This is a genomic window from Olivibacter sp. 47 (assembly GCF_030372825.1).
GTDB lineage: Bacteria > Bacteroidota > Bacteroidia > Sphingobacteriales > Sphingobacteriaceae > Olivibacter > Olivibacter oleidegradans.
Map to the genome: position 1 here is coordinate 4,591,992 of NZ_JAUCNR010000001.1, position 57,671 is coordinate 4,649,662.

Consider the following 57,671-nt stretch of genomic DNA (forward strand, 5'->3'; position numbering starts at 1 on the left):
TTGCGATTACCCGTGCCACTGTAATAATACATTATTAAAGCTGATGACTGAAAGCTGACTGCTGATAGCTTTTTAGTTATAAGTTTTAAGTGATAGGTTTTAAGTAGGAACTCGTGCTAGTGCAACTGGCGCGTACCACTGTAATGGCTTGTCTTGATGGCTGAATACTGACTGCTGATCGTAACTTAATCTGGAACGAGCGTGATTTTTTCATCATAAAGTGTATCTTTGACGTTCGAGAAGGATGTATGACTGACCAACCTAACGTGCAACTAAAATACTTGTGGGATCAAGTATGCTTTTCGAATGATATTAAATCGTTCGAACTCCTCTTTCATCAGTTGAACCGTAACCTCATCAATTTTTGCCATACCATCATCCATCATGAACATGCTGCGGAAGAAATTGTTTCCGATGTATTTGTTGCCTGCTGGAATAAAAGGGCCGAATTACAGCATGTCACAAACCCGAAAGCCTACCTCTTTATGGCAGTAAAAAACCGGGCCCTGAATCATGTGAAACAATACTCTCATTTGCAATTACAAACCAATTTAACAGATGAAGTGATATTGGTAGACGCGAGTAATCCGAACAGCGAACTCGAAAAAAAAGAGTTCTTTATGAAAATGGATGGTATTATTGCCCGCCTACCGACACAGACCTTGCTCGTTTTTCGTTTGATCAAGGAAGATGGCATGAAATACCAGGAAGTGGCTGATCTGTTAGATATCTCTCCAAGAACGGTACAAACCCATATGCGCCGGGCAATTCAAAAATTACGGGAATGGCTACAAGCCTATAATAAACGGGATTACTTTGCTACAAAGAATAAGCTTTTTACGCTGCTTTTTTTTATTACTTGCCTCTTGGGGTATTAGGGGTTAGCTGTGAGTAGTTAAATAGTTGGGTCGTTGAATAGTTGAGTCGTTAAATAGTTGAATAGTTGAGTAGTTGAATAGTTGAGTCGTTAAGAAGTATTAAATAGTTGCAGTAGCAGAAATCCTACCTTAGACCTATAACCTATAACATAAAACTTATAACTTTTTTTTCTTTCTTGTACGCATTTCCTGTCAAAAAACTGTCTGTTAAAATACGGACCGATTTTTTATTTGAATCTCTTCCATTTAATTTTATGCTGCATCAACGATTTGAGTATTTATTAGCAAAGGAACTGAGTGATCAACTGACTGTGGAAGAAGCAGCTGAGCTTAAGGGTTTATTGGAAAGTAGCAGCGAACTGAAGGCGGAATATCAACTGCTACATCAGTATTGGAATCGTAAGGAAACGTCTAGTGAGCGCGATAAAGACTTGTTTAATAAAGTGCTGAGTAAGATAGAGTCGCCAGCTGCTCCTAAAAAGCTAATCCCGAGTTTTTTATGGCGTTTAACGGCAGCGGCAGCCGTGCTCGTTCTGGTTTCTTTAGCCTTTTGGTTCTATCAGATGGCGTGGAACCCGGATCAGGAGGTTTCTACAGCGAATCAGCAACGGACCTGGGTGTTGGAAGACGGCACGACCGTTACCTTGAACGCGGCGAGCAACTTAACTTATCCAAAGACTTTCGATTCGCTCACGCGCGAAGTTTACTTAGTAGGTGAAGCTTTCTTCAAAGTGGCGAAAGATGAGAAACGTCCCTTTATTGTGCGTACACACCATGCACATTTGAAAGTTTTGGGCACTTCCTTCAACCTGCGGGCTTATCCCGATGAAAATAAAACGGAAACCAGCTTGATTGAAGGGGCTGTAGAAGTGTCTTTGAAAGGTGAGGCAGAGAAAACGGTTCGTTTACAACCGTCGGAAAAGTTAACGATCTATAACCCGGTAGCCAAGGAGGCTGTTCCCTCCAAGCAGAAAATCGAACGGTCGAGCATCTCTTTTTTTCATCCAAAAGACACGCTTTCTGTGGAGACCAGTTGGCTGGATAATAAATTAGTGTTCAAGGATACGCCCTTTGAAGAGCTGGCCCGTACATTGGAAAGAAAATATGGTGTGGAAATTGAATTTCAGGGAAAGCGGGCGCCTGCTTTACGCTTTAATGCCGTTTTTGAGAAAGAAGATATTGGCCAAATCTTAAGGGCACTGAAAATGGCGAGTAATTTTAGCTATCAACAAGCATCGGATAAAATAATGATATATGACTAATTTTTAACAACCACCTAAGTATGAACGGAACGATACCCCCAACCTAAAAGTGAAAGCTGCCCCAGGCAGCTTCCACAAGATGTACAATTAAATCAAAATCGCGCCAGCTTTTTGGCGAAAGCTGGCTTTAACTTAATTCTAGTAAAAATATGATTTTTTTTTCGCACCTAAGCGGTGTTATTAGAAAGCGTATGCTTTTTCAAATCCTAATAACCATGAAACTTACTTTGATCCTGTTGCTGCTAGTGCAGCTCCAGGCATACTCAGAGGTGAAAGCGCAAAGCAGGGTATCTCTGAAGCTGAAATCGGCCAGTATTGCTGATCTGCTGAACGAACTGGAAACGAAAACGGATTTTCGTTTTGTCTTTAACCAACAGGCGATCTTCACCAAAAATGATATCAATATAACAGCCGAACAAGAGCCGGTTGTGAAAATATTAGATCGGGTGCTGGCTAAGAAGGGTATTTCTTATACCTTGTTGGAGAATAATCTGATCGTCATTAATGATCCCATGCAACAACAAATGGTAAGCGGTGTGGTGGTAGACGAAACGGGGAGCCCACTGCCGGGTGTAAGTGTGCGGGTAAAGGGGGTAAACCGGGGAGCAGTAACCGATGCCAATGGCCGCTATCAGCTAAATATAGCAAATGGTGAAGTGCTGATGTTTTCGTATGTGGGCTATGAAACGACCGAATTGACCTACACCGGGCAAAAGGAATTGAGAACTGGACTGCAGTTGGCGGCCGAAGGCTTGGATGAAGTAGTGGTTGTTGGCTACGGTACGCAGAAAAAAGTGAATCTGACAGGTTCGGTTGCAACCATTAAGCAAGAGGATATCAGCAGACAACCGGTTGGGCAAGCATCTCAAGCCTTGCAAGGCTTGTCTGCCGGTTTAACAGTTACAACCAGTAGCGGGCAACCGGGGCGCGATCAAGGTGCATTGCGTATACGCGGCTTGGGAACCTTAAATGATAATAGTCCTTTGGTTTTAATCGATGGAGTTCGTTATGATAATACCATCAGCTTGAATGACATCGATGCTAACGATATTGAGTCGGTATCTGTTTTGAAAGACGCCGCCGCAGCTTCTATCTATGGCGTACGTGCAGCAAATGGGGTGATTTTGGTGACGACTAAAAGAGGAGCTGCGAACAAGCCTCAAGTTAGTTATGGTAATTATTTTGGATGGCAAGAGGCCATTCGCACGCCGGATTTTGTAGGGGCGCAGGATTATATGCGGTTGGTGAATCTTATGTACACAAATTCCGGTGGCTCCGAACAGTTTACGCAAGACCGTATTAATGCCTATAATGATCCTAATCGGGATCCGATTGCTTATCCGGATAATAATTGGTACCGCGATGTCTTGTCGGGCTCAGGCTTTCAACAACAACATAATGTATCGCTCAGTGGGGGAAGCGAAAAAACGAAATATCGATTTTCGGGGAATTATTTTGACCAAGCCGGATTGGTGAAAAGCATGAATTTTGATCGCCTTACTTTACGCTTGAATACCGACTTTCAAATTTCGGATAAGCTCGACTTCAATGCGGATCTTTCTGCCCGGATTGCCAATAGGGATGAACCGCAGGCACCGAGTGGGGATGCTGCATGGTTCCAGTTTGGCCAGGCTTATTTAGTGACGCCGATCCAATCGAGTAAAGACGAAAATGGAAATTGGCGGGCCTTGCGGGGCGAGAACAATATGTTGCGCCTACAGGAAGAGGGTGGTTTGTATAGTTTAAAAGACCAACTCTATACCAGTAATCTTCGGCTTAACTATCGCCCCATTGAAGGCATGACGCTAAGTGCTATTGCATCGAATAATATGCAGACGATGTACAATAGTCAACATACGAAGCAGTTTACCTATGTTAATCTGGATGCACCAATCGGTCGTAACGACATCCGTAAGATTTATACCGGATATCGCAATGAGAACTACCAGGCTTTGGCCAATTACGAAAGAACCTTCTCCAAACACTATATCAAATTACTGGGTGGAGCTTCGTATTTAAATCAATATACGGACAATTTGAGTGGTATGCGACTCAATTTACCGAATGGCAACTTAAGTCAGATCGATGCCGGTGCCGCCGATGGTCAGGTAGCTACCGGTAGTGCGGAGCAATATACTTTAATCTCCTATTTCGGACGGGTCAATTATACGTTTAATGATAAGTATCTTTTTGAGGCAAACATTCGTCGGGATGGTTCTTCCCGCTTTTCAGATGGTGAACGCTGGGGATGGTTCCCTTCTGCTTCTGCCGGTTGGCGGATATCGCAGGAAAATTTCATGAAGAATGTTTCTTTTGTGCAGGATCTAAAGCTGAGAGCGTCGTATGGTGTCTTGGGTAATGATGCACTCGGCGGTGGAGCCTTAGGAGGCAACATCGATGGTAATTATCCGTATCAATCCAACTACTTTTTAAACAGTTATCCGATAGGTGGTGTACTTTATCAAACCGCAGGTTTGCGGAATTATCCGAACAGTGGGCTTACCTGGGAAACCACTAACATTGCCAATTTTGGGTTAGACTTTACCTTGCTCAAAAAACTGAATGTTACCTTCGATTACTTCGATAAGAGAACAAAGGACATTTTGTTCAATTTACCCATTCCATCGTCGGTAGGCTTGGAACCGACGGTACAAAATGCGGTTTCTGTCAAGAATTCGGGATGGGAGCTTGCCCTGAATTATCAAGATCAGTTGGGTGATGAATTTAAATACAGCATTGGTTTGAACGTTTCGGATGTGCGTAATGAGATTACGGACCTGAAAGGGGCTGACCAGGTGACAATCAATAGCAATAATATTGCGACGGGTAATTTCGTCGGTAGGCCTATCAGTGCCTTTTACGGATACCAGGTGGCTGGCATTTACCAAACGGCTGAACAGGTTGCCCAGCATGCGGTTATTTCTCCGTCTGTTGGGCCGGGCGATTTGATCTACGAGGACCTGAATAATGATGGAGTTTTTGATATTGTGAATGACTTTACTTATTTGGGTAGTAATATTCCTCGTTATAATTACGGAATTAACTTGGGCGCGTCGTATAAGAATTTTGATTTCAGTGCCTTTCTTCAAGGGGTAGGAAAGGTAGACGTCAATACCTTGAATATTGAGAAAGCCCGAGAAAACCTGGACGGTAATATTCGCAGTAATTGGTTAGCTAGCTGGACACCGGAAAATACGGATGCGGCCTTCCCCCGGTTGATTACCTCTGCGGTAAACTATCAACCTTCGTCGTTCTGGGTTAAAAGCGGCGCCTATTTGCGGCTTAAGAATGTGTCAATTGGCTATCGGTTGCCTAAATCCATTTTAGCAAAAACATTTATCAGCAACTTGCGGATTTTCGCTACCGGCCAGAACCTGTTAACTTTTTCTTCTTTACCGAAAGATGTGGATCCGGAAGCACCGAATGATATTCGATACTATCCGCAGGTACGAACAATCACTTTTGGCTTAAACGCAAACTTTTAATATCCAGCAATAACATGATACATAAAAGCTATATAAAAATACTGACAGCGGCCATTTTGTTTTGCATGGTCGGCTGTTCGAAAGATTTAGACAGACAACCCTTGGACAACCTGGGGAATACAACCTATTGGTCGTCACAAGAAGACGCGGAACGCGCGGTAACCGAAATTTATCGCTATTTAGGTTCGAACGAACGTTTTTTTATTTCTTGTGCCACTGATGACAGTTACTCGTGGAGTAATTGGCCGGTGGATATTCAGTTTGTTGCCAATGGCAGCGCCACGCCGGGTACCGGTACCTTCGGCAATTTCTGGAAAAATCTGTACCAACAGGTGGCCCGAGCTAATGATGTGACCGACAATATTGATCGGGTTCTGAATCTCGATCCGGCCATCAAGGCGCGTCTGCTGGGCGAAGCAAGATTTTTACGAGCCTACGCGTATCAACAGTTGACGGGTTTATTTGGAGATGTACCCTTGATAACCCACATCCAAGCACCGGAGGAGTTTGATGTCGAAAAAACACCGAAGGCTGAAGTTGTTCAATTTATATTGGATGAACTCAGTGCCATTAGTAATGATTTACCGGAAACCTATGCAGCGAGCGAGTACGGACGGATTACCAAGGGTGCCGCATTGGCCTTAAAAGCACGGGTGGAACTTTATAACGAACGTTGGCAGGAGGCGGCTGAAACGGCCAAACAGGTGATGGATTTAGGGGTCTATCAGATAGACAATAATTACCTGAGTTTGTTTAACGGTGATAATAAGCAAAGCAAAGAAATTATCGTCTCTGCACAGTACTTACCCAATGTGTACCCCAATCCCAATGCCACTTGGATCGGTGCACCTAGTCTTGCCGGCTGGGGGCAGATTGTGCCGTTAAAATCACTGGTAGATGCTTATGAGTGTGTGGATGGGTTGCCGATTGATGAATCACCCTTGTATGATGCCAACCGTCCTTTTACAAATCGCGATCCCCGTTTAACGTTAACCATTGTGGTCCCCGGTACACAGGTTAACAATACTGTAATTGATATTACCAAACCGGGATCGCCGGACGCACTCGGACAGTCCAATGCTTCTTTCTCAGGCTATTACTATAAAAAATACGTGCCTACCACCATCAGTGGGGGATGGGAAACAAGCTCAGCGGCTGACGTCATGATCTTGCGTTATGCGGAAGTGCTGCTAACCTATGCGGAAGCAAAAATAGAAAGCGGCCAGATCGATCAATCGGTTTATGACGCAATTAACCAGGTAAGGCAACGGAATGGCGTTAACATGCCAGCGGCTACAACGGCTACGCATCCCGATCAAAATGCGTTAAGGGAACTTATCAGACGGGAACGCCATGTGGAATTCCCTGTCGAGGATAACCGGCTATTTGATATTCGCAGGTGGCGGATTGCGGAGCAAGTTATGCCAGGCAGGGCTTTAGGAATCTTCAATAACTTCGATAGCAGCCGCAGCGATTATAACAATTATGTGTTAGTTGAAACAAGAAATTTTAACCCTTCCAGGGATTATTTATGGCCTATTCCAGCTAACGAAATTTCGTTGAATAGTGGCATCACGCAAAATCCGGGGTGGTAGTTAATTGCTATAAATTAATGTTTTTGGTGGGGTGTCTAGTAATGCCCCACCAGTTTAACTTGAGCGCTAAAATTCTTGTCTTACCGTTTCTGCCCAAACTGAATCAGCAGTGATTATAGTAAATTCACCACCTTGCGAAGCATAGCCCCCACCGGTAAGGATTACCTTAACATTGGGCTTTATCGTCACATCACCCAGGTCAGGTTCGGTGATGTCCCCCGAACGACTGGCTGGTATCTCCATTACCGGATCGCAATTAAATTGCCCACTTCTGTTTGGCAATATAAAACCGCGATAAACAACATCAACGGGACGCCCAAATTCAAGTTCTCCGGAAATTTTCGGCAATAAATAGCCAGGGTAGTTCATTCCATCAGCTGGAAATTCACTATACAGATATTGATAGGTGCCATTCGGATCAAAGGGAAAGCGACTTACGGAGTTTGCGAAAATATAAGGGAGACCAGCTTGGACATTCCTTATTGGATAGGTCCTATACCTGACTTCCAGACTGCCCACTATTCGCTCTAAATTAATCATGTTTGTGTTTACATCCGTTTCGTTCACAGTGAATTTATATTCTTTATAAAAAACATCTTCGATTTCCTGCTTGGGCTGTAAGTAAGCTGTTGCATACTTCGTAGTATCTCCATAGGTCAGTCCTCCCATTGATCCAACAACAATCATCGTATAGCTGCCTGCCTCCAGCTCGAAATAACGTTCATTGTATTTGCCTGTTAATGAGTATTCATTTGGGCTGATTAATCGCTCAACTAATTCACCTTGGCTATTATAAATAAAAAATCTAACCGTCGGATATAGTTTTCAATCGCGTCGTCGAGCTCAGGGTTATCGGAAGCAGCCGCTACTTTGTTTTTTTTTGTTGATGCAACCTTTGGTGGTAATGGTTCTTCCTCTTGTGTGAAAGCCGTTACTTTAAACGATATTTCGTACTTTTTACCCTCTGCTTCAGGCAAGACCTCGTCTCTTCCTGAATTTTTTTCACAGCTGCTCCAAAGAACTATTAAGGACAGCGTGACTAAAAATAGTAGACTTTTTTTGTTCATAATTTTTGTTTTAGTTTCTTCTGCAATTTAATTATAGCTAAAGTTGTTTTAGTGAACAATCATATATGCATAATTGGTTATTAATGGGAAATTTAATTGCTGTTGTAAGTTATACGCAATAAGTATGGGTGCCTGCTACTGCTCCTGTAATCATTTGCGCTGATATCTGAAAGCTGACTGCTGATAGCTAATAGCTAACCGTAATATGCTATCTTTGCTTTACGTAGTCGCTACGTTTGCTAAAATAAACCTAATTGTTTCGTTTATGAGGTTGTTTATCTTCCTATTCTTCTTCTTACTGCCGTGGACCGGTTTTGCCATTTCTCTTTCGGATTATCGATTTCATGCCATGCCGGAGACTTCTTACTACGGGGGTATCCATAGCATTACCAAAGACAGTATAGGTAGAATATGGTTTAGCGGATATGACGCCTTGTTCGTATATAATGGTCATTCTTTTATACAGATGAATGACCTCGTTACAAGCTATTCGCCCGGCGAATACTGGAACTACGGGCAAGTAATTACCGATCAGGCTAAAAGATTATACGTGGCTACAAACCACGGACTGCTACGCTTCAATTACCGAAGCCAACGGTTTGACCGCATATTGGAAGGTAATATCGGTACCTTGCTGGTTGCTGAAGATGGGATGATCTGGTTGGTCAGAAATAATAAAATCGAATCGTTCCATCCGGATCGTTTAGCTGAAATAACCGAATATCCGCTCGTATCAAAGCTCGCCATATCGGCTTTAATAAACACCGAAAATAACACCTATGTTGCTTCAAAAGGAAAAGTGTACCGGGTAAATAAAGAGACTAAACGATACCATTTATTTGCTGATCTGGGAAACACAGATTATGTGATAAGGGATTTAATCGTGCATCAGGGGCAGACGTATATACTGACGCATAGCCACGGATTATTTGAGTGCGACCGGGAAGGGAAGGTAAAAAAACAGTACACACTCGCTCTCGGTGACGGAAAGTCGGCCACAACTAAGAGCCTTTACCTGGATGCATCAAATATTGTATGGGTCGCCACGCAATCCGGTCTCTTCTTGGTAGACCCGCTTAAAAAAGAGACACGTTTGCTTCGATCCAACTTGCATTATCCGTACTCGCTTCCAAATAATTCGGTTTGGTCTATTTATCCGGATCCGGATGGGGGTATATGGATCGGTATGTATGGAGGGAAATTGGCTTACATGACTTTTTTCGATAATGATCTCAATTATTTCAAACCGACTTTAGGAGGTTTAAATCATCCGATCGTCAGCTGCTTTGAAGAAGATACGCAGGGGAATTTATGGATCGGTACAGAAGGTGGGGGCGTAAATTACTGGAATAGAAAAACAGACCATTTTTCATATTACACGCAGGAAAATAAAAGTGGTATACGATCGAATATGATTAAAAGCCTGCACTACGACAAAAATAGTATGAGCTTGCAAAGCTCAGCATTTAACGGGGGAGTGGCCCATTTTGATGAGCACCGACATCGTTTTGTGGAATTGCCGATTAATCATCCGATAAGCTCACAACCTCTTAATGTCTACGATTTCGCCATGGAAGCTGATTCGGGTATTTGGATGACGGATCCGGATGCGGAATTGATATACAAGAATACAAAAAATGGAAAGATAGAAGTCGTCTCGCTCGTTGATGCCAAGGGGAAGGCAATGCGATTGCGGATTGAAACTCTTTTTCGGGATAAAAGTGATCAGCTATGGCTCATAACACATACCGGATTGTATATTGTGCACGTTCGCACCAGACGCATTTTAAAACACCACTATATAGCTAACGCACCTTATGCCGTAAATAATCTCTGTTCCTATGCCGTTACATCAGATTCGGTTATTTGGCTTGGAACACGTGGGGGAGGGGTTAACCGATTGGACAGCAACGGAAGCTATGTCAATTTTAGCGAAAAGGAAGGCTTATCGGCAAAAACCGTTTTTGGCATACTGGAAGATAGCGATTCAAAGGATGTCTGGTTCGGTACCAATGACGGATTATACTGTTATGAAGACGGGAACAAACGGATTAGCAAATTTCCGGTTGATATTACAAATCTTTGCGGTACATTTTATGCACGTTCGTGTTTTAAAACCTCGACCGGCGAAATGTTATTTGGTGGAACCAATGGGTTCATTATGTTTACACCCCGCAAGATCACACGAAATAACCAAAAACCGAAAGTCTTTTTTACCGATCTATTGATTAATAACAAAAAGGCAGTTCCGGGAGACAAAAATGCACTGCTAAAGCAAGACATTGCTACCCTTTCTTATGCAGATGATAGGGACAACAAAATCGTGCTTTCTCATAAACAGTCGAATATAGAAATACGGGTTTCCACTAATAGTTACCTGCAAGCCGAAAAAAACCGATATGCTTACCGGATGTTGGGTCTTTCGGATAAATGGTTCACGCTCGCCCGAGGTCAGAAGTCGGTTCAATTTTTTAATTTACCTTCGGGAAGCTATATCTTCCAAATAAAAGCTGCTAATAACGACGGTTTATGGGGCGATGATGTGGCTGCTTTGTATTTCCGGATAAAGCCGTCTCCATTTTTGTCTGTTTGGGCGTACATCGCCTATATGTTACTCATACTATTCATTATCTATTTTATCTGGAGGTATTTCACCAATAAAAAGATATTCGAGCATCGGCTTGAAATGGAGCAGCTCAAAGAACAAAATATGAAAGAACTGACGCAGGCGCGGATTAATTTCTTTACCCATATTTCGCATGATCTGAAAACACCGCTCACCTTAGTAGTCGACCCCTTGAAACAATTGAAAGAAACCTTACAAGAAAATCGATCTGCGGCGACCTATGTACAACTCATCGAAAAGAACGTAAATCGCATTCAACGAATGATCAGCCAATTGCTCCAGTTCAGAGAAATAGAAAGTCAAAAAATTACGGTTAATCAGCAACTGGGCGATATTATCCGGTACATTGGCGATATTTTCTCGTTGTTCGAACTTTATGCCAATAAAAAGGGAATCGAAACAGATTTGAAATCCGAAATGGAGAGTTTCTATACGAAATTTGACTACGATGTAATCGAAAAGATATTCACTAATTTATTCTCTAACGCTATAAAATACACAACCGAAAATGGCTTTGTTGGTGTAAAAATAAAGAGAGCGGGACGGGAAGAACTTGCAGCGTACGGACTAACTCCGCCATTGCACGGCGATTATATTTCAGTTGCTATTACTAATACCGGCGCGACGATTCCGGATGATAAGAAAGATGTGATATTTGAATCTTTCAACCGGTTGTCTATCGGAAAGCCGGCTTTTGAAAAAAGTACCGGATTAGGTCTGTCCATTGTAAAAGAATTGGTTAGCTATTTAGCGGGGAAAATCAGCTTATACTCGACCGATTCTACCGTTACTTTTACGGTGATTTTGCCTTTTACTGCTAATCCCGAGGAAACGGGAGATAAGCCGGGATCATATGAATATACGATAGCAGAAATAGACAATATGTTGGTTGAATCGGCAGAGACACAAGCGGTTGATAAATCAAGGCGTAAAGCGAATAGTATCGTTGTCATTGAAGATGACCCCAGCCTACGATCTTATATGGAGCAACGATTATCGGAGCATTATAATGTATATGCTACCTGCAATGGTTATGAGGGCATCGCAAAAACCGAACGGATATTTCCGCAAATGGTGATTACCGATTTGATGATGCCCGAAGCCGATGGCTTTGCTGTCTGCCGAAAACTCCGTTCCAACATCAAAACGAGTCATATCCCGATCATTGTACTATCGGCGTTGGGCAAGCATGCGGAAAACAAAATTAAAGCACTGGAAAGTGGAGCGAATGTATTTATAGATAAACCCTTTGATATGGATTATCTGCTTAAGCAGGTAGATAACCTGATAAAAAACCAAAATGAACTGAAGGCGTCCTATAGTAAAAAATATATTGCCGAACCTGCAAACATTACCATTTCTTCAGCCGACGAAGACTTGCTTCGACGGGCGATGGAACACATCGAAAAAAATATGAGTAACATGGATTATCATGTCGAATCCTTTGTGTCTGATATGGGAATCGGACGCACGCTCTTATACCAAAAAATAAATGACATACTCGGCATGTCGATTAAGGAGTTTATTTTGGATATACGACTTAAACGCAGCGCGCAACTATTAGAACAATCCGATCTTACCATATCCGAAATTTCTTATTTGACGGGTTTTAATAGCCCCAAGTATTTCAGCATCTGCTTTAAAAAGCAATTTGAAGTGACCCCAACTGAGTTTAGGAAGAAAGTTGAGTTGTGAGATTAGTTGATTAGTTGAATCGTTGAGTAGGGGAATAGTGATGAATGATGGGTGATGAATGATGAATGATGAATTTTGTGGAGAATGTAGCACATGCCCCACTTAAAACTTAAAACCTAAAACTTAAAACTGCCCCGTACAAAATAGAACCATTTCCGTACAAATCAATACCATCCCTATTAAGGGCTTCGCTTAGTTTTGCAGCGTAAGCCAATTATCGTAGTGCCTAAAACAGGCGCCGATAGTAATTAAGTTTAACCATAAAATCTATTTGCCTATAGAAAATAATATCCAACAAAATAAACGGTCATCACGTACCTAAATATATAGGATGACATAAGAAGTAACTGCTTTTTTAACGTTAACCTTTTCTAAATCTAAATTTACATGATTAAAAAAAATCGCATCAAGCTGAAAGGCTTCTGGGCGATACTTGCTCTCTTTTTGCTGTCAGGTACGCCTCTCTATTCGCAACAACAACTGATTAAAATTACAGGACAAGTGGTTGATGAAAGCGGCGAAGCCCTTGTAGGTGTTTCCGTTCGGGTTAAAAATCAGCGTACAGGCACCGTAACGGATACAGATGGAAACTATAGGCTTCAAGCTTCGCCATCCTCCACGCTGATTTTCTCTTATATCGGCTATATCAACCAAGAAGTGGCAGTAAATCCGTCCGGCATAATGAATATAACGATGGCGGGCGAGCAGCAACTTAATGAAGTGGTGGTGGTGGGCTATGGCAGCATGAAGAAGAAAGACGTGACGGGCGGTCTTTCAGTGGTTGGCAAGGAACAATTGGAAATGGTTTCTACCAACAATTTAATGGACCGATTGGTGGGGCAGGTTGCCGGGTTTAGCATTACCACTACCAATGCTGCACCGGGGCAAGACCAAACGCTGCTCATCCGCGGAGAGAATTCACTATCAGCAAGTAATTCGCCTTTAATTGTACTGGATGGAATTCCCTATAGTGGCTCCTTAACGGATCTCGATCCCAATAACATTGAAAACCTGACGGTACTAAAGGATGCCTCGGCGGTGGCAATTTATGGGTCGAGGGGCTCTAATGGAGTTATACTGATTCAGACTAAAAGAGGTATGGAAGGAAAGCCGCAAGTGGCTTACCGAGCGCAGCTTGGAATGGCCGAACCGATGCAACGGATTGACGTGATGGGGCCGGAGGAATACATCAAACTGCAACAGGATATCGGTCGTTTAAGAGAGGGTTACACCGGCGAGCTGCTCGATCCGGTGAGCGGAAATATCATCAGTCTTACGGAGCGGGAGAACTACATCAAAGGCATTACTCACGATTGGCAGGATTACATTTTCCGGAAGGCACTGACCACTGATCACCAGCTCAGCATATCGGGTGGAACAGAAAAAACGAAGTACATGGCGGCGGCAGCTTACCTGAGTCAGGAAGGTGTAGTTTATAATTCAAAACTTACGCGCTATAACCTCTCTACAAATATCGACCAAACGTTCAACGATTGGTTGACAACCGGCATAGGTGTTCAGTTTGTACAAAGAGAGGATGGTGGTGTTACGCCGAATATCGAACATGCTATCAAGCAGAGCCCTTACGGAAAATACAAAGATGACGCGGGTAATTATGTGTACGAGCCGATGGAGTATTCACTGATCACCAACCCCATGCTCAACGTAAATGCGGATCAAGACCGAACGAATCGGAATTTTTTCCTCAGTGCCTATGCGAATATTCGTTTACCGATAGAGGGTTTGTCATTCCGTTCCAATTACGGATACAATTACCGAAGCAATTTTACAGGCACCTATTATGGACGTAATACCTTTATCGGGAGGGAGCAAGCGGGACAAGTGGGTGGAAGCGCCCGTATTAGCAATGGGCATACAACCAATTATACTTGGGAGAATCTGCTCAAATATGAACGCGAAATCAATAATCATCGTTTTGACGCAACCGCGCTGTTTAGTATACAGGAGAATAAAAGCATCAGCGCTGCCCAGAGTGGGGATGGATTCGTAACGGACAATACGAGCTATTATATGATGAATACCGCCGAACGCAATATAACCATGTCGTCCGGGTTGTCTGAAACAGCAATGTTGTCGTATATGTTCCGACTGAATTATGCTTATAAGGGTAAATATATGGCCACCTTAACAGGCCGCTCCGATGGTGCTTCGGTCTTCGGCGTGAATAATAAATATGCCTTTTTCCCTTCTGCTGCCCTGGCATGGCATATGGGCGAAGAGCATTTCATAAAGGACAATCTTGATTGGGTGAGCATGTTAAAATTGCGGGCTTCTTATGGAGCTAATGGGAATCAGGCAATCACGGCTTATCGAACGCTGGATCGCCTTTATTCGAACGTGAAATACATCTGGGGGGATGGTGGTACGGCGGTGAATACGGCGTATCTGGCGGGTGATGGGGTTGGTAACCCGAACCTGAAATGGGAAACGACTTATACGGCTAATATCGGTCTGGATTTTCAGTTATTTAACAATCGCCTGGGGGGCACTATTAACCTCTATCGATCTAAAACCAAAGACTTGCTGATGATGCGGACGGTGCCAATTATGAACGGTTATAACCGAATCTGGGACAATGTAGGGGAAACCCGCAATAAAGGAATTGAAATAGCTTTGAACTCGGTGAATATTGAAAAAAAAGATTTTCAATGGAGTTCTAATGTTAATTTTTCGCTAAACCGCGATAAAATCGTTGAACTACGGGGTGACCATTTAGATGATATTGCCAATAACTGGTTTATCGATAAACCTTTACGGGTTTTTTATGATTACAACATGGTGGGAATCTGGCAAGCAGGTGATACGTATTCTTTCACCGACGCGAACGGAAAGGAGCGCGAAATCCAGACGGGTGCGGAGCCGGGATCTGCCAGGTTGGAGGACGTAGATGGTAATGGATACATTGACGCGAATGATCGGAAAATTATCGGATCCAAAATGCCAAGCTTCACCGGTTCAATAGGTAATCGGATAAACTACAAGAATTTTTACTTTTCATGTCTGATAAACGGTGTGTTTGGTGTTTGGCGCGATGATAACCTGGCTAATTTTGGCTCGTGGACTTTTGGAATAACCAATTATGTACATGGTGCCAATTATTGGACACCTGAAAACCCAACAGCCGGCATCGTTTCTCCGGGCTATACCAATAGCTTTGGGCATGGCTATTATAAAAAGGTTTCCTATGTAGAGATTAAGAACATGACGTTCGGTTACCGGATCGGGCAAAAAACCGCTCGTAAGGTGGGCTTAAATGCCATTGATGTGAATGTGAGTGTCAATAACCTACATACCTTCTCGAATATCAGACAGGTGCTCAATTACGATAACAGTTGGATGGCCTCTTTTCCGACGGCTCGGTCGTATATGCTCGGACTGAATTTAACTTTCTAATCAATAGGAATACGGAATTAAACATATGCAAATGAAGACTTTTATAAAAATAAGCTTAGCTTTTATAACACTCATTTCCCTGAATGGGTGTAAAGATTTTCTTGAAGAAGACTTGAAGACAGAGCTGGCACCTACTAACACCTTTACCGGTACGTATGGCTTTGAGGTGGGCAGTGCGGGACTATATGCATTGACCCGTTCGGAGTATAATACCTACGGAGAAGGGGGCGCTTATATCCACAATGGTGCTTGTCCGTATGAAGCCTTGCAGGCGGCAACGGATATTGTGGATGTCATCAACAGCGACGCTTCGTTGATGCCTTTTGCTAACCTGACCTTGACACCCTCCCAGCAGTTTGTAACAACCTATTGGAATTGGGCTTATCACCTGATCTCTTCGGCAAATGAAATACTGGTATATGCGGATCAAAACACCAACTGGGATGCGCCGACGGATAAAGCACGTTTTCAGGCTGAGGCCCGATTCTTTCGCGCTTACGCTTACCGTACGCTGGTGTACCTCTATGGAGATGTACCGTATGTAGAAACTATTTTATATGATTTTCAACTGAATTTTACCCGGACACCCAAAGCTGAAGTGCTGGAGCATATTGTGGCTGACCTGCAATTTGCAGCGGAACATCTTCCGGAAAATCCGGATCAGGTTAAAGATGGTAAACTGACGAAATGGGCGGCTTATCACTTATTGAGTGAAATGTACCTATTACAGGGCGAATACCAACTGGCTGAACAAGCTGCCTTAGCCGTTATTAATAGCGGACGCTATGAGTTGATGAAAAATCGTTTCGGAGCCAAACAAAATACGGCCGGGGATGTATTTAGCGACCTGTTTATCGAAAATAATCAAAATAGGCAATCAAGTGGCAACCGGGAAAGCATCTGGGTATTGCAGTTTGAATTTAACACGATAGGTGGGGGCACCAACTCGGATGATTGGACACGCAGGGCGTGGAATCCTAAGTATCAGGATGTGTTAGGTTTTGTGCTGGCCGACACCTTAGGTGGACGTGGCCTGGCGCAAATCGTTCCGATGAAATGGTGGGTAGGCACTCAAGGAACCAATGCTACAGGTAATGTTGCCGGTATTTTTGATGCAACAGACATACGTAACTCAAACTATAATATTAAACGCAATTGGTATTATAACAACGTAAATGAGGCCTCCTTGTACGGTAAAAAAGCGACTATCACGGAACAAACCTGGTTCACAACCAAGTCCTTATTCCCTGCGGTAACGAAGTTTTTCTATGGCCGGGCTGAGAACCTAAGCCTCACCGGCAGTTATAAAGACCGCATGAAATTTCGTTTAGCGGAAACCTACTTGTTGCTTGCAGAAGCTTACCTCGGGCAAAATAACCCGGCCAAAGCAGCAGAGGCGGTCAATGTAATACGGGCACGTGCGGGGGCGTCTTTAATCGACGCCGGTGCGATGACGATGGACTTTCTGTTGGATGAGCGTATCCGGGAATTAGTAGGAGAGGAAAGTAGACGATTTACCTTGGTGCGTACCAAGAAGCTGGTTGATCGCGTAAGAATGTACAACAATGCCATCAAAGGTAAAATACAGGATTATCATGCGCTGTGGCCGATACCACAGGTGATTATCGATGCGAACCGTGATGCCGAATTCCCACAGAATCCCGGATATGGCCAATAGACGCGGATAGCGAATGATACACACTTATGACGATTCGTAAATATGCTATTTCCATAAATCAATTTAATATAAATCTTTAAGTAAAAATTATGACAAAATTAGATGGTAAGACGGTCATCAAATCTGCGTTGATGCTGATTCTCGGTTTTCAGTCATTTGGCTGCTCGAAAGAAATTACTAATTATGCAACAAGCGATCATGGAGACAATACGCTAGTACAACCTAGCTATAACGACAGTTCGGTGTTGCGCAATCCCTTAAATGGTTGGGTGATGTACGCGGCGCGTACCGCCGATGAATCGTATTGGGACACGGAATTTTATGTACCGGACTTAGGTAAAAAAGTAAAGGCCATCGACTACGCCTCGGCCTGTTATGTCCGTACCAGCTGGGCGTCCCTAAACCCGAGCGACGGAGTTTATGCCTGGAATGATTCTACTTCCCGAATTGCAAAATTAATCAAAGGAGCGGAAAAGCGGGGTGTGCCCATCGCTTTCCGTATTGTAGTAGATGGACGTGATCAGGGTGCTAATACACCACAGTTTGTCTTCGACGCTGGTGCGAAATATTATTTAGAGAACGCACGATTTCCTGACCGGAAAACCCCCATACCACAGGATCCTGTTTTCCAACGATATTATGCTAAGTTCATCGAAGCTTTAGCCGCCGAATTTAACGATCCCGATCGTACGGCATTTATTGATGCTTATGGTTTAGGCAAATGGGGAGAGGCGCATAATGTGATCTATGAAGATCCTGCGACTTCTACGGGTGAAAATACAGAAAGACTTAAAGAGGAGGTTTTCAATTGGGTGACCGACTTGTACGCGCGAACCTTTACCAAGGTTCCCTTGGTGATTAATTACCACCGATTGGTTGGGCATCCGGCGAGTTGGGGAGCCCCCAATGCGAATAGCGACAAATTATTAGCGAGTGCGATTAACAAAGGATACAGCTTGCGGCACGATGCTTTCGGTATGACTGATTATTATCAAAGCTGGGAAAAGCAGTTTGCTAAAACATGGAATTATAAACGCCCAATTATTATGGAGGGCGGTTGGATTACCACGGGCACACACCGCTATTGGATTGACCCAAGTGGTAAATACCGCGAGGGGCATCCCGAAGATGTAAGACAGGGAGAGTTTGACGCATCGGCCGAAGCACATGTCAATATGATGGATTTTCGTGTTGGTGGGGAAACCGCTTCTTGGTTTGAGAAAGCCTTCACATTGGTCCGGCGTTTTGTGTCTGAAGGTGGTTACCGATTATATCCAGATGAGCTATACCTACCTGAAAATGTCAATCGTGGAGCGGAGGTAACTATTAGCCATCGTTGGAAAAATATGGGCTGGGGCTATTTTCCCAATAATATCCCGCAATGGAACTACAAGTATAAGGTTGCTTTTGCACTTTTGGACGGGAATAACCAGGTGAAAAAGGTGTTTGTCGATACCAACAGCGAACCTTCCAATTGGTTAATCGGAAATCCGGTGTCTTATGATTTCAAACCAACGGTAGATTTGCCCGCCGGCACTTATGCTTGGGCTGTAGCGATAGTGGATACGTCCAAAGGGAATAAACCGGCCATAGAGCTTCCGGTTGACGATGAGGTGACAACGGAGGGATGGTTAAAGTTACTGGATGTACGGGTGAATTAGTCAATTAACCAATTAGCCAATTGGTTAATTGGCTAATTGGTTAACGGCTACCGTTAATCCGTTAAGTTGTTAAATCGTTGAGACGCTGAGTTGTTAAGTAGTTGAAACGTTAAGTAGGTTTTTTCTATGAGCGTTTCTTCTCAGAACCCACAACCGGCAACTCATAACCAATAACCAACAACTAACAACCGGTAACTAAAAACCAACAACTAACAACCGGTAACTAATAACCAACAACTAATTTCCGGTAGCCACAATAGCCCATCCATTAGCAACTGCCCGCGGCGTTCCGTCCGATGGGCGGTTTCTGATCTCATAGGTCGAGCTAGAAGGGTTGTTGATGAGAAAGGTGGACGAACCGCCACCATCGAGGTTGATCGACTCCTTGACACCTAAGGCATGCATGAGCTGGCCTAGATCGGTGAAATTGATGCCGTAAGAATAGTCGTATTTCCTTCCGTCTACCACCATAAAGTATAACTTATTGTCTGCCGTAAATCCTACAGCGGTACGAGGTTCTACGGAAGCGTCGGTGTGGCTTACCGGTTCACCGTCTTTTACTAATCGTTGATGACCACCAAGTGCATGGAAGATCTCGGCTTTTTGTGCCTTATAATCGTCGTCATCCCCCAGCATTAATTGACCTGATTTGCTGATACCGAAAAAGGTCCAGCCCGCCGGGATGGTGCTACGAATGGCTTGCCCCGATAAGTATACAATGCCACGCGGCTCGCCTGTTGTGGCGTTGAAGAAGTCGGCATTGGAAGCAAAAAGCACCTCGGATGTCGAATCTACATGTTTTACCATTTCCGGAACGGATTGACGGCCATAGGCGGTTGCGTCGTTGGGTGTTAAGGGATGTAATTGAATAGTGGACTGATTCATGTCGGCCTCTACTATAAATATCCGCATGGTATGGCCGTTTATATCTTGGTAGTGAATGTCCGTCTCCTGCACGCCTGGGTATAATTCTAAGGTCGTATCGCTATATACGCGATGAATCAGCGTGCTGTTTTCTTGCAGGCGAAGGGTCAGTTCGCTTCGTGTGTGATCCAACACCCGGATGGTGCCCTTTTCGTCTTTTTCGCAACTTGCGAGGGAGCTAAGGGCGAGAATAAACCATAACGCCTGTTGCTTTATGTTCAATTTCATGTTTGATGCTGTTAATGGGTTAGTAACCTTCGTTCTGTGTGAGATTCGGATTCACCTCACGCTCGTAATCGGGTATCGGAAATTTGGTTCGATAGTCTTCAATACCCAACACCTCCACGGCTTTACCCGTGCGGACCAAATCGAACCAACGAAAACCTTCTGCGAGTAGCTCCCGTCGCCGCTCGAGGGCTACGGCTGCTTGGTATTCGGCCTCGTTGGAAGGATTGATGGCCGAGAGGTTTCTTGCGGCTCTCAATGCGTTTAACTGCGGCAGTCCTGCCAAACCTTTCCCCTCGGCTGCAATTAAATACATTTCGCCTAGGCGGATAACCGGAATGGGGTCGGTTCCTGTTTGGCCGCTGGGGTATTTATTGATTACATTCAGTGAACTCACCGTTGCGATGCTCATGTCTTTGCGGTTGTCGCCCTCCTCAAATAGGTTCATCACTTCATCGGTTGGTTTATAAACGTATGAGCCGCTTACGTCATGCGCATAAGTATAAAATAAAGTGCTTAGGGTAATGCTCGATTCTTCCGTTAGGTTTTTAAAGGAAAAAATTTCTTCGGTGTTCTCCGTATGCCTGAATATTTTGTCGAACCGATCCAATGAAAAGCTCCCGGAGGCAATCAGCTCTTCTGCCACTTGGGCCGCTTCTGCCAGTTTGTTTTGTCCGAGCAGGACGCGAGCTAGCAAAGCCTTTGCTGCTTGCTGCGATACGTAGTAATAGTCACCTTCGAAAGCCGGTGCTTTTTCCAGGGCTATCGCTAAGTCGGCCTCGATCTGGCTCCACACAGCACTCGAAGGATCACGCGATACGCGTTCAGTGGTGTTTTCCAAGATTAAGGGCACGTCGCCCCATCGGCTTACCAAATTATAATAGATATAAGCACGGAAGAAGTGGGCGGTACCTTCAATCCGCGTGCGTTTGTCAGATTGCGGCAAACCGGCCATGATATGGAGGACGTTGTTGACCTGGTACAGCGACTGGTATAGGCCACTCCAGTTGTTGTTGACCAAATTGTAGTCGGTACGCAGGATGTTACGGATAAAAGCGAGCTCGCTTCCGCCCGAAGCATTAATCAGGTTGCCGCCTACTAAATCGAACATAATGTAGGATTCTCTTCCTTGATTGTTTTGCACGGCATTATACATACCGTTTAACAAGGCATCCATGTCGCGCTCGCTTACCGTTTCAGGTGCTACTGAAGTTTGCGGATAGAAGTCGAGTTTGGTACAAGAAGAGAAGGACACCAGCATCAGGACTGCCAAGATGCCGGTAATTGCTGTTGTTTTATACATGCTTAATTTTTTCTTCATTAAAATCCAATATTAACACCAACATTGAAGCTGCGCAGTTGCGGTAAGATCAAGTTATCCTGTCCGATAAATTGCGGATCGAAATCATTGGTTACTTCCGGATCAAAGCCGCGGTATTTGGTCCACAGGTGTAGGTTATCACCCTGTACATATACCCGTAGTCGTTTCATGCCGATTTTATTTGCAACCTGTGTTGGCAAGGTGTAACCAAAATTTAATGCCCGTAAGCGGATGTATGAACCGTCCTCTAAGAAGCGGGAAGAATTTTGGGTATTCCAACTATTGCCGTAAATGGCACGCGGGGTTGTATTGCTGGTTCCAGGTCCGGTCCAACGCTCATTAGCTACTCGCTCGGTCATATTCATGAAACCGCTACCCAAGCGGTCGGTGTTGACACGATAACTTGCATACACCTTGTTACCGTAAGAATAGGTGAAAAAGATGTTGAAGTCGAAGTTCTTAAAGCGGAAACTGTTGTTCCATCCACCGTAGAAATCCGGGTTGGCAGTGCCCACAATTTGTCGGTCAGACACATTGATGGCTCCGTTGCCATCCAAATCTTCATACATCACATCGCCCGCACGTATCCCATTTTTATAGAGTGATTCCGGCACTTCCTGGTCCGACTGGTAAATTCCGAGCTGTTTATACATATAGAAGCTACCTACTTCCTGCCCGACCTGCAGGGTCATGTTAGCGCCGATTAACAGCGCTTCGTCACCAATCAGGGAGGTCAGCTTGTTTTTGATAAAGGAGATGTTGAAGTCGGATGACCATTGTACGGGTCCTAGCGGTACCTGTGCGTTCAGCAAAAACTCCCAACCCTTGTTTTCCATTGAGCCGATATTGCTGATGATCGAAGTAAACCCGGAAGTGGAAGGCTCGGGTTTGCTGTATAATAAGTTATCTGTTTTCTTGATAAAATAATCGGCCGTCAGATTCAGTTTTCCACCAAGCAAACCAAGGTCTAAGCCAGCTCCATATTGTCGGGCCGTTTCCCAGGTCAGATCGCGGTTACCATTAGTGCTGACACCGATACCGCTTTGATTATTGTAATTGCGTCCTCCGCTCATTTGGGCATGGTAAGCGTAGCTGCTGATACCATCTTGATTACCCGTTTCACCATAACTGCCGCGAATTTTGGCTGTTGTACCGGCAAGCGACCAGAACGGTTCGCTGGAGATATTCCAGCCGGCGGATACCGATGGGAAGTAGCCCCAACGCTTATCCGGATGGAACTTGGACGAACCGTCCGCACGTAAGGATAGGCTCAGTAAGTATTTATCATCCCAAGATAGATTGGAACGACCGAATATCGACATCAAAGCACTTTCCGTCAAGCTAGTCCCTGCCGAAAGAATGGAGGCAGCTACCGAAAGCTGTTGGAAGGAAGGAGAAGGAAAACCGCTACCTTCTATGTTGGAGCTGGACAGGTTGAGGCGCTGATAGGAGTAACCCAATAATCCTTCCACACTGAGTTTATCGAAGGTTCTATTGTAATTCAAGGTGTTCTCCCATAAGATATTGGGTGTAAAGCGACGATTGTCGTATTTTACGCCGATGCCCGTTCCATAAGGATGGTCTTCGGCATAGTAAATATTGTCAAGGGTATAAGTAAGATCGGTACCCAGCATGGTCTTGAATTTCAGTCCATCCGTAATGGTAGCCGTACCGAAGAACGATCCCAAAAATCGGTAATTATCCAGCGATACGTTTTGCTCATTGATAATCTGGAAAGGATTGTGATAGATCAATTCGTCGGTACCGCCTAAATAATATTCGCCATTAGGCTTAAAAGGACGATCGAAGGGACGTTGGAGCAAAGAACGCCCCATCATGGTGGTGCCTAGGTTCGATCCCGGCACGCGTTTATTCTTGGAATAACTATAGCTGGTGTTTGCCCCGAATTCGAGCCAGTTATAAAGCTTATGCGTTAAATTGAGTTTACCGGTATAACGTGTAAACTTTTGGTCGATAAAGGCTCCTTCCTGACTGAGGTAATTGCCGGATAAGTATACGCTGGTTTTATCGGTACCACCGGTAAAGGATAAGGACAAACTGGTGGTATGGGCCGGACGTGTAATCAGATCAAACCAATCGGTGCCCGGTTCGCCCGGAAAGGGGTTTTCCTTGCGCTCCATGTAATTTTTAGCACCGGGGGTGTAATCGTACTGTGTATTAAAATTGTCGATCGCCTCATTGATGACCGACAGGTACAGATCCGGATCGGCCATTTTCATTTTATCCGTATTGGGCACTACCGATACACCGGTAAAAGCGTCAACGCCAAACTTGGTTTGATTGGCCTTGCCTGATTTGGTGGTAATGAGGATGACGCCGTTGGTGGCGCGACTTCCGTAGATGGCTGCCGAGGCTGCATCCTTCAGCACTTCCACCGATTCGATGTCGCTCGGATTCAACAGCGCGAGCGGATTCATGTTTTCACCAAAATTCAGTAAAGCAGCATTTTGGTTCACGACGGGTATTCCGTCGATTACATAGAGCGGCTCGTTCGTTGCACTCAAAGAGCCGATACCACGGATGGATACCCGATTTACCGTACCCGGGCTACCGGAACCGGCGCTCACCTGGACGCCGGGCATGCGCCCTTGAATCAGTTGGTCCGGACTTAATGCAGGTCTCGCATTTTCTTCGGTCGGTTTGAAAGATGATACTGCCGCTGTGAGGTCGCGCTTTTTCTGCTGACCATAACCAATAACAACCACTTCCTCTAAATCCGACAAATCGATTTTCAAGACTACCTGCAGCTGGTTTTGGCCTGCCATCTTAAGCTCCTGCTTTTGATAGCCGATCAAACTAAAAACCAGCACATCGCCCGTGTTTACCGGTAACTGAAAACGTCCTTGTGCATCACTCGTTACGCCGCGTGTGCTTCCTTTTACGATAATGCTGACCCCGGCCAATGGATTGCCTGTCGTATCCCTTACCTGTCCGCTAACAGGTTGCGGTTGGAGGCTTGGCTTCCTGGGTTCGACTTGCCTTTCATCTCGTTTAAAGAGAATATTGCGATCGACAATTTTATAAGAGATGGGTAAGTTCTTTAAGCAGGCTTCCAATACTTCTTCTATGGGTCTATGCTGCAGGTTTAAGCTCACCTTCTCGGTAGTGAAACTCGGATCATCGTAAAGGAATACATATTCCGTTTGATTTTCGACCAATTTGAATACTTGGTCTAAGGGCATGTTCGTTACTTTCAACGACACATTTTGTGCATAAGTCGATGCACTGACTTGGATAAATACCGAAAGTAGTAAACCGACAATTAGTTGAAATCTCATGATGAATTTCAGTTGATTAAATGTTCGTGGAGGCGGCCACCGTAATGACGTAGCCGTTGCATGAAATACTAATTTCATTAACTTTGTAAGGTTTGAGTTTAATTTAATTTGTTTAAGTTCTTCGAATCATTGGCTCAAGCATGTGCGTCTTCTGACTGCCATCAGAAGACGCTTTTTTATGAAGCCTTTCTAGGTAGTCTTTACGGTTTCATCGTGTTCATTTTTTTGTTTAACATCGGTTTCTTTGTTTTATTGAATGATAATTTGTTTGACACCGTTAACAGTCTCGATCTGGCAATTGAGCTTATAGAAGGATAGAATCTCCAGGACCTTGGACGCATGTGTATTGCGGTATACCTCGCCTGATAAGGTAATTTCCGGCTTTTTGCCTTTAAAGACGACTTCTACATCATACCAGCGGGATAGCTGCCGCATCACCATGCCGATATCCGCCCGGCTAAAGCTGAATTTGCCGTTCTTCCAAGCTACCGCATCCGAAACATCTGCTTGTTTTACGGATAAGTGGCTTTGGCGGTCGAGCGCTGCCTGTTGCCCGGGCCGGAGCATGACAGTCTTGTGCTCGGCGGTTTCGGCTACGCGAACAGAACCTTCTATTAATGTGGTTTTCACCACCGGTTCATCCAGGTAGCTGTTGATATTAAATTGCGTACCTAAGACTTCGACGATTTGCCCTTTGGACTCAACGCGAAAGGGACGTGTCGCATCTTTCGCCACCTCAAAATAGGCTTCGCCTTCTAACTTTACCAGTCGCTCTCCCAAGTTGCCGTTAATGGCGTAGGTTATGCTGGAAGCCGCATTTAGCCACACCTTGGTACCATCAGGCAGCACTAAATGATATTGCCCGCCCCGTGGGGTACGCATGGTATTGAACCGGGGTATCGTTGCGTCGCTTGTATTGGCTCCGCCGAGTTGATAAACCAATTCCCCATCCACATTTTTGAAGATGGCATGCGCACCCTCTTGCGCAATTTCCCCATTCGGACTGCCGTCTAATATGATTTCTTTGCCATTGGCTAGCTTAAGGATAGCCCGGTTTCTGCCCGGTGCGATATCGGGTTGACTTGCTATGGTAGCGGTCTTGCCACTACTTTTAAATCGGTCGGATGGCTTAAATTGATAATACACACCCACTGTTAGTAGCAGCACAGCGGCAACGGCTGCGGCATAGTGATACCAAGGGGCTATCCGCCGAATCGGGGATCTCCTCAAGCGATCTCTTATGTCGATTATATCTTCTTCTACCTGCTCTTTAGCAGGTTCTTCTGCTTGGATATCCAATTGCCCATACCATTGTTCCACCCGCATACGCTCCTCCGGCGTGCATTCGCCGGCGAGGTAGCGTTTCAACAGTTTCTTAATGTCTTCGTATTCCTCCATGTGTACTGCGGGGTTGCTTTTAGGAGATAGTACCTTAAGTCTTCCCTTGGGCGTAAGAGAAAATTAATTTTATTCTTTCAAGTAAATAATGTTGGCTACAGGGCGTTGTCCTTCATGGTCGAACTGCTTGTTGTCACTGGGATGATTGACGACACCATTTGCCGTTGCTCCTTTCACGTAGAGCGTGCTGCTTCCTCCGCCATCTACGTTCATCGCATGTTTTGCGCCTAACCAGCGTAGCGTTTGGGTTAATTCGCTCAAATTCATACCCGCGGCTTGGCTGTTTCGACCGTCTACTACCAGAAAGATCAGTTTGTTCTTGCGGGTAATGGCTACCGCGCTGCGGGGATGGCGGTTGGTGTTAAAGGGATTGTTGGCAAGTACTGCATCCTGTCCGCGGTGGATTAATAGCGGTCCGGATAGGAGGATATTCGGTTTACTGCTCTGCTCATAGTTAACGGCTGAATCTGGTTGTATTTCAATGGCTTTTTTATCGATCAATAAGATCGCATTGGCACGGTCCGTTTTCTTTTTGGTGGTATTTACGACTTTACCATCCACCTTTACATAATCCCAGGAACCGCCATTTTTCATATCAAAAAAGCCGCCATTGATAGCCACCAAAGCGCCTGCTTCTGTGGCAAATTCGGAGGTTTTTTTCAGCTCTTTTGGATCAGCCGCAAGGTGGATGTTCTTTCGGTGTTTTTTCAGGTCGATCTCCACGAGGTTGATTTCCTGCTGGCTTCCAAAGAGTTTTTCAAAATGGCCCTGTTTCCAGGTGACGCCTTTTTTGATCGGAATAATTTTCCATTCTTTATTAAGTACGGCAACGGAATCTGCGGATTGTCCGAAGACGAGAAGTTGGCTAAGGAGCAGGAAGCTGAGTAGGATAGGTGCTATTTTTTTGTTCATATCGCGTTTTTATAGAGATAGTACTGCAACAGCGCCTTAGGGCGTAAAAGAAAATAAAAAAATTTAAGAGCCTGTTTAAATTTGTATTATAAAATTTGTTATAGGCTATTTTTGAGTGAACCAAGGCAAATTTAGCAGGGGTAGCAGGAAGCCTATCTCGATAAATTAACGCAGGTGCAGCCAAAAAGAGGCATAAGAAAATGATTAGATAAATTCTAAACGGGCTCTAAGGAAGGAGGAAATAGGCGAGAGAGAGCAGGGTTCCAAATTTGGGCCGAAGTACCTTCAGGGCATTGTTCACATGTTTTTTTACGGTGGTTTCTGAAAGGCCGAGTTCCTGGGCAATTTCCTTGTGGGAAAGATGGGATTGACGGCTCATACGAAAGACCTCCTGCATCTTTTCGGGTAAGCGTACGATTTCGTTTTCGATCAACTGGCCGAGTTCTTTCTCCCGTACCCGGTAGTCTGCCGTGGTATTGTCATGTGTATTCACCGTTGCGAGGGATTCAAAATAAACCGATTCTACTTTTTTATGAGCAATTAATTTAATAACCCGGTATCGCAGGGTGGCATAGAGGTAGCCGGCTAAGGGGCTCTTGGGGCTTAGTGAGCTGCGGTTTTGCCAGAGTGCCGCGAAGACCTCTTGCAGCAGATCTTTGACTTCGTCCCGATTGTTCAATTTTTTACAGGCATGTGCATAAAGTGGCCGGGAGTAGCGTTCATAGATTTCTAAATAAGCCGCGTAGTCGTCTCGCAGCATGAGCCGTATCAATTCATGTTCATCATACGATTTATAAGACAGCTTCGCCATAGCAAGACTATAGATAACGGAGCCAAAATTATCAAAAGGCTATCAAGTTTATAGTTATGGCAATATTAATAAAACTTTAAAGTTTTTTAAATTTTCTTTTCAAGATGTAGGAAAGTATTAGCTATACAGTTGGGTCGTTTTTGCCATGGCTTCGTGTAAAGTGTGTCTTATGACGATTGACAATGTGTATTTTTAATATGAAAAATCGTGCGTGCGATTGTTCTTTTGTTGCCTATTTACAGTAGGACTAAACAAGCTATATTTATAACATGATACAGAATTAAAAGTCACTCTAAATTATAAACCGTTTAAATTATGTTAGGTCGCATTAAACTTCATTTGTATAGCGGTGAATTCTCAAACCGACTCAGACGTAGACATCAAGTTTTATGGCAGGAGGCGGAGCCGCTCAAAAAATTATGGTTAACAAAGAACAATTCTATTGATGATTGGCGTGATGAGAACTTGTGGCAAAGACGACTAAGTAATAAACTCAATGCTAAAGAATTTGCACAACTACATGGAGCTAAGACATCAGCTCTTTATTGGAAAGGCCGTGATGTTGAACGCATAGACTTTGCTTCACTTCCTGCTCAATATGTGATCCGTCCTACTTTCGGGAGTGGGTGCACGGGAGTCTTTTTAATGGATAATGGATTCAATTTATTTGATAACAAGTATTATTCTGAACAGGAAATTGTTGCTATACTGAGGAAAAATGTAAAAGAGCTACCCAATCAATGCATTTTAGTTGAAGAGTTTTTAACGAACGAAGCAGGAAAACATGTCATCCCGACCGATTATAAATTTTTTTGCTTTAATGGAAAAATTGCTGGCTTGAGCGTTATCAATCGGCAAGGGCCTCACGATGGAACAAGTGCTTTTTTTAACGAACATTGGATTCCGATGGAGCCACTAACTATATCTTACCCATATCCTTATAAGTTCGGACAAAGCAAACCAAAATGCTTCGAAGAAATGGTTGAGCAAGTGAAAAAACTGAGTAAGCTCTACGGAATATTTGTACGGATAGACTTTTACGCGACTTCAAATGGCCCTGTATTCGGTGAGTTTACGCCGACACCGGGCTTAGGGAGGGGATTCACCAAATATGCCGAAAAATTGTTCACGTTATATTGGGACGAGCACTGCCCAGGTCAAATTTAATATAGGCGATTGATAAGTACCGGCTCTTTTGCACCGGGCATCGTAGATATTAAGTGTGGAGTTAGAAAGTTTATGACACTTTTTCATGAAACTCCGGTGCTCCCTTTCCCATTGATAGAGGCTCCCCATGAAAGATACCTTTTAAATGCTTCAGCGACAAGGATTCCCATTCGTATACTTGTAAGTTGTTGACTTCAAGTTCCTTTGTGATGGGATTTTCGGAAATAATATGATCGTTTTCTAATGCAATATATCTAAAAGTTCCTGTACAGTCAGTCTGCACATCGGTTTCCAGTAGGAAACCTAATGATTCTAACGTTAAACACATAAGGGGCGGTATTGATAACTAGTTAGTTACAAAAGCTATACCAAGCTTCGCTCTTTCCTATGGATTTAACAATTTTTATGTTTTTAAAAGAACGTTTTTGGTTTGTTCGAAAGAAAAAAGCTCCAGTTTTCACTAGAGCTCTGAACAATTAGACTAATATGAAGTATGTACATTAAAGTGAACACTTGTACACGATGAATGTTTGGAAAAATAATTGTTTTTTTTACGTTTTTATCGGTCTGCTGATAACGAGAAAAAACCTTGAAGAAAGGCTATGTAGCCTCTTCAAGGTTTTCGAAATCTGAAATATTAATATCCCGGATTTTGGGTTAAATTATTGTTTCCGGAAATAGCCTGTGTAGGTACCGGGAACCGTTTCAGGTGATCAGATTGCGAGGCTTGATGATCCCACCAGTTTTCGGTGGTGAACATATTCCAACGGATCAGATCTGTACGTCTGCGGCCTTCGCCCAGAAACTCGATACTCCACTCATCTAAAAAGCGGTATTTATCGAAATTATCGACACGTACCGGATTAGGATCTACCCCATTCTCGAAATTGCGCCTCCGTACGGTATTGATGAGTTCGGCAGCACCAGCCGGATCTCCGCTGCGCCATTTGCATTCGGCCAGTATATAATACACTTCGGTCAGTCGCAAAACCGGATTATCCGCTCCCCAACGCAAGGTGTTTTCGGCTAAAGTGGGAATGGGCACTTTTACTAATCGAATACCGGTATTCTCCTCGCCCTCCGACATTTTAGAAGGAAGCTGAGAAATACCGCTGTACTTTTTGCCTGGACCAACCTCGCTGAAACGCCCCACTTGGTCGCGTAGCACAAGTGCCCTGTCTTTATATTCCTGGGTGCCCACAATTACACTGCCATCAGGTTTCAGTTGCGGCCCGTTCAAAAACATTCCTTCGTAATTGCCGCTCCCTAAGTAATGGTAGGGTCTTTTGCGAAGATCAGCTGCATCAAACTTCTCAAACGGTGAACCCAGTTTCCATTCATTTTTATATAAACTGGAATCAGGACGTCTGGAGGGACTTAAATGCGTGCCATTGTCGGCCCCCATATCCTGATCAAAATATTGTCGGCTGTTATAATGATAGAAATTGCCGTAAAACCAATCGTACTGCAGCTTGTTGAACTCGGAAGGGATGGACCAGATGATTTCAGGCGATTCATTGTTTTTAAAGCTGTGCGGGCCATACCAGGTCGGATCGAGCTGGTAAGAGCCGTATTGACCATCGATAATAGCCTGTGCTAGTTGCTGGGCTTCGGCGTACATAGGTTTACCAATGTAGGCCTCGGCGTTAAAATAGAGTTGGGTTAGCATCATGGCTGCGGCCGCTTGCTTCAACTCACCCGCTTCCTTCTGTCCGGCTTCCTTCTTGGGCAAAGTCGCCATAGCCGTTTTTAATAATTGTTCAATGTGATTGAAGACCTCCTGATCGGTATTGCGCGGTAAACTCTCTCCTTCCAGGTTATTGAAGATAGGCATTCCTCCAAAATAGTCTAGGCCGCGTAAATAGAAATAGGCAATCAGCGTATTAAGTTGGTTTACGTGGGATGTCTGATCTTCCGGTGTCAAAGCAAATTTGGTATAGTCCAACTTCTCCAAATCGCTGCGTGCGTCCAACGCCAAGGCGATGCCCATCAATGTACCACGCCAGGTTCCCCAGATCCATCCTTCATCAGGCGTCCACGTGTGGTAATGAAAACGTTCATTCGTACCGCCATTGTACCAGTGGGGTCCTTTCGTTGTAATGGCAAAATTGTCAGCTGTTTGTTCCTGTAACTGCCAGCGGTCTTCACCCATATACCAGCGGGCGTGGGTAAACGGACGGTTGAGGGCGGCCAGAATGTCCTTTTCACTCTTGAAAAAGGTTTCAGGAGTGACCTGGCTATAAAATTCCTGATCGAGCTTGGTGCAACTGCCTAGCAGTACCAAAAGCGATAATAAGGTATATGTGAAAAGCTTGTTCATCATTGCATTTGTTAAAGGTTAAAAACTCGCCTGTAAACCGAACATAAAGGTGCGCGTGCGTGGGTACACATCGAGCTCCTCAAAGCCGGGCGCTAAGCCGTTGATATTGATTTCGGGATCAAGACCGCTGTATTTGGTGAAAACGAAGAGATCTCGTCCGGTTGCATACACACGGATATTTTTAAAGGGGCCGATCCATTTTTTATTAAAAGTATAACCCAAGCTAATGGCATCTACCTTTAGGAAGTTTCCGTTTTCGAGCCAGTAATCGCTCAATTGTTTTTCACCTTTTACATTGGCAAGTTCATCGTAGGCGCTTTTCAATACATTCCTACCGGTCACATTAGCTATGCCATAGTACATTTTGGTCATGTTAAACACATCATAGCCTAACCAACTGCGGAGATAGATGCTGGCGTCCCAATTTTTATAGGATATGGCATGATTCCAAGATAACTGTAATTTCGGGATACCATTGCCGATGAAGCGTTTATCATCGAGTTTTTTATCACTTGCCGGAATGACTTCGTTGTTTTTGTTATATAACAGCCATTGACCATCGTCGGTGAAGCCTGCAAATTGCCAGATATAGAATTGGCCAATCGCTTCACCGGGATAAAGGCGTACCGCAGTACCCGGAGATCCAGGTGCGGGGAAGTTTTTATCGTCCATAAAGGTCTGGCTGCCCCAGAGTGTGCGCAAATTACTTTTATTATGAGAGGCCACAAGGGAAGTAGTGTAAGTCCAATCGTTCTTGTTTACTACATTGTAATTTAATTCAAACTCGAAACCTTGGTTTTCCATGCTGCCCACGTTCATGGTTGTTTTATCATGGATGGCGGGCGGTTGTGATACACTGATTTCATAAATCAGATTGTCTATAACCCGCTTATAGTAGTCGAACCGACCACTTAATTTATTATTCAGAATGGTGAAATCCATTCCGACATTATATTCTTTTTTGATTTCCCAACGGATATTCGGGTTTTGGTTGTGTTTAACACCAAAAGTACGGTTCCAGTTTCCGGCGAACGGCCACCAGGTGTCGGCCGAATACATCCGGGTTGATACCTCGGCACCGAAACCTTCGTTGCCGGTTTCACCGTAACCAGCGCGGATCTTGATGTCGTCAATAAAAGAAAGCTTACGCATGAAAGGTTCCTCGCTGAGCCGCCAAGCTGCCGATACACCGGGGAAGGTGCCCCAGCGATTTCCGGGAGCGAATTTGGAAGAGCCCTCGTGACGGAGATTGGCTGTGATGATATAACGATCTTTGAACGAATAATTAACGCGTCCGAAGAAAGCGGCCAGTTTAACCCATGGGTCCTTCCAAGAGCCCAAACCCGCACGGCCATCAGCCAGCCAGGTACCTGAACCCATATCGTGTTCTTCCAGCCCATCAACCGGAAAGTTGGAGTTTTCCGCCCAGAACCCCTGTCCGTTGAAGTCCTGATAACTGTAACCGGCTACCGCAGTGATCTGATGGTTTTCGAAACGCTTGCTATAGTTTACTGTCCACTCGACTATACGGTCTTGCCAACGTTTGTATTCTTGTTTGGCATAACCGTCCACATTTTGTTCACGCGAGACACGGTGCTGCGCCGAACGGAAGAAACTGGGATGTTCGCTGTTGTTTTTGATACCCACCATAGCGGTTGTATAAAGGTCTTCCGTCAGGTTTACTTTTAAGGTGGCATTGGCCAGTAGGTAGCGATATTGATTTTGTTTTTTACGTAACATCACTTCTGCCAAGGGATTCCAGGTATTATAGCCTCCGGTTAAGACATTATAGCCGGAGGGATCCGATGGGTCGTATGGTGAGATAGTGGGGTCTAAGCCAATGGCGATATTATAGAGGCTGTTGTTTTCATCACGGAAGTTGCCTGGCGCACTGTTCCCGGGGAAATCGGCATCTACTTGATTGTAACTGGCATTGGTGCTCAATTCCGCACGTCCATCGAAGAATTTGAAATTGGTATTGACCCTTCCACCAATTTCCCCGCGTTGCGAACCAATTGATATACCTTTGGCGTCGCGTTTGAAAAAGGTGGTGTACACATTGGCGTTTTCGGAACCACCACTTACATTTACCACTTGGCGGTGACTGAAGGGATTTTTATTTGTGATGACGTCATACCAGTCGGTACGAGCGCCATTGTCTTCTCCAAGGCCATGGGCAAGGTATTCTTCTGCTGAAAGGACATCGGGTCGTTTACGAACACTTTCAATAAAATACTCCGATGTAAAGTTAACGGTTGCCTTACCGGGTTGTGGTCGCTTGGTAGTAACCAAAATCACACCACCGGAGGCTCGTGTACCGTAGATTGCAGCGGCCGATGCATCTCGAAGTACGTTAATGGATTCAATATCTTCTTTGGCAACGGAATTGATATCGCCTCCGGGAACGCCGTCAATAACGACTAAAGGTCCTTGTGAGGCCTTGACCGAATTGACACCACGGAGCTGAATGGAAACGCTGGCGTTCGGATCAGAGCCATTATTGGAAGCGATGTTTAGACCTGGAACCTTTCCCTGAATGGCCAGTAGTGGCGATACCGTACCGGCAACCAAATCACGCTGCTTTAAGTTGGATACTGCGCTGGTAAGCTCACGTTTATCCAACGAGCCATAACCAACCACCACCACTTCTTCCAAGTTGTTTGCATCTTCTTGTAATTGAATGTTTAGATTTTGCTGATCGGTAACAGCAACTTCTTTGGTAATGTAACCAAGCGATGAAATAACGAGGGTTACCGGTACCTGGGGTAAGGCGAGCTCAAAGAGCCCATCTTGATTGGTTGATGTACCTCCCTGCATGCCTTTAATTTTAATACTGGCACCGATCAGTGGCATTGTTCCGTTTACATTCGTGATCTTTCCACGGATCGTCCGCTGCTGAAGCGATGTTTCATAAGCTGACCGAATAACCGGTCGGGCAGCTGCATAAAGGCTTTCCCTAGCCACTGCGCAGCTGAGAATGGGAATGCTGCATAGCGCAATCCATTTGCTGTGTTTTGTCATAAATTTAAGATTTGTTTTGTGTTTATAATGATGTTTAACTAATGGGCACCAAGTTGTTATTCTTCGTAATATGCAATAGAAAATGCTTGAAATCGGTTAAAGGGTCGGTTACAAATGAGGTAATTCGTCGGTTTTTCATTTCGTTCTAAAAAGCTTGGTTAGCTAGCTTACATATGTTGATTCGCTACGAATAGTTTCTTTTTGTTCCTAATTCGATTTAGCAAATGTTTTGCAATATTACGAATTATTTCTTTTTGCCGAGGATAAGGTGTGCCTCTAATCAAATTCCCATATCATTTTTACATTAGCGATCAGTATGAGAAGAGGTTAGGACCTTATGTATATCGATTGGTTAATGCCTCCGGATCCGCTGCCTTAAAATGAAAAACGCCCAGCTTTTGGGGATGCTTGGACGTTTTTCTATTTTTAATCAACCTAAACCTTACTAATAACTAATCAAAGCTTGTGCCAAAAGAAGAATCGCTTTTGTAACAGATTTGTAGCAATCTGCTGTCGGCGATCAGCCATCGGCAGTCAGCTTTGGTTTATGTTAGTCTACTTGCCAGTAGGCAGGTGTCACTGTCACTGCTACTACTTCACTACTTCCAAATACCGTCCGAGCCAGTACGGGAGTAACCAAATATCACCCGCACTAAACTCTTCCGTTCCGTTGCTATCTTCATCCAAAATAAAGGTTGTTCGATTATGTCGGTGGACGGGGCGCTCTTTGGGCGAAAGAACGGCATCCGTGCTTTGATTCATAAAATTCTCCTCCAAGTGCCTGATATCTTTTCGGGCACTGTTCGTCACTTGCCAGTTGATCAGATCCAAGGGGAATTCGCGCAAAAACCACAGGGATGCATCCCTGTCAAAGTTCTTTTCGCCAACCATAGCAGCGAAGAAATTCCACAGCGCATCTTTTTCCGGTCGTTCGAATTCCCAGTGATCCAGAATTGCTTTTCGAAAATTATTCTTTAATGTATCATTTAAGGCATAGCGATACAAGCCCCAATAGCCTAAAAAATACATCTCATCGTCGGAGTGATTCCACCTTTCAGAAAGCATCTTGCTATAATCATCAGCTTTTTCATCGGCTTGTCCAATACCTTTCATCGGCCGCATCAGGTTTTCATAGTATCCGTGCCTGTCCATTAATTCCCACGCCTTATCTCGGTATTTTTCTTTTTTAGTGAAGTAATAGGCTGATTGTAACATGGATATGATGTTGGACGAGTTTAATTTTCGATCGCCTATGTTTGTCGGAAATTGATTGACATAAGCGGGGTTCCACTTCCCCCACAACGTCGGCTTTCCGTCATGGTCAACAAGATAAAGATCGTTAGCCACAATATGCGACATCAGGGAATCCATCAGTGTAACGGCTTTTTCTTTCACCCAAGGGTCGTTTACCACCTCGGCCAGCACCGAAAAAACAAAAAGATGACCAATTGCCTCATCACTACTGGTAGTGGATTTCCAGCTCCACCGACCATCAGGCGCATCCAACCAAACCTTGCTATCGGCAAGATCTGTCTTGTGACCGATTCGTTCGAATGATCGTGATGGAAAGCCTTTTAAAGGATTCACGCTATAAAGGCGCTCCATGGCCAATAAAGATTCGCGGCAATTCAGCAAGGCATCGGAATCTTTGGTCGTAGCGTAACGGAAGGCCTCCGCTGCCAGATACATAGACGTCCATAAACCGTCATTATCAGAATCGGACAAAATGCCTGTTCGTAAATTTCCTTCCTTCAAGCCTTTCAGTGTTGCATTCAAACCGTATCGAATATGCCGCTCGCGCACTTGTTTGTCATAATAGGCGGCTTTCTCTTCCAAGCTCATTGCTTTATGGTGCAAGCGGGCCAAACCTTTGTTCGTAGCTATTAACACCGTTGATTCCGGCCCTTTGGCAAGCGAATATACCGTGTCGCCCGGCAACCAGCGGCCACTTTGATAATAATCAAAAGCCCCATTCTCCTGTTGCCTAAAGGCCCCGTGCATCGATCCAAACCAAAGCGTTCCATCGACATACTGAACTGTGTTCACCGGTTGCGCCGGCAGCCGATCATCCCAGTCGCCTTGCTGTATCATCTTTACTTGTCCATCCGTTGACTTTTCTATACTGAATAGGCTATACCGATCTGATTTGGCAAGGACCAGTAGTTTTCCGGTTTCATTAAGCGTAAAGCAGCTAAAATCACTCCCCCGATAAACGGTGTGTACCTGCTTGTTTTGTAAACTATAATTATATAGGGCCTGATTACTGAGCATCCAAAAAAGCTGATTTCGCGTGTCATAGTGTACGGCTTTAATTTTATCATCTACGCGAGCATTTGCGAGCACTTTTCCATCCATCGCATAACATCTGATCTGTTGCCCATCGGTCAGAAAAACGTTTCCCGTTTCGTCCATTTCCAAAAATTTTGCCTTTGGCAAGTGATGTTTAAATAAACAGGTTCCTGCCCAGGCATTGCTATAAACCAGTTGGTTGGTCAGGTACACAAAATTGTTTTGATATAGGATGATATCTCTAAAAGTTTCCAAGGAGTCGTAACGATACGTGATGTCGGCCGATAGCCTGCCTGGAAAGAGCAATTTGCCATCAAAAGGTTTTAATAAACGACCTGCCTGCAAAAATTGAATCCGCCCATTTCGATCACTCAAAACTTTCGCATTATTCGTTTTTCGATCATGGGTGTAATATTTTATGGCATATTCCTGTTTGAACCGATCCTGGGCAATAGCCGTTCGCCATCCAAAAGGTTGAAGAGCCAAACATAGAAGCAACACTTGGTAAATCTTCTTTTTATTTAATATCATCGGGAGAAATTTTTAAATATTTTATTGATTTTTTATCGCTTGTCACATGGTAAGAATAGCTGAGGTGGATAAAGCCATCGGTCGATTGGACGATTGACGGGTAAGAACAGGAAAGTTTTTTCTTGTCATCCGCTTCAAGCAGGGTGCTGAGTTTCCAGGAAGTGCCGTCGTCCTCGGATAAATACAAACTGAGTTGATAGCGTCCATCATCCACATCGTTACCTACCAATAGCCACCGCCCATCGAGCAAGCGAATGACCTCCACACTGGCGGTATTGGGAATCTCCGTTTTTCTTGCTACCGTCCATGTTTCACCGCCATCCATTGAAATGCTTTGTTGAATTCGAGCGGGCGCATCCCCGCTGTCGCGCATATAGGCTACAATATCGCCCTGTTTCCGTCTTATTAATGCGGGTTGGATGTTTCCCCGGCCCGCGACGGGTTTACTTGGTCGCCAACTTTTTCCATCGTCTTCGGATATGGCGATGAGAGAGCAGTTAAAGCCATCGGAATATAAGGGCAACAATATTTTATTGTCGGCCAATAACAGGGGTTTAATGCGTGTCATCCAACCGAAGCTACGTTTGGCGGGATCTTGTGCATTGGTTACGATCATTTCATCATAAGGTGGTGCGTAGGCTGCCCAGCCATGTTGTTGATCGGGCATCATCGATAACTTCTCCTTAAGTTCCTGCACAAAACTGCTATCGGGTTTTAAGAGTATATTGTCCTGCCAGCCCCAGTTGGGGGCCGCACTACCTTCATATTCATCAGCTACACGATAACGCAAGATCGACTGCTCCCAACGGTTCGCCTGTACGGCAATCCACGCGAGATACAACTGCTTTTTGTGATTCAAGAACAGTACAGGATTGCAATCCGGGATACCTTTCGTATCGGCCATTAGAAAAGGCGTGGACCAAGTTTTGCTCCCTGCGCGCTTTCTGGATCCCATAATGCAAACATCATCGGCCCCTCGTTCTCCACTGCCATAAAACCAGGCCGCCAATACGTCTCCGTTCGGTAAAACGGCCAAACTGCTACCGTGGACATGTTTTGCCTGCAAAGGAAAAATCAGGGTCGCTTCCGCCACTTTAGGTTGTGCTCGAAGGGTTATACTGAATAATAAAAAGATCGCATAAAAAATGAAATGATGTCGCATCATATGCAGGTTTGTCTTAAGTTAGCATCTTCACCAATCGAATGCTCATTATATCATACGTGGCAATATTCAAATCGGGCTACTTGAAATCAAAATTTTAGGATTGACGCAGATTGAGGTTTATTAAGCGCAAAATGCGTCACCAAGGAGGAGCTTTCACCGATAATTTCGTTGAACAATCAAATTAAACAGCTTATGTCAACGGACCTACATGTAACGCTCCTGCAGCAAGTGAAGCAGGGCGACAACAATGCCTTCAATCAATTGTACAAAGCCTACAAACTGGATGCTTTTAAATTTGCCATGCATATGCTTCGCGATACAGAAGAAGCAGAAAATATGGTGCATGATCTCTTTACCAAAATCTGGCATAACAAAAACAAGATAAAGCCCGAACAGAACTTCCGTTCCTTTTTATTTACTTGCCTGCGTAATCTCGTGCTCGATCACATCAAGCGCGAAAAACGAAATCGCATTGCCTTTCAATCCTATATCAACGAAAGTTGCCAAAAAGAGGACCCCATTGGTGTAAGGGAGCGGCGTTATCGTATGATCCAAACCGCGATGAATGCCTTAAGCGATAAACGACGGGAAATTATTTATATGTGTTTTGTAGATGGTAAATCCTATCAGGAAATAGCGGACAGTTATTCCATCTCCAAGAATACGGTCAAAAATCAGCTGGTAAAAGCAAAGCAGTTATTACGCGATCAGCTAAAACCTAAAATGCTCATAGCTTAACGTTAATATTATATTAACAAAACAACAACGTATTGTTAAACAAGTAATTATTTCAAAATTACCATTGTATTTGATAGCCTTTTTTTACTTGTCCGTAGTAGTATAATTGATCAGCTAACAAAATCATCTGCTGTAAAAAGGGAAAAAATCAAAATAAGGAATTTATGAAATTCAATTTACCAAGCACGCCCAAACTGCTCATTTGTTCGCTAGCGGTGCTGTACCAGCTCGGACTACCGATAAGCGCGTCGGCTTCGGTTGGGAACGGGGTCCTGACTACCGCTGCGCACGCAGATGCCGTTTCCGTCAACCGGCAGGCTATCTCTATTCAGGGCGTGGTAACTTCGGCCACCGATGGCCGGCCGTTCCCTGGTGTTAGTATTAAAGTTAAAGAAAACGGAAGAACCACTACGACCTCCATGAACGGTACCTTCCGTATTGAAGTACCCGATGAACAAGCGATTCTCGTATTCACGTTTGTCGGTTATAAAGAAGAGGAAGTACGCGTAGGTAGCCAACGTATGTTGCGAGTGGCCTTGGAAGAACGGACGGAAGGGCTGGATGAGGTGGTGGTTACCGCCTTAGGCATCAAGCGTTCGACACGCTCATTGGGCTACTCGGTAGGGGAGTTGAGCAGCAAGGATATTAACAAAGTGGCACAGGATAATGTACTCAATAGCATTACCGGTAAGGTGCCAGGCGTTAGTATCAGCTCTACGGGCTCAACCGGTTCTTCCGTTAGCATGGTCATTCGGGGAGCAAAATCCTTGAGTTCGGATAACCAACCGCTCTTCGTAGTGGATGGTGTACCGATTGCCAACACGATTAATAATGTCAGTCAGGTAGGTACCGACAACAACGTAGATTATGGTAATGCCTTGGCCAGCCTGAATCCGGATGACATTGAAAGCATTTCGATCCTGAAAGGGCCGAGTGCCGCGGCGCTCTATGGTTCACGGGCGGGCAATGGCGTGGTATTGATCACCACCAAAAGTGGTAGCGGTTTAGATAAGGTGCAAATTAATGTGACCAGCAATACGGTATTCGATGTGCCGTACAAATACCTGGATATGCATCATCGCTTCGCCGCAGGGGTTATTCCTTTTACGCCGGAAAGTACTCCTAATGGGACGCTCACCATTGAAGAAGGATCGGCAGGCGCTTTAGGCCCCGAACTTGACCGTGGCTATCAAGCCATTCAATGGAACAGTCCGCTAGATGCGGAGGGTAACCCTGTCGCCATGCCTTTGGTCTCTCATCCGAACAATATCAAAGAATTTGTACAAACGGGTATTACCTCTATTAATGGGGTGTCCATCGCTAACAATACGGAGAAGATTACTTATCGGATTTCTTATTCTAATATGATGAATCGAGGCCTTATTCCGAATAGCGATCTGAGTCGGAATTCACTGAACCTCAATAGCAGCTTGAAATTGACCGATAAACTTAAGCTCAGCTCGCAAATTGATTTCAGTCGTAATGGCTCTGATAATCGGCCCGCAGGTAACCGAGGTACCAATCCCCTTCAATGGGCTTATGCCGTAGCACCTCATATTAATATTTTGGATTTAAAAGACTATTGGCTGCCCGGACAAGAGGGGGTGGTGCAGCGTTCGCAAAGTTTGGGCGACTATGATAACCCGTATTTTCTGGCCTATGAAGTGAACAATGCCTTTAAGCGCGATCGCGTTTTCGGTAATATACGTGCCGATTGGCAAATTACGCCCGAAATAAGTTTAATGGGACGCTATGCACTCGATCTTTATCACGAAAAGAGAGAAACGAAAGTTCCGTATAGCTATTCCAATGATCCGAAAGGAGCCTACGGTATCACTAACTTAAATAACCTGGAACAGAATATTGATTTCCTCGCTAGTTATCAGAAACGCTTTAACGATGTGAGCTTTAATACGTCAATAGGCGGAAACACCCGCTATCAGCGCAATGAAAATGTCATCAATGCCTCGATTAATGGAAGCGGTTTAACAATACCCAACTTATATACCTTATCCAATATCGCTCCGACAAGTTTACGTTACAACAGTTACATCGGTGAAAAAGCCATTCACAGTATATATGGATTAATTAACGTAGGTTACAAAGATTTCATTTACCTGGATTTAACTGCGCGAAACGATTGGTCGAGCACCTTGCCAAAAAACAATCGTTCCTATTTTTACCCTTCCGCCTCCTTAAGTGTATTATTGAATGATGCTTTTAAATTACCCGATCAAATCGATCTGTTGAAATTGCGCGGTGGCTGGGCGAGAGCCGGTAATGACACGAGTCCCTATAACTTGATCAACGTTTTACAAAATATGGACCCCTGGGATAATGTGGTTCGCCTTGGCTCTTCGAGCGCTTTACTCATCCCCGACCTGAAGCCGGAGCAAAGTACATCCTACGAAGGTGGTTTGGATTTTGCCTTATTTAATAATCGATTACGTTTTGCCGGCACCTATTATAAAGTGGATAATCGGAACCAGATTATTCCCATTCAATTGCCCAGCTCCAGTGGTTATACCTCTAAAAACATCAATGCCGGCTTATTGGTAAGCAAAGGGTGGGAACTCAGTTTAGGTGGCACACCGATCAAGTCGACCAACTGGAATTGGGATATCAACCTCAACTGGTCGAGAAACAGAACACGCATTATGGAATTATCAGATGGCTTGGAATACTACGAGTTATGGTCGGACGCCAAGGGCGGTGCCCGTACCTATATAGGGGATGAAATTGGTGATCTCTACGATGCGGAACTCGTTACAGTGAAAGACGTTAATTCGCCTTATTATGGTTATCCGATCCTCGACGAAAATGGCTCCTGGCAGAGTATATCGATGACCAATACGCGCACCAAAATCGGTAATTTCAATCCCGATTTTAGCATCGGCTTACAGTCGGGCCTTAGCTATAAACGCTTTAGCCTGAATTTCTCTCTCGAATGGCGGAAAGGAGGCAAATTTGTTTCGCAAACCTATCGCTATTATGAATCGGACATGAAAACGCAGCGCTTCCTTGACCAGCTGATCAATCCAAATGGTATGAGCGGGCAAGCGCTACGTGATTACCTGGTGAACAATGATCTGGTGGTTGTGCGTGGCAACCAGTTCCGCATTGTGGGCGGACCAACCCCCGAAAGCGGTGGGCTTCCTTTTACAATGGAAGGGCAGACCTATAACTTCGGCGCTTTTAACCCCGGTGTTATCGCACAATATGATGACGATGGCAATATTGTTGGCTATACCGAAAATTTGGGGGGCGAAGGTACTAAAATCATACCCTTGAGCGATAATTACCCTTGGGACTTTATGAGCGCTGCTACCTTTGATGCCGACTTTATAAAGCTCCGGGAAATCTCGCTTGGTTATGAGCTACCTGGCAACTTCGTTAAAAAGCTGGGTATGCAATCGGCCAACGTTTCCATCTACAGTCGTAATATTATCTTATGGACGAAATCGAAAATCGGGATCGACCCCGAAACGGCTTTTCAACCCGGAGCCGGAACACAGGCAGGTACCCAGTTCAAACAAGGGATTGAACGCTATAATGTAAACCCGTGGGTCATGCCGATCGGTTTCAAAATAGCAGTGGTTTTTTAACCTAATTAGTTATCCAACAAGAAATAAAGCCATGAACAACGTAATAAAAACGCCGGTCGCTTACTTACTCTTGATAGCAATACTCTTGTTTTCCTGTAAGAAGCTGGACGATCTGAATGTGAATCCCAATGGGGTAGATGAAACGGCGGTGAATCCTAACCTTATTTTGCCAACGATATTGAGCGAAACAGGGAAGCTGTATACCAATTTAGGCTATCAGGATATCGCCGGTGTTGTGCAACATACGCAGAAAGATGCTTGGTTTGAAAGCCACAACGATTATGATTGGGCGGGCAGCCAAAGCTGGACAGACTACTACAATATTTTACGTAACACCCAACTTCTCATGAACCGTGCCGAAGAAAGTGGACAGGCCTTTCATCAGGGCGTTGGCTTGGTGATGAAAGCCTATGTCTTTGGGCTTATTGCCGATTTATGGGGTGATGCGCCTTACACCGATGCGTTAAAAGGGAATTTAAACGACCCACAGTATCTTACGCCCAAATATGATACCCAGGCCGATATTTATCATGGCATTTTAGCCGAATTGGAAACCGCTAACAATTTACTCTCGCAACCGGCTTCTTCTTATACGGGTATCGAAGCGGCGGCGGATCTGTTCTATAATGGTGATCCAGCGGCTTGGCGGCGTTTTGCCAATTCACTGGCCTTGCGTTATTATATGCGTCTTTCGGCTAAGGAAGCCTCTTTTGCGCAGGCAGGCATAGAGAAAATCGCAACGAATCCGGATCAATACCCGCTGATCTTAGCGGCGGATGAAGATGCTGCGATGAGCTACCCCGGTACCACAAGCGCCAATGCCTGGCCTAGTAATACCGAGATTGACGATACGGGTGGGTCGAATTTCCGTCGATTGAAGATGTGTGCCACTTTGGTAAACACCTTGCAGCAACTGGATGATCCCCGCCTGACGATATGGGCCCAAAAAGTGGAGATTCCTTTGGTTGTTGATGCCACTTTACCCCCGCGCACCGATCGCATTAGCAATGGGAAGCGATACTTGTCGCCCGATATGGTAGCCAATACCTCCGTTGATACCGATCCGGATTATGTAGGTATTCCGCCTTCTTACTCCAATTTGCCATCCAGTTATAATTTAAACCCAACACCGGGGCAGACCTCATTTAATCCCCATGTTTCTTACTTAAACGAGCGCTATCGGAAAGCTTCCGGACCTTTACTAAAGGCACGGCTCCTTTCAGCAGCCGAGGTGCATTTTATACTGGCTGAGGCTTCACTGAAGGGATGGAATACGGGTAATGCCGCCGAACATTATAATGCGGCCATTGAGGCTTCTTTAGATGCCTGGCAGCTAGCCGCCAATTATAATGCGTATATTGAAACAGAAGGAGTTCGTTTTGATGGGTCGCTTGAACAGCTGATTACCCAAAAGTGGATTGCTAGTTGGACGGCCGCAACGGAGGCTTGGTTCGATTTTCGAAGAACCGGTTACCCTCGGTTGCAAGCGGGGCCGGTAGCGCTTAGGCGGGCCCTTCCCTTGCGCTTTTATTACATGCAGGATGAAATCAATATGAACGGGCAACATGTACAAGAGGCTTTAGATCGATTATCGACCACCGCTTTTTCACAGGCTGATGGTAAAAACAGTGCTTGGTCGAAATGCTGGTTGTTACAAGATACCAATAATCCTTACTAATTAAATTGCGAGAATGAAACAGCGCTTACTGACGGGAATTTTTCATGTGTTTTTTTATATAGGGCTCAGTTTTGCCCAAACTGCTGTGACGCCCCAAAATGCGTTGCAGCAGTATCTAAAGAAAGAAGATGATACGTATAGATGGATCATACACGATACCTTGAGCCTTGGCAACGAGACGAAGGTATATCGCTTGCTACTCACTTCTCAAACCTGGCGAAACATCGTTTGGACGCATCAGCTCAGTGTAATTGTACCGAAAAATTTAAAGCAAAGTGCTGCCTTATTATTTATCAGTGGCGGTTCGCTGGATAAGGGACAGCCAAGATGGACCGATAAGCAGGATGCGTTAACAGTGAACCTAAGCTCCCTTGCAGAAAAAAATGGAGCCTGTGTAGCGCTATTGAAACAAACACCCAACCAACCGCTATTCAATGGGCTGACAGAAGATGCGCTCATTTCTTATACCTTTCATCAGTTTCAGAAAGAGGGCGACTACACATGGCCTTTACTTTTTCCCATGGTAAAAAGTGCTGTTAAAGCCATGGATGCGGTTACGGAATTCACTGAAAAACATACGATGGTGCCTGCTGATCGTTTTGTGGTGTCAGGCCTTTCCAAACGGGGATGGACAACTTGGCTGACAGGGGCCAGTGATCAACGCGTCATAGCAATTGCTCCAATGGTGATTGATGTGCTGAATATGCCCGTAAGTCTGGATTATCAAATTGAAACCTGGAAAGAATACAGCGTTGAAATTCAGGATTATGTAAACTTAGGTATTCCGCAGCAGGCAAAAAGTGAAGCCGGCGCTACACTCCTGCAAATGGTTGATCCCTATAGTTACCGACAGGCGTTGAAAATGCCTAAAATGATTTTTATGGGTACCAACGATCCTTATTGGGTGGTTGATAATATAAAACACTATTACGATAGTATCCCGGGAACCAATTTGCTGCATTATGTACCTAACGTAGGGCATAATTTGGGAGACGGACAAGATGCCTTTAATGCGTTGAATGCCTTTTTTGCCTTAACGCTCCGGGATGAAGGATACCCGCCTGCCGAATGGCAAATCAATACTGAAGGGAAGAAAGTAAATTTGGCGTTGAAAATTCTTCCCGATAAGCTACAGGGTATAAAAGTTTGGGAAGCCTCCTCTAAAGATGCTGACTTACGCAATAATGTATGGTTATTCAGCCAAAAGAACTACGTGGGAAACGAGGCTCAGCTTCATTATTCCTTTGACTTTCCCAGCGCGGGCTATAAGGCATTTTTTGTGGAGCTGCTCTATCCCGATCCTACGGGAAGCACCTATGGGCAGTCGAGCCGGATCTTTGTAATGGATAGCCTTGGATTGGTAGAAAGTCATCAACACGGTCATCTGGAAGCGACGCTGAAGGCTTTGGCGGAACCACATCGGAATAAAATCTTAGTGGCCGCGCATCGCGGAGTACATCACGAAGTACCGGAAAACTCGCTTGCAGCCATTGAAGCCGCCATTAAACAGGGTGTAGATATTGTTGAAATAGACGTAAAGGTAAGCAGCGATGGTATTCCTTTCTTGATGCATGATCAAACCATCGACCGCACAACGAATGGAAAGGGGGATGCGGAAGGCTTTACTTTTCAGGCGCTAAGCCGATTACAGTTGAAGCACCGGGGCAAACAAACCAGCTACCATATTCCCACCTTGGAAGAAGCTTTACAGCTCGCAAAGGGGAAAATTGTACTGGATCTGGATCTTAAAACAGATAAGTTGGATCCCATCCTGCATACCGTTGCCAAAGTAAAAGCACAGCGGGAAGTGATCTTTTTCGACAGTGATTACAAGCAGTTGGCAAAAGTAAAGGCTGCCAACTCCTCACTTAAACTAATGCCGAGATCACATGATCTAAAAGAAGCCGACAAAGCGCTCGCGCTGTTTGAGCCAAGCATTGTGCACCTGGACGAAAGTTTTTATACCAATACCGTAACAGCTCATATCAAAAACAAGGGTGCCAACGTTTGGATGAATACCTTGGGTGATCTGGATAAAATGATCGCACAACAAGCGGACCTAAGCGAGTTGGACAAGTTTCTTGCAAAAGGCGCCAATATTATACAAACAGACGAGCCCGAAAAACTATTACGCTATCTCAACGGTAAAGAGAAGCGATAAAAAAACAAGAAAATGAATAAAAGATTTCTATTTTTCTTCCTTTGCGGCTTTTATTGCTACAGCTGCTTTGCACAGACGGAGGCGCTTAAACGACCAAAACTAGTAGTGGGCTTGGTTGTCGACCAAATGCGCAGGGATTACCTTTATCGTTTTTATGATCGCTATGGAGAAGGCGGCTTCAAACGCATATTACGAACCGGTTTTAGCCACGGGAATGACAGACATTCGGCCTACGTTGGCAGCACTATTACATATACAAGAACCCAACGGGAATGTTGGCCGCCCGTTGATTGATTTATTAAACCTACCCTAATGACGTCTTTTTCGACTGTATTGAAATTACAATTTGGCCTCCTAGCTTGTCTGCTAACGGCTAGCTGCAGGCAAGCTTCAACCGCATTGCCTATTGCCGAAAATGTGCTCGATTCAGGCTGGGTGATGGCTCCGAGCCAAGTGGTCGGCGACGAAGTGGACAAGGTATTGGAACACACGGCGGAAAATGATTGGTATCCGGCCTTGGTACCAGGCACCGTGCTTGGGGCATTGGTAGAAGCAGGTGTTTACCCCGATCCTTTTATAGGCACGCGCATGGATAGTATTCCTGCGCAAGTCTTTCAATCACCTTGGTGGTTCAAAAAGTCGTTGTATATCCATAACTTAAATTCGGAAGAACAGGTCATCCTTTATTTAGACGGCATCAACTATCGCGCGGATATTTGGCTTAACCAGCAGTTAATTGCCGATAAGGACAGCATCTACGGTGCCTTCCGACAATTTGCGTTGCCGGTGAGCCGCGCCATTAAAGAAGGCGAAAACCAACTGCTCATTAAGATTTATCCACCACAGGTGCGCGATTTTTATATGGGCTTCGTAGACTGGGCGCCCACACCGGCCGATCACTTTATGGGCATCTTTCGCGATATCCGGCTGAAGCGCAGCGGATCCGTTTTTATAGAAGACGTTTTTGTTGAGAGCGACTTTGATGTTTGCGATACCAGCAATGCGGAACTCAAGGCGCAAGTTGCATTAAGAAATGCAAGCGACAGGCCCGAGCAAATCACCTTGGCCCTTCGTATTGCCGGCCAGCAGCTAAAAAAACAGATCGTTCTCGAACCCTTCGCCCATCGGATAGTTTCGTTTGACCATCGTGACTTCCCACAGCTTCAAATAAAAAATCCAAAGCTCTGGTGGCCTAATGGCTTAGGAGCACCATCTCTTTATAAAGCAGCTGTAAAACTCTACAATAAAAACCAAGAGCTTTCTGATAGCAACTACCTCACGTTCGGGATCCGCAAAATCGAAACTTATCGAAACAGCAACCAGGGGCGACATTATAAAATAAACGGTCGTGATATACTCATCAAAGCTGCGGGTTGGGTAGATGATCTTTTTTTGCGTTATCTTCCCGATAAAGATCGTGCACAAATTCAATATGTGCAGGATATGGGGCTTAACGCCCTTCGTTTGGAAGGGGTATGGGCTAATAATCAGCATCTATACGATCTTTGTGACCAGTACGGCATTCTAGTGATGCCCGGATGGAGCTGCCAATGGGAGTGGCCGGATTATTTGGGTCTGCCACTCGAGATGAAAGCAGGGGACGAAAACCTGCCCATCAATGAAGGGGTTGAGCGCTACGCCATCAAGCTGATGCCGAAAGAAAAAGATTTATTAGCGACTTATTTCCGCGATCAGGTCAAATGGTTGCGCAACCATCCAAGTATTCTCACCTGGCTTGGTGGAAGTGATGCCATGCCTCCTCCCGATCTGGAACAACGTTATCTGGACACCTTGGCAAAATATGCGCCTACTACGTCGTTTCTGATCTCTGCGGGTGAGTTTACCAGTACAATATCGGGAAAATCGGGCATGAAAATGAACGGACCCTATCAATACGTGCCTCCCGTATACTGGTACGAGGACAAAAAATTAGGAGGTGCCTACGGTTTCAACTCGGAGGTCGGTCCAGGCCCACAAATCCCGCCCATTAAAAGCATCGAAAAAATGATTCCGCCGGCATACCGTTGGCCGGCTGACAATGCGGTATGGAACTACCACTCCGGACGCAAGGATTTTGCTAGCCTGTCTATCTACCTAGAGGCCTTGCAAAAGCGATATGGCCCTAGTCCTAATCTGGCAACGCTGGCTTTTAAAGCACAACTGTTAAATTATGAGGCGATTCGCCCAATGTTTGAAGCACATGTTATGAATAGAAAACAGGCAGGAGGTGTGGTTCAGTGGATGTTAAACTCGCCTTGGCCCGAATTTTACTGGCAGCTATATGATTATTACCTGATGCCAAATGCTGCTTACTTTGGTACGAAGAAGGCCTTGCAACCCATCCTCCCCTTATATAACTATCATGATAGATCGATTTACCTCAGTAATGATACGCGGCAAGATTTACGGAAACACCAATTGCTTGTACAAGTATACAATCTGCAGTCACAGTTGATCAGCCGGCAGGTAATACCAATTGATCAAATGAAAGCAAATCATGTTGTTAAGCTTATAAAGGTTCCATCAGCAAGCAAGAGCCGGTCACTTTCCTGCATTTAGCCGTTTTGAATGAGCATGGACAAGCCGTAGCCGACAATTTTTATTGGCTGAGTGCGCAGATGGACACACTGGATTGGAACACCTATTCTTGGTTTTATACACCGAGCAAGGAATTTGCAAATTTTCGTCCCTTATCTGAATTACCGCCTGTTAAGCTCGAAATGGCTAAGAAATTTTTACGGAATGAAGGAGCCTATCAAGTATGGCAAATAACACTAAAGAACACAAGTGACAAGCTTTCCTTTTTCAACGAATTACAGTTAATGAATGAGTCATTGACGGATAATGTATTGCCTGTTTTATGGTCTGATAATTACCTTTCTCTTCTCCCATATGAGGTTAAAATGATCACGGTCCGTTATCCAGAGGATCAGAACGCCCGGATTCAATTGCAATCGGTCAATGGGGAAGTAAAGATATTTTAGTTTACCTCCTTAGCTGTTGTCTCTTACGAAAGACGAAAGGGCTGCAACCATAGATCTGTTTAAACTGGCGTGCTACATTTTTGCTGTCCTCGTAACCCAAATCGAGCGCAATCTCATAAATTGCATGATCTGTTTGTAGGATTTTTTCGGCAAATTTTTCCATCCTTAAGGTCGAAATATACTTGTAGATAGGCATTCCCGTACATTCCAAAAATCGTTTCTCCAATACACGCCTGGATAAAGGAATCACCTTTAATACATCTTGTACACACAGGTTTTTCTCAATATTATGATGGATATACTTTAAAGAAGCCGCCACTTGGATGTCGTTAGTTGCATAAATATCGGTGGATTGGCGAGTAATAATCTGCAGTGGTCCGACATAAATATCTTCACCATTATAGGTGTCTGTCAGGATCATTTGTTCCATCCTATGTGCCGCTTGATACCCGCCCTTCTCTGCATTTAGTGAAATACTTGATAAGGGCGGATCGGAGAGTTCACAGATCATTTCGTCGTTGTCAACCCCTAATACGGCAATATCTTCGGGAATACGGATATGGGATAACCGACATGCTTCCGTAATATGTTGTCCCTGATTATCATCGCAGGCCATCAAAGCAATCGGTTTCGGTAGCGATTTGAGCCACCGACTCAACGCGCTGGGGCGGTAGTACCATAATTCATCGGCAGTAGGCCCGGTATGTTCAAAATAGTGTACCGAAAATCCCGCATATGCCAATCGCTGTTCAAATCCTGTAGCCCGTTCTCGCGACCAGACAATATCTTTGAACCCATAAAAAGCAAAGTGGGTAAAGCCCTTTTTTAAGAAATATTCTGCGGCCATGGCACCTGCTTCAAAATAGCCTCCGGTGATATTGGGAATGTTATGAAAACGCTCCTTAAAATCCTGCGCGATAACTTTAATATTGGCATCCAGTAACCGGTCGATTTCCGGATCATTGTATAGCTGACCAATGATTCCGTGCGCTCCCCACTCTTTTGCCCACCGCAAAATCCCTGACATGCCCAAAGTTTCCCGATGAAACAAAGGCATGGAGCAAAACAGCCATTTTCCGGACTCTTTAGCATAAGCCTTTATACCTTTCAACAGGCTCTTGCTGTATTCTTCGGCAAAATCGAGGAGCAGAATCACTTTGTAAACCATCGCTATTTAAAAATTAGTTCTTTGCCATCTATGCATCACCTCTTATGTTATTTATTGAATCAGGTTTATATCGGTAGGATTCATTTGCATGTATTTCGATTAAAAGCTTATAAATCCCGATACGCAATACGTACAATAAAGTTAAACATAAATGGCCAACACCGATCTTTTTCCCGCAAATTGTTAGACCTAAAAATTATTACATTTATGTATCTCCCATTAAATCCTAGTTCCCTTTGCAAGTACATTCATATCAAATTGGATTAAGGAGGCTGCGCCCAAAAGTGCAATATGCGAATGCTCGGAAGCCAACACGCGCACCTTTTGTAAGGTGTTGGAATAAGCAAAAGACCTCATTGACTCTTCCATGCTTTTCTTAAAAAGAGGGTAGGCCTTGGAGATGGACCCGCCTAATACGACCACTTCGGGATCGTAGGCGTAAAGCATTATTTTCAGTGCCTCGCCAACGTGAAGGCCAAACTCTTCCCAAAGCCTTATTGCCTCATGATCACCTCCAATAGCTTCTTTTGCGATCTCTTCTGCACTTTTTTGCATACGATCCATAAAAAACTGACTGCCTACATATTCTTCCAGTGTTTTATTCAGGTACGGTAAGAGTCCGATTTCGCCGGCCCCGCAATTATGGCCCATATAAAGCTGATGATTGAGTATCAGCCCTGCCCCCATACCCGTTCCGATTGTAACGCCAATAAGCGATCCTATCCCCTTTGCTACACCATAGTGATATTCGCCTAAGGTAAAGCAATTCACGTCGTTATTTATCTTCACGGGCAGGTGAAGCCGTTCCTGTACAATTCGTTTCAATTCAAGCCTTTTCCAAGCAGGAATATTCGCTACATCATATACCACGCCCTGTTCAATATCCACGACTGATGGAACGCCAATCCCGATTCCTTCAACGGCTTGGGTGGTTAGTGGTTTAATTGTTTCTATAAGTTGGTAGAGCGTAGCATCCATTGAATCCTTGTTTTGCAGTGCGCATTGATTTTGATGAATAACAACACCATTTTCTATCAATCCGGCACGAATATTAGTGCCTCCTATATCTACACCTATTACCATTTTTCGCTGAGTTACAAAGGTTTTTGTTCATACCTTTATAATACGGGCGCATCTTCAAAATGTACTATTCAATACCTATAAATTTATCCCTTAGCGTGGTTATGCCGTTGGCACTTTCGCTTGATCATTGGATCGATTAGATTGTTCGAACAAAGAAAGCCCATTGACATGATGTTAACTTTACGGATAGGTTAAGAAATAGTTGTACGTACCGGGAAATGGCATGTTTAAGCCTGCTTGCTGTTAGCGGTTGAGGCCGCCGTAATCTCGCGTATTTTACTTATGTTTGTGTATCTCGTTATTGTAAACCCAAATATGACCAATCGATGGAATCGCTAAACGGTATTAATGCACTCACCCTCGTTTTTACGTCTATTCTCTTATTTGCCATAGCCTATCGTTTTTATGGCATTTACCTGGCAAACAAAACCTTGAAACTCAATAATCAGCATGTTACACCGGCGATTGAATTTGCAGACGGCAAAGATTATGTAGCAACCAATAAGAATGTCCTCTTTGGGCATCACTTTGCGGCGATTGCTGCAGCGGGGCCGTTGGTTGGGCCGGTTTTGGCTGCGCAGTTCGGCTATTTGCCCGGGACGCTTTGGATACTTATTGGTTGTGTGCTGGGGGGTGGCGTGCATGATATGGTCGTACTTTTTGCATCGGTACGCCATAAAGGGCAGAGCCTGGCCACCATTGCGTCCAAAGAAATTGGTAAGATTACGGGGACAGTAGCGGGCTTTGCCATCTTGTTTATTCTTATTTTAACATTGGCAGGACTGTCTTTGGCTTGTATTAACGCGATGCACGAAGCCTCGTGGTCGCTCTTTACGGTATTGATTACGATGCCCATCGCGATTATCATGGGTTTGATCATGCGCTATAAAGCAAACAGTGTCTTATTTGCGAGCATGCTAGGGGGCGTGCTATTGATTGCCGGAATTATTGGCGGTCATAGCTTGATGCAGCATGAAGCGATCAATAAGCTATTCAGCTGGGACATTGGCACCATTTCCATTGCCATACCTGCTTATGGTTTTATCGCATCGGTATTACCGGTATGGCTACTTTTAGTACCGCGAGATTATCTCTCGACTTATCTCAAGATAGGTACCATTGTGATGTTAGCCATTGGGGTTATTTTCATCCATCCCACTTTAGAAATGCCGGCGCTTACTTCTTTCATCCATGGAGGTGGGCCGGTTATTGGAGGACCGGTACTTCCTTTTATTTTCATTGTGATTGCCTGCGGAGCTATATCGGGTTTTCATGCGGTAATCGCGACGGGGACAACCCCCAAAATGATTGCCCATGAACGCGAAATTCTTTTTGTAGGATACGGTGCCATGTTGGTGGAAGGTTTCGTAGCGCTGATGGCGCTGATTGCCGCCTGTACGTTGATGCCCGGGGATTATTTTGCTATCAATACGCCGAAAGAAGGATACGACGCCTTTTTAGCCGCCCATCCTGCCTTACATGGGGTCGATATCGATTACTTTTCGGAAAAGATTGGGGTAGATCTTCACGGTAGAACAGGAGGTGCCGTTTCTCTTGCCGTGGGTATGGCGCATATCTTTAATAAGATCCCGGGGATGGACACCCTTATGGCCTACTGGTATAATTTTGCTATTATGTTTGAGGCGGTTTTTATTTTAACCGCTATTGATGCCGGTACGCGTGTGGGGCGCTTCTTCTTGCAAGAGATGCTGGGCACTGTATGGCCGAAGTTCAATGATAAGAACTGGATACCGGGAATTGTGATCAGTAGTTTGCTTTTTACTTTCGCTTGGGGTTATCTCGTTTATACCGGCAATGTAAGCAGTATTTGGCCTTTGTTCGGTATCAGCAACCAACTTTTGGCTGCTTGTGGTTTGATTGTGTGTACGACGATGCTGATCCGTTTAAATCGTGGAAAACATGCAGTCTGTGCGGCCGTACCCGGTGTTTTTATGGCTTTTATCACTTTTTGGGCAGGCTATCTGCAAATCGTTGATATCTATCTTCCTCATGGAGAATACTTGCTGGCCGGATTGGCGACGCTGGCGATGCTGCTTATGCTTGTGGTATTTATAGGAGCGTTCCGGAAATGGTATCAATTGCTGCAATTGAATAGCCATCAGACAGACTATTACGGCGAGCAGGTGAAGGAGCTTGTGGAGCGATAAGTTCTACGTTATAAGTTTTAAGTTATAAGTTTTAAGTTAGGGCTTTTGCTATTGCCAGTGCAACTAATAAGGCTGTAAGCTATAGGCGCTAAGCCGTAGGCGTTACCGAATACTGCTGCTGATCGGCTATCAGAGGTCAGCGTCAGCTTTCAACCGCACATGGCCTATCCAGTTATAAGTTCTACGTTATAGGTTTTAAGTTAGGGTCTTAACGAGCTTTCAGTGATCAGCTATCAGTTGCACTAGCCCTTCTCATTATCACATTGGCTATTAAGCTATAGGCCATAAGCTATAAGCCATAAGCTGTAGGCGTTACCGAATACTGCTGCTGATCGGCTATCAGAGGTCAGCTTTCAGCTTTCAGTCGCGCTAGCCCTTTTCATTATGACATTGACTATTAAGCTATAGGCCATAAGCTATAAGCTGTAGGCGTCACCGAATACAGCTGCTACTGCAACCATTTAACGACTCAACCATTCAACTACTTCTTAGCGACTCAACCATTTAACGACTCAACTATTCAACTTATTCTTAGCGACTCAACCATTCAACGACTCAACTATTTAACGACTCAACTATTTAACTACTTCTTAACGACTCAACTATTCAACTACTTCCCTAGGCATCCATTGCCCTGCCTTCATTACCCCATCAATTTGATGGGTGTTTCTGATATCCGTTAATGGGTTTGCCTCTAAAATAAGTAAATCGGCCACTTTGCCTTTTTCGATGGTGCCATATTGCTTGTCGATGCGGAGGATTTTAGCGGCATTTTGCGTGGCAATGGAAATGGCTTCTAAGGGTGTTAGGCCTGCGCGTACAAGCAGTTCCAGTTCGCGATGTTCAGCATAACCTTGTACACGGGTCGGCGAGGCACCGGAATCGGTGCCTAACCCCACCAGTATGCCTGCTTTTGCCATGCGCAATACGTTCGCCAGCGCATTTTTGAGGGCTAAGACTTTTCTTTCGTATTGTGGATCTTTTTTTACCTGGCTTTGGTAATCGGGGGCACTGAGCATTTCGTAGACACCCGGTTCCAATGCCTGTTTAAAGAATGGATCGTTCATCCATTCGGGATCCGAGGCATAGGCGATAGCAAACTCATCGAGCGTGAGTGTTGGAATATAGGCCACTCGATTGGTTTTCATTTGGGTTAATAAATCGTCATCCACTAATTGATCGCGAATGCTATGGCCAAGCACGTCGACACCATCGGCAACGAGTTGACGGGCGTCCTCCAGGTTGTACACATGCGCTACCACGGGAATATTGTGCTTATGAGCTTCTTGGATGATAGCTTGGTATATAGAGCGGTCCATTTTTTTTGCGGTACCACCGAAATCGTCTACCCATATTTTGACAGCTTGGGGTTTATATTGCATTAATTGGTCCATCAAGGCAGGTACTTCTGAAGCGTTTGTTGGCCGATAGAGTAGATCCATGGGCGAACCGGTGGGTACCGCTCCGGGAACATTGAAACCAATGCCCGCTGAAAACAGTCGCGCACCGTCCAATTGCCCATTTTTGAGCGAATCGTATAGTTGATTTTCAAATAACAACGGTCGGTCGGTGCCCATAGAAAGGACCTGTAAGATGCCATATTGTTGATATTTTCGCAACTGGCGCAGTATGTTTCCCCGTGTAAAATTTTCCGCGCTGGCTGATGTTCCTTTCAAGGTGCCGATATGTACATGTGCACTGATAAAAGCAGGAAGAACTGTTTTTCCAGTGAGATTGATCACTTTTGCATCGCTTGTATCTAATTGGGAATCAATCGCTGCGATGAGACCATTTTCAATCGCAATATCGACTTGGCGAGCATCCGCCCCGGTTCCATCAATTACCAAGGCATCTTTTAATATTATTTTTGTGTCGTCAGCGACGTCAGCTTCTTGGCGAGAGGAAGAGCAGGCAAGGAAGAATAAAAGCAAAGGGAATAGCAATAATTTGTCCATAGCTGTCTATATTGGGCGTTTAAAGATAGCAATTTGTTTTTTAACGTGCGGGGCAAATCACACATCGTACCACTTGCATAACGTGCGGGGATTGCCTATGTTTGCCTCAATCCGTGTCTATGCATAAATTTATGCAAAGCCGAGTATAAACCCAAAAGCATTTTTAATATTAATTTAATATAAAAGACATCTTTTTTGGCTCATTTTGCCTGTTGATATGGATATCGAAAAGCTAAGCGAAAATCAGCATGCTGAAGGCGTTGGTTGCAAAGCTGGCCCTTCTGATACGGCCTTAGCGGATGCTATTCGGCAGGGAGATACGCGTGCTTTTCAGTTGTTCTATGATCGATTTTACCTGAGGCTACTGGTTCAGCTTAAATTGCTTTCGACTGATTTTCAGTTGGCGGAGGACATTTGTCAGGATGCATTTGTACGGCTTTGGGAAAAGCGCGAGTCGATCGATCCATCCAAATCACTACAGGCTTACCTGCGCAAGATAGCTCACCACCTTTTTGTCGATCTAAAACGAAAACAACAACTTCAACAGGTTTGGAATCAGGAAAGGGCTACGGAACCATGCTTGGAGGAAACGGTGCTTGAAAACCTTTATCATAAGGAACTGAACGATAAATTGCAAGAAGCCTTACAGTTATTGCCGGAGGAAAAGCAGCAAATTTTCCGGCTCAGCCGCGAACAACAGTTGAGCTATAAAGAAATCGCTCAGCTTGAAAATACTACACCTAAAGCCATCGAACGTCATATGGCAAGAACAAATGCATTCTTAAAGCGCTACCTACGCGAGTATACTGACTTAGCTTACCTTTTCGTGGTCGGTCTTTTTCTAGGGAAATAAAAAAAATTAAAGGGAGAGGGGGATGTGAGCTCCTTGTTCGTATACACTTTATCATAAAGACATGAAGTATACGACACACCGATATATCCATAAACTCTTAGCCGGTACCTTGCTGGAGGAAGAGCGGTTGGAATTGATTAATTGGTTTGATAACCTTTCAGCGGAAGAATCTCAGGCTTTTTTCGAAGAGCTGGGGCAATATATGGATCGTTTGGATGACGAGCAAGTAGCTCGTTTAGAGGATGTGTTGCAGCACCTGCGAGAACAATCCATCAGTACCGTGGCGGCAAGCAAATCGAGGAGCTTGCCCTTTTGGAAGGTGGCAGCTATCATCACTTTATTGCTTGTCGGAAGTGTGGTCTTGCTAAATTATTTGAACAAGAGAGAAGCCTTGTCTTCGGAATCCGCAAAGACATTGGTATGGAAGACAATAACGAATCCCGCCCGTACCCGCGCCAAGCTGCGTTTGCCCGATAGTTCGTGGGTGTGGTTAAACGCAGGCAGTAAATTGGTATATCCCGAGCGATTTGATGA

Annotated in this window: 34 protein-coding genes and 1 pseudogene (1 of these 35 only partly in view); 19 read left to right on the plus strand and 16 right to left on the minus strand. The window is 44.6% G+C overall.

What is annotated here, in order from left to right:
* Positions 1-281: 281 nt before the first annotated feature.
* The 4 genes from QT327_RS20070 to QT327_RS20085 all read left to right on the plus strand — a co-directional run bounded on the left by QT327_RS20070 (position 282) and on the right by QT327_RS20085 (position 7,220).
* Positions 282-878: an RNA polymerase sigma-70 factor gene (locus QT327_RS20070; protein WP_289553821.1), complete on the plus strand. Its 597-nt coding sequence runs from the start codon at positions 282-284 to the stop codon at positions 876-878.
* Positions 879-1,132: 254 nt separating this feature from the next.
* Positions 1,133-2,140, plus strand: coding sequence for a FecR family protein (locus QT327_RS20075; protein WP_289553822.1), 1,008 nt, complete (start codon positions 1,133-1,135; stop codon positions 2,138-2,140).
* Positions 2,141-2,355: 215 nt separating this feature from the next.
* Positions 2,356-5,625 (plus strand): SusC/RagA family TonB-linked outer membrane protein, encoded by a 3,270-nt coding sequence (locus tag QT327_RS20080; protein ID WP_289553824.1) that lies wholly within the window; start codon positions 2,356-2,358, stop codon positions 5,623-5,625.
* Positions 5,626-5,639: 14 nt separating this feature from the next.
* Positions 5,640-7,220 carry a RagB/SusD family nutrient uptake outer membrane protein gene (locus QT327_RS20085; RefSeq protein ID WP_289553825.1) on the plus strand — a complete coding sequence of 527 codons (1,581 nt, stop codon included), beginning with the start codon at positions 5,640-5,642 and terminating at the stop codon, positions 7,218-7,220.
* Positions 7,221-7,286: 66 nt separating this feature from the next.
* On the opposite strand, the gene QT327_RS20090 is transcribed toward QT327_RS20085, so the two are convergent.
* Together QT327_RS20090 and QT327_RS20095 are read right to left on the minus strand one after the other, a co-directional pair.
* On the minus strand, positions 7,287-8,018 hold the full coding sequence (locus QT327_RS20090; RefSeq protein ID WP_354004827.1) for a hypothetical protein: 732 nt from the start codon (positions 8,016-8,018) through the stop codon (positions 7,287-7,289).
* Complete coding sequence (locus QT327_RS20095) at positions 7,994-8,287, minus strand: polysaccharide biosynthesis/export family protein (protein WP_289553826.1); 294 nt, start codon at positions 8,285-8,287, stop codon at positions 7,994-7,996. Before QT327_RS20095 ends, QT327_RS20090 begins: the two co-directional genes overlap by 25 nt.
* 265 nt (positions 8,288-8,552) lie before the next feature.
* Here QT327_RS20095 and QT327_RS20100 point away from each other — a divergent pair, with 265 nt between their 5' ends.
* The 4 genes from QT327_RS20100 (at position 8,553) to QT327_RS20115 (ending at position 19,361) form a co-directional block, all read left to right on the plus strand.
* Positions 8,553-12,608 (plus strand): hybrid sensor histidine kinase/response regulator transcription factor, encoded by a 4,056-nt coding sequence (locus QT327_RS20100; protein WP_289553828.1) that lies wholly within the window; start codon positions 8,553-8,555, stop codon positions 12,606-12,608.
* Positions 12,609-12,995: 387 nt separating this feature from the next.
* Positions 12,996-16,022: a SusC/RagA family TonB-linked outer membrane protein gene (locus tag QT327_RS20105; RefSeq protein ID WP_289553829.1), complete on the plus strand. Its 3,027-nt coding sequence runs from the start codon at positions 12,996-12,998 to the stop codon at positions 16,020-16,022.
* Positions 16,023-16,053: 31 nt separating this feature from the next.
* Positions 16,054-17,700: a RagB/SusD family nutrient uptake outer membrane protein gene (locus QT327_RS20110; protein ID WP_289553830.1), complete on the plus strand. Its 1,647-nt coding sequence runs from the start codon at positions 16,054-16,056 to the stop codon at positions 17,698-17,700.
* An 89-nt stretch (positions 17,701-17,789) separates the two neighbouring features.
* Positions 17,790-19,361, plus strand: a complete 1,572-nt coding sequence (locus tag QT327_RS20115; protein WP_289553832.1) for a DUF4832 domain-containing protein — start codon at positions 17,790-17,792, stop codon at positions 19,359-19,361.
* 237 nt (positions 19,362-19,598) lie between these two features.
* On the opposite strand, the gene QT327_RS20120 is transcribed toward QT327_RS20115, so the two are convergent.
* The 6 genes from QT327_RS20120 to QT327_RS20145 form a co-directional block, all read right to left on the minus strand.
* Complete coding sequence (locus QT327_RS20120) at positions 19,599-20,513, minus strand: phosphodiester glycosidase family protein (protein ID WP_289553833.1); 915 nt, start codon at positions 20,511-20,513, stop codon at positions 19,599-19,601.
* A 19-nt stretch (positions 20,514-20,532) separates the two neighbouring features.
* Positions 20,533-21,831, minus strand: coding sequence for a RagB/SusD family nutrient uptake outer membrane protein (locus QT327_RS20125; RefSeq protein WP_289553834.1), 1,299 nt, complete (start codon positions 21,829-21,831; stop codon positions 20,533-20,535).
* Complete coding sequence (locus QT327_RS20130; protein WP_289553835.1) at positions 21,831-25,208, minus strand: TonB-dependent receptor; 3,378 nt, start codon at positions 25,206-25,208, stop codon at positions 21,831-21,833. Before QT327_RS20130 ends, QT327_RS20125 begins: the two co-directional genes overlap by 1 nt.
* 171 nt (positions 25,209-25,379) lie before the next feature.
* The gene (locus QT327_RS20135) at positions 25,380-26,528 is read right to left on the minus strand and encodes a FecR family protein (RefSeq protein ID WP_289553836.1); all 1,149 of its coding nucleotides are present in this window, start codon (positions 26,526-26,528) and stop codon (positions 25,380-25,382) included.
* Positions 26,529-26,597: 69 nt separating this feature from the next.
* Complete coding sequence (locus tag QT327_RS20140; RefSeq protein WP_289553837.1) at positions 26,598-27,440, minus strand: phosphodiester glycosidase family protein; 843 nt, start codon at positions 27,438-27,440, stop codon at positions 26,598-26,600.
* A 226-nt stretch (positions 27,441-27,666) separates the two neighbouring features.
* The gene (locus QT327_RS20145) at positions 27,667-28,251 is read right to left on the minus strand and encodes an RNA polymerase sigma factor (RefSeq protein ID WP_289553838.1); all 585 of its coding nucleotides are present in this window, start codon (positions 28,249-28,251) and stop codon (positions 27,667-27,669) included.
* A 315-nt stretch (positions 28,252-28,566) separates the two neighbouring features.
* On the opposite strand from QT327_RS20145, the gene QT327_RS20150 reads away from it, so the two are divergent.
* A complete protein-coding gene (locus tag QT327_RS20150; protein ID WP_130856097.1) occupies positions 28,567-29,418 on the plus strand; it encodes an ATP-grasp fold amidoligase family protein in 852 nt (283 codons plus the stop codon).
* Between the two features lie 70 nt (positions 29,419-29,488).
* Here QT327_RS20150 and QT327_RS20155 read toward each other — a convergent pair whose 3' ends face one another.
* From QT327_RS20155 to QT327_RS20175, 5 genes are all read right to left on the minus strand, one after another.
* Positions 29,489-29,746 (minus strand): hypothetical protein, encoded by a 258-nt coding sequence (locus QT327_RS20155; protein WP_130856098.1) that lies wholly within the window; start codon positions 29,744-29,746, stop codon positions 29,489-29,491.
* Between the two features lie 309 nt (positions 29,747-30,055).
* The gene (locus QT327_RS20160) at positions 30,056-31,741 is read right to left on the minus strand and encodes a RagB/SusD family nutrient uptake outer membrane protein (protein WP_289553841.1); all 1,686 of its coding nucleotides are present in this window, start codon (positions 31,739-31,741) and stop codon (positions 30,056-30,058) included.
* A gap of 15 nt (positions 31,742-31,756) precedes the next feature.
* Positions 31,757-34,759, minus strand: coding sequence for a SusC/RagA family TonB-linked outer membrane protein (locus tag QT327_RS20165; protein WP_289553842.1), 3,003 nt, complete (start codon positions 34,757-34,759; stop codon positions 31,757-31,759).
* A 591-nt stretch (positions 34,760-35,350) separates the two neighbouring features.
* On the minus strand, positions 35,351-37,579 hold the full coding sequence (locus QT327_RS20170) for a ligand-binding sensor domain-containing protein (protein ID WP_289553843.1): 2,229 nt from the start codon (positions 37,577-37,579) through the stop codon (positions 35,351-35,353).
* The gene (locus tag QT327_RS20175) at positions 37,566-38,744 is read right to left on the minus strand and encodes a sialidase family protein (protein ID WP_289553845.1); all 1,179 of its coding nucleotides are present in this window, start codon (positions 38,742-38,744) and stop codon (positions 37,566-37,568) included. The genes QT327_RS20170 and QT327_RS20175 overlap by 14 nt, the downstream gene beginning before the upstream one ends.
* Positions 38,745-38,936: 192 nt before the next feature.
* On the opposite strand from QT327_RS20175, the gene QT327_RS20180 reads away from it, so the two are divergent.
* The 7 genes and pseudogenes from QT327_RS20180 (at position 38,937) to QT327_RS20210 (ending at position 49,910) form a co-directional block, all read left to right on the plus strand.
* Positions 38,937-39,482, plus strand: coding sequence for an RNA polymerase sigma factor (locus QT327_RS20180; protein WP_289553847.1), 546 nt, complete (start codon positions 38,937-38,939; stop codon positions 39,480-39,482).
* Positions 39,483-39,646: 164 nt separating this feature from the next.
* Positions 39,647-43,087, plus strand: coding sequence for a SusC/RagA family TonB-linked outer membrane protein (locus QT327_RS20185; protein WP_289553848.1), 3,441 nt, complete (start codon positions 39,647-39,649; stop codon positions 43,085-43,087).
* Positions 43,088-43,118: 31 nt separating this feature from the next.
* Positions 43,119-44,765, plus strand: a complete 1,647-nt coding sequence (locus QT327_RS20190; protein WP_130856103.1) for a SusD/RagB family nutrient-binding outer membrane lipoprotein — start codon at positions 43,119-43,121, stop codon at positions 44,763-44,765.
* Positions 44,766-44,778: 13 nt separating this feature from the next.
* Positions 44,779-46,926, plus strand: a complete 2,148-nt coding sequence (locus tag QT327_RS20195; RefSeq protein WP_130856104.1) for a PhoPQ-activated protein PqaA family protein — start codon at positions 44,779-44,781, stop codon at positions 46,924-46,926.
* Between the two features lie 12 nt (positions 46,927-46,938).
* Positions 46,939-47,142, plus strand: a pseudogene (locus QT327_RS20200) (alkaline phosphatase family protein); the annotation flags it as partial.
* Positions 47,143-47,238: 96 nt separating this feature from the next.
* A complete protein-coding gene (locus QT327_RS20205) occupies positions 47,239-49,485 on the plus strand; it encodes a glycoside hydrolase family 2 protein (protein ID WP_289553851.1) in 2,247 nt (748 codons plus the stop codon).
* A gap of 5 nt (positions 49,486-49,490) precedes the next feature.
* A complete protein-coding gene (locus tag QT327_RS20210) occupies positions 49,491-49,910 on the plus strand; it encodes a hypothetical protein (RefSeq protein ID WP_289553852.1) in 420 nt (139 codons plus the stop codon).
* Between the two features lies 1 nt (position 49,911).
* On the opposite strand, the gene QT327_RS20215 is transcribed toward QT327_RS20210, so the two are convergent.
* A complete protein-coding gene (locus QT327_RS20215) occupies positions 49,912-51,078 on the minus strand; it encodes a DNA-binding transcriptional regulator (RefSeq protein WP_013665192.1) in 1,167 nt (388 codons plus the stop codon).
* 219 nt (positions 51,079-51,297) lie between these two features.
* On the minus strand, positions 51,298-52,161 hold the full coding sequence (locus QT327_RS20220; protein ID WP_130856106.1) for an ROK family protein: 864 nt from the start codon (positions 52,159-52,161) through the stop codon (positions 51,298-51,300).
* Between the two features lie 326 nt (positions 52,162-52,487).
* Between QT327_RS20220 and QT327_RS20225 the strand changes: the two genes are divergently transcribed.
* On the plus strand, positions 52,488-54,329 hold the full coding sequence (locus QT327_RS20225; RefSeq protein ID WP_289553853.1) for a carbon starvation CstA family protein: 1,842 nt from the start codon (positions 52,488-52,490) through the stop codon (positions 54,327-54,329).
* A 602-nt stretch (positions 54,330-54,931) separates the two neighbouring features.
* On the opposite strand, the gene QT327_RS20230 is transcribed toward QT327_RS20225, so the two are convergent.
* Positions 54,932-56,284 (minus strand): amidohydrolase family protein, encoded by a 1,353-nt coding sequence (locus QT327_RS20230; protein ID WP_289553854.1) that lies wholly within the window; start codon positions 56,282-56,284, stop codon positions 54,932-54,934.
* A gap of 217 nt (positions 56,285-56,501) precedes the next feature.
* On the opposite strand from QT327_RS20230, the gene QT327_RS20235 reads away from it, so the two are divergent.
* Positions 56,502-57,137 carry an RNA polymerase sigma factor gene (locus QT327_RS20235; RefSeq protein ID WP_289553855.1) on the plus strand — a complete coding sequence of 212 codons (636 nt, stop codon included), beginning with the start codon at positions 56,502-56,504 and terminating at the stop codon, positions 57,135-57,137.
* Between the two features lie 61 nt (positions 57,138-57,198).
* Positions 57,199-57,671, plus strand: partial view of a FecR family protein gene (locus QT327_RS20240; RefSeq protein WP_289553856.1) — the 5' portion only. The gene runs 529 nt beyond the window's last position; the window shows 473 of its 1,002 coding nt (coding positions 1-473); the start codon lies at positions 57,199-57,201; the stop codon falls past the right edge of the window.

Excerpts from the sequence above, each read along its gene's own strand:
- QT327_RS20095 (WP_289553826.1), bottom strand. The coding sequence starts at position 8,287 with ATGAACAAAAAAAGTCTACTATTTTTAGTCACGCTGTCCTTAATAGTT.
- QT327_RS20205 (WP_289553851.1), top strand. The coding sequence starts at position 47,239 with ATGACGTCTTTTTCGACTGTATTGAAATTACAATTTGGCCTCCTAGCT.
- QT327_RS20125 (WP_289553834.1), bottom strand. The coding sequence starts at position 21,831 with ATGAAGAAAAAATTAAGCATGTATAAAACAACAGCAATTACCGGCATC.
- QT327_RS20115 (WP_289553832.1), top strand. The coding sequence starts at position 17,790 with ATGACAAAATTAGATGGTAAGACGGTCATCAAATCTGCGTTGATGCTG.
- QT327_RS20195 (WP_130856104.1), top strand. The coding sequence starts at position 44,779 with ATGAAACAGCGCTTACTGACGGGAATTTTTCATGTGTTTTTTTATATA.
- QT327_RS20105 (WP_289553829.1), top strand. The coding sequence starts at position 12,996 with ATGATTAAAAAAAATCGCATCAAGCTGAAAGGCTTCTGGGCGATACTT.
- QT327_RS20160 (WP_289553841.1), bottom strand. The coding sequence starts at position 31,741 with ATGATGAACAAGCTTTTCACATATACCTTATTATCGCTTTTGGTACTG.
- QT327_RS20225 (WP_289553853.1), top strand. The coding sequence starts at position 52,488 with ATGGAATCGCTAAACGGTATTAATGCACTCACCCTCGTTTTTACGTCT.
- QT327_RS20145 (WP_289553838.1), bottom strand. The coding sequence starts at position 28,251 with ATGGCGAAGCTGTCTTATAAATCGTATGATGAACATGAATTGATACGG.
- QT327_RS20110 (WP_289553830.1), top strand. The coding sequence starts at position 16,054 with ATGAAGACTTTTATAAAAATAAGCTTAGCTTTTATAACACTCATTTCC.
- QT327_RS20080 (WP_289553824.1), top strand. The coding sequence starts at position 2,356 with ATGAAACTTACTTTGATCCTGTTGCTGCTAGTGCAGCTCCAGGCATAC.
- QT327_RS20230 (WP_289553854.1), bottom strand. The coding sequence starts at position 56,284 with ATGGACAAATTATTGCTATTCCCTTTGCTTTTATTCTTCCTTGCCTGC.
- QT327_RS20075 (WP_289553822.1), top strand. The coding sequence starts at position 1,133 with ATGCTGCATCAACGATTTGAGTATTTATTAGCAAAGGAACTGAGTGAT.
- QT327_RS20100 (WP_289553828.1), top strand. The coding sequence starts at position 8,553 with ATGAGGTTGTTTATCTTCCTATTCTTCTTCTTACTGCCGTGGACCGGT.
- QT327_RS20180 (WP_289553847.1), top strand. The coding sequence starts at position 38,937 with ATGTCAACGGACCTACATGTAACGCTCCTGCAGCAAGTGAAGCAGGGC.
- QT327_RS20235 (WP_289553855.1), top strand. The coding sequence starts at position 56,502 with ATGGATATCGAAAAGCTAAGCGAAAATCAGCATGCTGAAGGCGTTGGT.
- QT327_RS20170 (WP_289553843.1), bottom strand. The coding sequence starts at position 37,579 with ATGATATTAAATAAAAAGAAGATTTACCAAGTGTTGCTTCTATGTTTG.
- QT327_RS20175 (WP_289553845.1), bottom strand. The coding sequence starts at position 38,744 with ATGATGCGACATCATTTCATTTTTTATGCGATCTTTTTATTATTCAGT.
- QT327_RS20140 (WP_289553837.1), bottom strand. The coding sequence starts at position 27,440 with ATGAACAAAAAAATAGCACCTATCCTACTCAGCTTCCTGCTCCTTAGC.
- QT327_RS20165 (WP_289553842.1), bottom strand. The coding sequence starts at position 34,759 with ATGACAAAACACAGCAAATGGATTGCGCTATGCAGCATTCCCATTCTC.
- QT327_RS20130 (WP_289553835.1), bottom strand. The coding sequence starts at position 25,208 with ATGAAATTAGTATTTCATGCAACGGCTACGTCATTACGGTGGCCGCCT.
- QT327_RS20085 (WP_289553825.1), top strand. The coding sequence starts at position 5,640 with ATGATACATAAAAGCTATATAAAAATACTGACAGCGGCCATTTTGTTT.
- QT327_RS20135 (WP_289553836.1), bottom strand. The coding sequence starts at position 26,528 with ATGGAGGAATACGAAGACATTAAGAAACTGTTGAAACGCTACCTCGCC.
- QT327_RS20120 (WP_289553833.1), bottom strand. The coding sequence starts at position 20,513 with ATGAAATTGAACATAAAGCAACAGGCGTTATGGTTTATTCTCGCCCTT.
- QT327_RS20185 (WP_289553848.1), top strand. The coding sequence starts at position 39,647 with ATGAAATTCAATTTACCAAGCACGCCCAAACTGCTCATTTGTTCGCTA.
- QT327_RS20150 (WP_130856097.1), top strand. The coding sequence starts at position 28,567 with ATGTTAGGTCGCATTAAACTTCATTTGTATAGCGGTGAATTCTCAAAC.
- QT327_RS20155 (WP_130856098.1), bottom strand. The coding sequence starts at position 29,746 with ATGTGTTTAACGTTAGAATCATTAGGTTTCCTACTGGAAACCGATGTG.
- QT327_RS20190 (WP_130856103.1), top strand. The coding sequence starts at position 43,119 with ATGAACAACGTAATAAAAACGCCGGTCGCTTACTTACTCTTGATAGCA.
- QT327_RS20220 (WP_130856106.1), bottom strand. The coding sequence starts at position 52,161 with ATGGTAATAGGTGTAGATATAGGAGGCACTAATATTCGTGCCGGATTG.
- QT327_RS20215 (WP_013665192.1), bottom strand. The coding sequence starts at position 51,078 with ATGGTTTACAAAGTGATTCTGCTCCTCGATTTTGCCGAAGAATACAGC.